This is a genomic window from Chryseobacterium taichungense (genome assembly GCF_900109935.1).
Lineage (GTDB): Bacteria > Bacteroidota > Bacteroidia > Flavobacteriales > Weeksellaceae > Chryseobacterium > Chryseobacterium taichungense.
The window spans coordinates 1-57,671 of record NZ_FOBV01000011.1 but is presented as its reverse complement, the minus strand read 5'-3'; the positions used below and the strand labels follow the sequence as shown (position 1 = coordinate 57,671).

General features: G+C 37.4%; 50 protein-coding genes and 1 pseudogene. 37 read left to right on the top strand and 14 right to left on the bottom strand.

Features of this window, described 5'->3' with window-relative positions; all coding sequences use genetic code 11:
* The first annotated feature begins 3 nt into the window (after positions 1-3).
* A complete protein-coding gene (gene aat, locus BMW64_RS18370; RefSeq protein ID WP_090001810.1) occupies positions 4-657 on the top strand; it encodes a leucyl/phenylalanyl-tRNA--protein transferase in 654 nt (217 codons plus the stop codon).
* Positions 644-1,534, top strand: coding sequence for a DMT family transporter (locus tag BMW64_RS18365; RefSeq protein WP_090001808.1), 891 nt, complete (start codon positions 644-646; stop codon positions 1,532-1,534). The genes aat and BMW64_RS18365 overlap by 14 nt, the downstream gene beginning before the upstream one ends.
* Before the next feature lie 55 nt (positions 1,535-1,589).
* Here the strand turns inward: BMW64_RS18365 and BMW64_RS18360 are convergent, their stop codons facing one another.
* The 6 genes and pseudogenes from BMW64_RS18360 to BMW64_RS18335 all read right to left on the bottom strand — a co-directional run bounded on the left by BMW64_RS18360 (position 1,590) and on the right by BMW64_RS18335 (position 8,880).
* On the bottom strand, positions 1,590-2,978 hold the full coding sequence (locus tag BMW64_RS18360) for a tetratricopeptide repeat protein (RefSeq protein ID WP_090001806.1): 1,389 nt from the start codon (positions 2,976-2,978) through the stop codon (positions 1,590-1,592).
* 123 nt (positions 2,979-3,101) lie between these two features.
* The gene (glmM, locus tag BMW64_RS18355) at positions 3,102-4,484 is read right to left on the bottom strand and encodes a phosphoglucosamine mutase (RefSeq protein ID WP_090001804.1); all 1,383 of its coding nucleotides are present in this window, start codon (positions 4,482-4,484) and stop codon (positions 3,102-3,104) included.
* Positions 4,485-5,320, bottom strand: a pseudogene (gene dinD / locus BMW64_RS18350) (DNA damage-inducible protein D).
* Between the two features lie 232 nt (positions 5,321-5,552).
* Entirely contained in the window at positions 5,553-7,586 is a 2,034-nt protein-coding gene (gene feoB / locus BMW64_RS18345; protein WP_090001800.1) for a ferrous iron transport protein B, read from the bottom strand.
* Positions 7,586-7,831 (bottom strand): FeoA family protein, encoded by a 246-nt coding sequence (locus BMW64_RS18340; protein ID WP_090001798.1) that lies wholly within the window; start codon positions 7,829-7,831, stop codon positions 7,586-7,588. The genes feoB and BMW64_RS18340 overlap by 1 nt, the downstream gene beginning before the upstream one ends.
* A gap of 140 nt (positions 7,832-7,971) precedes the next feature.
* A complete protein-coding gene (locus BMW64_RS18335; protein WP_090001796.1) occupies positions 7,972-8,880 on the bottom strand; it encodes a GLPGLI family protein in 909 nt (302 codons plus the stop codon).
* A gap of 200 nt (positions 8,881-9,080) precedes the next feature.
* On the opposite strand from BMW64_RS18335, the gene BMW64_RS18330 reads away from it, so the two are divergent.
* The 7 genes from BMW64_RS18330 to BMW64_RS18300 all read left to right on the top strand — a co-directional run bounded on the left by BMW64_RS18330 (position 9,081) and on the right by BMW64_RS18300 (position 15,100).
* Positions 9,081-9,575, top strand: coding sequence for a hypothetical protein (locus tag BMW64_RS18330; protein WP_090001794.1), 495 nt, complete (start codon positions 9,081-9,083; stop codon positions 9,573-9,575).
* 25 nt (positions 9,576-9,600) lie between these two features.
* Complete coding sequence (locus BMW64_RS18325; protein WP_090001792.1) at positions 9,601-10,440, top strand: YoaK family protein; 840 nt, start codon at positions 9,601-9,603, stop codon at positions 10,438-10,440.
* Positions 10,441-10,701: 261 nt separating this feature from the next.
* Complete coding sequence (gene mutL, locus BMW64_RS18320) at positions 10,702-12,489, top strand: DNA mismatch repair endonuclease MutL (protein ID WP_090001790.1); 1,788 nt, start codon at positions 10,702-10,704, stop codon at positions 12,487-12,489.
* Between the two features lie 2 nt (positions 12,490-12,491).
* On the top strand, positions 12,492-13,220 hold the full coding sequence (locus BMW64_RS18315; protein ID WP_090001788.1) for a rhomboid family intramembrane serine protease: 729 nt from the start codon (positions 12,492-12,494) through the stop codon (positions 13,218-13,220).
* A gap of 6 nt (positions 13,221-13,226) precedes the next feature.
* On the top strand, positions 13,227-14,222 hold the full coding sequence (locus BMW64_RS18310; protein WP_090001786.1) for an endonuclease/exonuclease/phosphatase family protein: 996 nt from the start codon (positions 13,227-13,229) through the stop codon (positions 14,220-14,222).
* Between the two features lie 95 nt (positions 14,223-14,317).
* Positions 14,318-14,659, top strand: coding sequence for a hypothetical protein (locus BMW64_RS18305; protein ID WP_090001784.1), 342 nt, complete (start codon positions 14,318-14,320; stop codon positions 14,657-14,659).
* A gap of 30 nt (positions 14,660-14,689) precedes the next feature.
* Positions 14,690-15,100 (top strand): hypothetical protein, encoded by a 411-nt coding sequence (locus BMW64_RS18300; protein ID WP_090001782.1) that lies wholly within the window; start codon positions 14,690-14,692, stop codon positions 15,098-15,100.
* 38 nt (positions 15,101-15,138) lie between these two features.
* On the opposite strand, the gene BMW64_RS18295 is transcribed toward BMW64_RS18300, so the two are convergent.
* Positions 15,139-16,185: a PA0069 family radical SAM protein gene (locus tag BMW64_RS18295; protein ID WP_090001903.1), complete on the bottom strand. Its 1,047-nt coding sequence runs from the start codon at positions 16,183-16,185 to the stop codon at positions 15,139-15,141.
* Between the two features lie 118 nt (positions 16,186-16,303).
* Positions 16,304-16,498 (bottom strand): hypothetical protein, encoded by a 195-nt coding sequence (locus tag BMW64_RS18290; RefSeq protein ID WP_090001780.1) that lies wholly within the window; start codon positions 16,496-16,498, stop codon positions 16,304-16,306.
* 151 nt (positions 16,499-16,649) lie between these two features.
* Between BMW64_RS18290 and BMW64_RS18285 the strand changes: the two genes are divergently transcribed.
* The gene (locus tag BMW64_RS18285; protein WP_090001778.1) at positions 16,650-17,000 is read left to right on the top strand and encodes a hypothetical protein; all 351 of its coding nucleotides are present in this window, start codon (positions 16,650-16,652) and stop codon (positions 16,998-17,000) included.
* A gap of 15 nt (positions 17,001-17,015) precedes the next feature.
* Here the strand turns inward: BMW64_RS18285 and BMW64_RS18280 are convergent, their stop codons facing one another.
* Complete coding sequence (locus BMW64_RS18280) at positions 17,016-19,709, bottom strand: hypothetical protein (RefSeq protein WP_090001776.1); 2,694 nt, start codon at positions 19,707-19,709, stop codon at positions 17,016-17,018.
* A 29-nt stretch (positions 19,710-19,738) separates the two neighbouring features.
* Positions 19,739-20,536, bottom strand: coding sequence for a DUF2797 domain-containing protein (locus BMW64_RS18275; RefSeq protein ID WP_090001774.1), 798 nt, complete (start codon positions 20,534-20,536; stop codon positions 19,739-19,741).
* Positions 20,537-20,623: 87 nt separating this feature from the next.
* Between BMW64_RS18275 and BMW64_RS18270 the strand changes: the two genes are divergently transcribed.
* The 9 genes from BMW64_RS18270 (at position 20,624) to msrA (ending at position 34,286) form a co-directional block, all read left to right on the top strand.
* Positions 20,624-21,646, top strand: a complete 1,023-nt coding sequence (locus BMW64_RS18270; RefSeq protein ID WP_090001772.1) for a GDP-mannose 4,6-dehydratase — start codon at positions 20,624-20,626, stop codon at positions 21,644-21,646.
* 140 nt (positions 21,647-21,786) lie between these two features.
* The gene (locus BMW64_RS18265; protein ID WP_002662059.1) at positions 21,787-22,008 is read left to right on the top strand and encodes a DUF2795 domain-containing protein; all 222 of its coding nucleotides are present in this window, start codon (positions 21,787-21,789) and stop codon (positions 22,006-22,008) included.
* 128 nt (positions 22,009-22,136) lie between these two features.
* Positions 22,137-25,211, top strand: coding sequence for a preprotein translocase subunit SecA (secA, locus tag BMW64_RS18260; RefSeq protein ID WP_090001770.1), 3,075 nt, complete (start codon positions 22,137-22,139; stop codon positions 25,209-25,211).
* 149 nt (positions 25,212-25,360) lie between these two features.
* Positions 25,361-27,517, top strand: coding sequence for a TonB-dependent siderophore receptor (locus BMW64_RS18255; RefSeq protein ID WP_090001768.1), 2,157 nt, complete (start codon positions 25,361-25,363; stop codon positions 27,515-27,517).
* A 41-nt stretch (positions 27,518-27,558) separates the two neighbouring features.
* Positions 27,559-28,764, top strand: coding sequence for a PepSY-associated TM helix domain-containing protein (locus BMW64_RS18250; RefSeq protein WP_090001766.1), 1,206 nt, complete (start codon positions 27,559-27,561; stop codon positions 28,762-28,764).
* The gene (locus tag BMW64_RS18245) at positions 28,761-30,875 is read left to right on the top strand and encodes a TonB-dependent receptor (RefSeq protein WP_090001764.1); all 2,115 of its coding nucleotides are present in this window, start codon (positions 28,761-28,763) and stop codon (positions 30,873-30,875) included. The genes BMW64_RS18250 and BMW64_RS18245 overlap by 4 nt, the downstream gene beginning before the upstream one ends.
* Positions 30,876-31,038: 163 nt before the next feature.
* On the top strand, positions 31,039-32,250 hold the full coding sequence (locus BMW64_RS18240) for a PepSY-associated TM helix domain-containing protein (RefSeq protein ID WP_090001762.1): 1,212 nt from the start codon (positions 31,039-31,041) through the stop codon (positions 32,248-32,250).
* Positions 32,251-32,337: 87 nt separating this feature from the next.
* The gene (locus BMW64_RS18235) at positions 32,338-33,306 is read left to right on the top strand and encodes an ROK family protein (protein ID WP_090001760.1); all 969 of its coding nucleotides are present in this window, start codon (positions 32,338-32,340) and stop codon (positions 33,304-33,306) included.
* Positions 33,307-33,734: 428 nt separating this feature from the next.
* A complete protein-coding gene (gene msrA / locus BMW64_RS18230) occupies positions 33,735-34,286 on the top strand; it encodes a peptide-methionine (S)-S-oxide reductase MsrA (protein ID WP_228400964.1) in 552 nt (183 codons plus the stop codon).
* Positions 34,287-34,580: 294 nt separating this feature from the next.
* Here msrA and BMW64_RS18220 read toward each other — a convergent pair whose 3' ends face one another.
* The 3 genes from BMW64_RS18220 to BMW64_RS18210 form a co-directional block, all read right to left on the bottom strand.
* Positions 34,581-35,057, bottom strand: a complete 477-nt coding sequence (locus tag BMW64_RS18220) for a GNAT family N-acetyltransferase (protein ID WP_090001756.1) — start codon at positions 35,055-35,057, stop codon at positions 34,581-34,583.
* Complete coding sequence (yihA, locus tag BMW64_RS18215) at positions 35,047-35,670, bottom strand: ribosome biogenesis GTP-binding protein YihA/YsxC (RefSeq protein ID WP_090001754.1); 624 nt, start codon at positions 35,668-35,670, stop codon at positions 35,047-35,049. The genes BMW64_RS18220 and yihA overlap by 11 nt, the downstream gene beginning before the upstream one ends.
* Before the next feature lie 63 nt (positions 35,671-35,733).
* Positions 35,734-36,495 carry an alpha/beta fold hydrolase gene (locus BMW64_RS18210; RefSeq protein WP_090001752.1) on the bottom strand — a complete coding sequence of 254 codons (762 nt, stop codon included), beginning with the start codon at positions 36,493-36,495 and terminating at the stop codon, positions 35,734-35,736.
* A 273-nt stretch (positions 36,496-36,768) separates the two neighbouring features.
* On the opposite strand from BMW64_RS18210, the gene mraZ reads away from it, so the two are divergent.
* The 17 genes from mraZ to BMW64_RS18125 all read left to right on the top strand — a co-directional run bounded on the left by mraZ (position 36,769) and on the right by BMW64_RS18125 (position 54,715).
* The gene (gene mraZ / locus BMW64_RS18205; RefSeq protein ID WP_090001750.1) at positions 36,769-37,227 is read left to right on the top strand and encodes a division/cell wall cluster transcriptional repressor MraZ; all 459 of its coding nucleotides are present in this window, start codon (positions 36,769-36,771) and stop codon (positions 37,225-37,227) included.
* 42 nt (positions 37,228-37,269) lie between these two features.
* A complete protein-coding gene (rsmH, locus tag BMW64_RS18200; protein ID WP_090001748.1) occupies positions 37,270-38,163 on the top strand; it encodes a 16S rRNA (cytosine(1402)-N(4))-methyltransferase RsmH in 894 nt (297 codons plus the stop codon).
* Positions 38,164-38,254: 91 nt separating this feature from the next.
* Positions 38,255-38,620 (top strand): FtsL-like putative cell division protein, encoded by a 366-nt coding sequence (locus tag BMW64_RS18195; protein WP_090001746.1) that lies wholly within the window; start codon positions 38,255-38,257, stop codon positions 38,618-38,620.
* Positions 38,604-40,595 (top strand): penicillin-binding transpeptidase domain-containing protein, encoded by a 1,992-nt coding sequence (locus tag BMW64_RS18190; protein WP_090001744.1) that lies wholly within the window; start codon positions 38,604-38,606, stop codon positions 40,593-40,595. Before BMW64_RS18195 ends, BMW64_RS18190 begins: the two co-directional genes overlap by 17 nt.
* Positions 40,596-40,637: 42 nt before the next feature.
* Positions 40,638-42,098, top strand: coding sequence for a UDP-N-acetylmuramoyl-L-alanyl-D-glutamate--2,6-diaminopimelate ligase (locus BMW64_RS18185; protein ID WP_090001742.1), 1,461 nt, complete (start codon positions 40,638-40,640; stop codon positions 42,096-42,098).
* Positions 42,077-42,280 (top strand): four helix bundle protein, encoded by a 204-nt coding sequence (locus BMW64_RS18180; protein WP_090001740.1) that lies wholly within the window; start codon positions 42,077-42,079, stop codon positions 42,278-42,280. Before BMW64_RS18185 ends, BMW64_RS18180 begins: the two co-directional genes overlap by 22 nt.
* Positions 42,281-42,328: 48 nt before the next feature.
* Complete coding sequence (gene mraY / locus BMW64_RS18175; protein ID WP_090001737.1) at positions 42,329-43,570, top strand: phospho-N-acetylmuramoyl-pentapeptide-transferase; 1,242 nt, start codon at positions 42,329-42,331, stop codon at positions 43,568-43,570.
* Positions 43,571-43,636: 66 nt separating this feature from the next.
* Complete coding sequence (gene murD, locus BMW64_RS18170; protein WP_090001735.1) at positions 43,637-44,974, top strand: UDP-N-acetylmuramoyl-L-alanine--D-glutamate ligase; 1,338 nt, start codon at positions 43,637-43,639, stop codon at positions 44,972-44,974.
* A gap of 22 nt (positions 44,975-44,996) precedes the next feature.
* Positions 44,997-46,235, top strand: a complete 1,239-nt coding sequence (locus BMW64_RS18165) for an FtsW/RodA/SpoVE family cell cycle protein (RefSeq protein ID WP_090001733.1) — start codon at positions 44,997-44,999, stop codon at positions 46,233-46,235.
* A gap of 100 nt (positions 46,236-46,335) precedes the next feature.
* Positions 46,336-47,460, top strand: coding sequence for an undecaprenyldiphospho-muramoylpentapeptide beta-N-acetylglucosaminyltransferase (murG, locus tag BMW64_RS18160; protein ID WP_090001731.1), 1,125 nt, complete (start codon positions 46,336-46,338; stop codon positions 47,458-47,460).
* Positions 47,454-47,771, top strand: coding sequence for a hypothetical protein (locus tag BMW64_RS18155; RefSeq protein WP_090001729.1), 318 nt, complete (start codon positions 47,454-47,456; stop codon positions 47,769-47,771). Before murG ends, BMW64_RS18155 begins: the two co-directional genes overlap by 7 nt.
* Positions 47,764-49,122 carry a UDP-N-acetylmuramate--L-alanine ligase gene (murC, locus tag BMW64_RS18150; RefSeq protein WP_090001727.1) on the top strand — a complete coding sequence of 453 codons (1,359 nt, stop codon included), beginning with the start codon at positions 47,764-47,766 and terminating at the stop codon, positions 49,120-49,122. The genes BMW64_RS18155 and murC overlap by 8 nt, the downstream gene beginning before the upstream one ends.
* Before the next feature lie 122 nt (positions 49,123-49,244).
* Positions 49,245-49,622: a GxxExxY protein gene (locus BMW64_RS18145; RefSeq protein WP_090001726.1), complete on the top strand. Its 378-nt coding sequence runs from the start codon at positions 49,245-49,247 to the stop codon at positions 49,620-49,622.
* Between the two features lie 174 nt (positions 49,623-49,796).
* The gene (locus BMW64_RS18140; protein ID WP_090001724.1) at positions 49,797-50,756 is read left to right on the top strand and encodes a cell division protein FtsQ/DivIB; all 960 of its coding nucleotides are present in this window, start codon (positions 49,797-49,799) and stop codon (positions 50,754-50,756) included.
* Between the two features lie 20 nt (positions 50,757-50,776).
* Entirely contained in the window at positions 50,777-52,165 is a 1,389-nt protein-coding gene (gene ftsA, locus BMW64_RS18135; RefSeq protein WP_090001722.1) for a cell division protein FtsA, read from the top strand.
* A 92-nt stretch (positions 52,166-52,257) separates the two neighbouring features.
* A complete protein-coding gene (gene ftsZ, locus BMW64_RS18130; protein ID WP_090001720.1) occupies positions 52,258-54,156 on the top strand; it encodes a cell division protein FtsZ in 1,899 nt (632 codons plus the stop codon).
* Positions 54,157-54,268: 112 nt separating this feature from the next.
* Positions 54,269-54,715, top strand: coding sequence for a GatB/YqeY domain-containing protein (locus BMW64_RS18125; protein ID WP_090001718.1), 447 nt, complete (start codon positions 54,269-54,271; stop codon positions 54,713-54,715).
* Positions 54,716-55,294: 579 nt separating this feature from the next.
* Here the strand turns inward: BMW64_RS18125 and BMW64_RS18120 are convergent.
* Positions 55,295-56,548, bottom strand: a complete 1,254-nt coding sequence (locus tag BMW64_RS18120; RefSeq protein WP_090001716.1) for a site-specific integrase — start codon at positions 56,546-56,548, stop codon at positions 55,295-55,297.
* Between the two features lie 289 nt (positions 56,549-56,837).
* On the opposite strand from BMW64_RS18120, the gene BMW64_RS18115 reads away from it, so the two are divergent.
* Complete coding sequence (locus BMW64_RS18115) at positions 56,838-57,470, top strand: hypothetical protein (protein WP_143052728.1); 633 nt, start codon at positions 56,838-56,840, stop codon at positions 57,468-57,470.
* The last annotated feature ends 201 nt before the right edge of the window (positions 57,471-57,671 follow it).

Genomic DNA, 57,671 nt, shown 5'->3' with positions numbered 1-57,671 from the left:
AAAATGATTCGATTAGACGAAAACGAGATTTCTTTTCCCGATCCGGAACGGTATGACGGCCACGAAGGCGTAATTGCTTTCGGTGGCGATCTGTCGGTAGAAAGAATTTGGTTTGCTTATCAGCACGGTATTTTTCCCTGGTACAATCCGGGTGAAGAAATTCTCTGGTGGTGTCCCGATCCAAGGTTTGTACTGTTTCCTGATGAGATTAGAGTTTCAAAATCAATGAGGAAAATTCTGGACCGGCAGGTTTTTTCATTTTCTGAAAACAAAAACTTCAGAGAGGTGATAAAAAACTGTCAGGAGATCAGCAGGAGAGGGCAATCAGGAACCTGGCTTTCGGATGAATTGATGGAATCTTTTATTAAACTTCATGAATACGGTTTGGCAAAAAGTATCGAAGTTTGGCAAAACAATGAACTGGTAGGCGGATTTTATGGGCTTCAAATCGGCAATGTTTTCTGTGGGGAAAGCATGTTTGCGAAAGTAAGTAATGCTTCAAAAGCAGGATTTATTCATTTTGTTGAAACTCATAGAAAAGAACTTGAATTAATTGACTGTCAGTCTCATACTGATCATCTGGAAAGTCTTGGTGCAAGGATGATTCCTAAGCGGGAATTTCTGAAAATTTTACATAAAAATAATGAACGCAGATAGAGAAAAATGGATTCTTCTGATCTTCCTGAGTATGATTTGGGGATCATCTTTTATTTTAATTAAAAAATCTTTGGATCACTTTAGCCCGTATCAGGTAGGCGCATTAAGAGTTCTTATTGCCGGAATTATCCTGATGCCTATTGCGATCTCCAAATATAAGCTCTTTCCGAAAAAACACTTGAAATGGCTTTTGCTCGCTGCTTTTACGGGAAATTTTATTCCTATGTTTCTTTTTCCTATTGCGGAAACTGAAGTCAGCAGCAGTATTGCCGGAATAGTGAATTCTATGATGCCGATCTTTGTGATTATTGTTGGCGCTCTGGTATGGAAATTTGAAACCACAAAGCGGCAAATAATGGGAACTTTGATAAGCTTTATAGGTGTTTGTCTGCTGGCTTTCGGTGGTAATGCGGAAAGTGGGACATTTAAACTGATTCCTATTCTTTTGCTCTTGCTGGCAACTTTATGCTATGCGGTAAGCACGACTACGGTAAAATCTAAATTAATGGAAGTTTCTTCCACGGTTTTATCGGCTTTTGTTTTTTCATTTGTGTTATTTATACCTTCACTGATAGCACTTGTTTTTACAGGATTCTTTTCAACATTCAGGGCTGATAAGGATCATATGATAGGGCTGATGTTTGTAAGCTTGCTGTCCGTTTTTGGAACCGGATTAGCAATGATGATGAATTACCGCCTGCTGAAAGTATCATCTCCTCTATTTGCGTCTACAGTAACATTACTGATGCCTATCGTCGCCATTATCTGGGGGATTATTGATGGTGAGAAGCTTTCTGCTTTGCAGTTTGTCGGAGCGGGAATTATTATAGGAGGTCTGATCTTTCTACGGAGTAAGCCTAATATTGTAAAAAAATAAATCCCGCACTATTTGCGGGATTTTTTATTGTCAGTTTAATGATAAATTGATATAATTATCCTTCAGAATTTTTCTTCTTTACTTTTGCTTTAGCCTTCTTTACTTCATCTTTTATAAAAGGATATTTCTTCTGCATATCCGAAACGAGAGAAGGATCAAGTTCCAAAGCGTAGATCAGTGTATTCTTTCCTTTTTCCTGATCTTTCAGGTTGAAGTAGCAATTGCTAAGCTGATAGTATAATTCTGCTCTGTGATGCGATTTTACGGCTTTATTTAAAACCAAAATAGCTTCTTCATATTCACCCAATAGCATCAAAACCTCAGAATAGGCATACCAGTTGTAAAATCTTGAAGGTTCTGCCTCTACCAGCTTTTTAAGGCAAGCCAGGCTTTCCTCAAACTTTCCTGCATCAATGAATAGGAAGGCCAGTCTTTTCTGGTAATCAAGATTGTTTTCATTAAGATGAGTCGCTTCCCTTGCAAAATGTAAGGCTTCTGTCATTCCACCCATTTCTTCATAGATGTAAGATTGCTCCATCATCGCAAGGTAGAACTGTGGATCTTCTCTTAATGATTTCTGAAAAGCATTTAAAGCAACAATCGGTTGTTTTAAAGCTTTATAGCAAAGTCCGATTTTATAGAATGTAAATGCTTTTGTGTATTCCAGTTCAAGCATCTCTTCATAAACGGCAATTGCTTTTTTATAATCACCCAACGCTTCATAACAAGCTGCCTTATTGGCATAAACTCCTACTGAACTTGAATTGATGGCCAGTAAATAATCATAACCTTTAATTGCTTCTTCGTAATTTTTCCTGTTAAAGTAAAATTGTCCATACTCAAACCAGGCAATTTCAGAATAGGCATATTCATCCAGATATTCATTCAGAAAGGCAATTGCCTCATCACTCTTATTTAAATCTGAAAAGCACACCATACAGTTTTCCAACGCATAATCGTCGGTTGGATCTTCTTTCAGGGCTTTTCTGTAATGTTTAAGAGCGTTAAAAGGATCTCCAAGATTCACATATTCATCAGCAATAAAGTTGTGGAGAAAATTTTCTTCTTCTTTCAGCTCTAAAGCTTTTTTACAGATATCAATCGATTTTCTCGGATTTCCCAAATTCGAATAATACTTTGCATAGCAGACCAAAAAATCTGTATTTTCCATAGAAGAACCTTTCAATTCGTCGATCAGCTCTTTTGCCGTATTATAATCTTCCCATTCCAAAAGAATTTCAAGTTTTTTGATCTTGATGTCTAAGGAATTGGGGTGAAGCTTCAGACCATAATTGACTGCAGTATCTGCATAATTAAAATCTCCCAGCTCCAGATAATAAACAATAATGTCTTCTAATTCTTCTGTATCAAAGTAGAATTCATCATTATTTTCCATCATTTCCTCGAACTTTTTTACAAGTTCATTTCCAAAATATTCTTCCAATATAAAACAGTTTTAAGATTTAAGACCAGAGATATGAGATATACTAATACTCGCTTCTGAAAATCTTAGTTTTAAATTTAATAATAAATACGATTAAAATGATGAAACAGATGTTAATTTTTATTAAATCAAGCTATTGATTTTAGCTATCATTTCATCACCCAACCTGTCGGCTTCCTCTTGTGATTTAGCCTCTGTATAAATCCTGATAATAGGTTCCGTATTAGATTTTCTCAGGTGAACCCAGTTGTTTTCAAAATCTATTTTTACGCCGTCTATCGTGGATACCTCTTCATTTTGATATTCTTTTTCCATTTTAGTTAAAATATCATCTACGTTAATCTCCGGAGTCAGCTCTATTTTCTTTTTACCCATAAAGTAACTTGGGTATCCGGCTCTTAGCTCAGAAACTGTTTTGTTTTCTTTCGCCAGATGCGTTAAAAATAAAGCAACCCCTACCAAAGAATCTCTTCCATAATGAAGATCAGGATAGATGATTCCTCCGTTCCCTTCGCCACCGATCACGGCATTTTTCTCTTTCATTAAAGTGACCACATTTACTTCTCCTACCGCACTGGCAAAATACTCGGAATTATGGTTCTTTGCTACATCTCGTAATGCACGGCTAGATGACAGGTTGGAAATGGCAACACCATTTTTGTTTTTTAGCAAATAATCTGCTACAGCGACCAGCGTATATTCTTCCCCGAACATTTCACCTTTTTCATCGATTAGCGCTAATCGGTCTACATCCGGATCAACCACGATTCCGAAATCTGCTTCTTCTTTTTTTACCAACTCACAGATGTCTCCCAAATGTTCTTTCAACGGTTCAGGATTGTGAGGGAAATGTCCTGTCGGCTCACAGTATAATTTTATCGTTTCGCAACCCAGCTTATCCAGAAGCATCGGAATAGCAATGCCTCCTGTAGAATTTACCGCATCAAGAACGACTCTGAATTTTTTAGCCTTAATAGCATCCACATCGACCATCGGCAGATCGAGAATCTGCTGAATATGAATGTCAAAAGCATCATCCCTTGTTTCATATTTTCCCAGATCATCTACTTCTGCATAGTTGAAATCTTCACTTTCTGCAAGCGCTAAAACTTCTGCACCGTTTTCTCCGCTGATGAATTCTCCTTTATTATTGAGCAGTTTCAGGGCGTTCCACTGTTTTGGGTTATGAGAAGCAGTCAGGATAATTCCTCCGTCGGCTTTCAGTTCCGGAACCATGATTTCTACAGTTGGCGTAGTCGATAATCCAAGATCAATAACATTAATTCCCAATCCCTGTAGTGTAGCGGTAACCAAAGAAGAAACCATCTGCCCGGAAATTCTCGCATCTCTACCGATAACGAGAGTAAGGTCTTTTTTATTGTTGTTATTCTGAAGCCATGTTCCGAATGCAGAAGCAAATTTTACTACATCAAGTGGCGTAAGGTTATCATTTACTTTTCCTCCGATGGTTCCACGGATTCCTGAAATACTTTTTATTAGTGACATTTATTTTTTCTTAGTTTGTTTTAGAATTTTCTTTTCATCTCCTCCAGTTTCCGCTGAATTTTTTTGATATCTTCTAATGCTGGAAGACTTTCAGGTTTTATACCCCTTTCTCCTAATATCTTTCTTACCGCCAGATTATTTTCTATATGTTCATTGGTAATTTGAAAATCTCCATTCAGATCTTTTTCAACTACATTATGGCTGGTCAGTTCAGTAGCAAAATCTTTGGCTTTAATCGTTAATGTCGGAAGAAAATCAGCTAATGAACGAGTTTGCGGAACGTTCATTCTTTTCTTCATATCATTTGTCGTAAAACCGCCGAACAAAGCCTGATCTCCTTTAGACCTGATTACAGAAAAGCTTTTTTCATCAACACCTCTTTCATAAATAATTCCTGAAAGTTTCTTTTCTGTTTTTGATAATTTTTCCCTTGCTGTTACTCTCTCAACATCCAACAGCCTTTTTTCTATAATTTCCTGTCTTCTTGTCTGGACAGCAAAATAGGTTTGAGCAAAAGCAATTTCAGATTTTGAAGAATCTCCATTCTGTGCAATTAAATAGCATCCATATCGTGTTAAAGCAATATCAGGAATTTCTCTTTGTGCTCCCTTAGCTAATTCTATCATTTTCCCGATATCGGCAAAATGATCAGAAACCTTTCCTCCAACATTATCACAGGCCTTCTTAGCTTTTTCAATAACCTTTAGAAAATTATCCCACTTTGTATAGTTAAGGATTTCCTGCAAGTCTCTTGCGCTCCAGCATTCTATGTCATTATACTGATGTGAAGCATTCTCGAACTTTAAAAATAGCTCTTCGATCAATTCTTTTTTCATGTATTCCTGTGTATTTTTTACAAAAATAAATAAAAACTGAATCCTAAGAATGTTTAGTTTTCCACAAGAACATTATTTTTTTATGAACAACCGCAATCCTTATCGCAGTTTGTTCTTTTAGAGCTGAACTTCTTCGATGCGAAATTCTTTTTAAGTATCCTGAACAAAGAGTAACATGCAAATGTCACAACCAGGAGAACAATAATGTATTGTAAAATTAAGGAAGAATCCATTATTTTAAGATTTGATATGCAAACATGGACACAAAATATGCCAAACCTGTCATCATCACCACCTGAAAAGCTGTCCATTTCCAGCTTTTGGTTTCTCTGTAGACTACTGCGAGTGTAGAAACACACTGCATTGCAAACGCATAAAACAAAAGGACTGAAATACCAGTGGCAAAGCTGAAAACTTTTTCGCCATCCGGTTTCACGTCTCTTCTCATTTTATCAATTACTTTCACTTCCGGGGCATCGTCCTCAAGGCTGTATAAGGTAGACATCGTTCCTACAAAAACCTCTCTTGCAACAAAGCTGGTCAGGATCCCAACGCCCATTTTCCAGTCGTAGCCGAGTGGGGCAATCACAGGTTCAATTTTTTTCCCCATTTTGGCAAGGTAAGAATGATCAAGCTCGACATTAGTCGCTACAAACTGATCCGGTTTCTGTTTAGGGCCGAAATAGCTTAGAAACCAAATGATAATGCTCACAATGAAAATAATTTTCCCTGCTCCTGTAATGAAGTCCCATACTTTTCCCAAAACCATTTTAAAGTCGTACCCAAAAAGTGGTTTTTTATAGGTAGGCAAATCCATTACAAGGTAGGTTTTTCCTTTATTTTTGATAAATTTATTAAGAATTGCGGCTGAAAATAAAGCGACTACAAAACCTAATAAATACATTCCCATTAATACGAGGGCTTTATATTTTATTCCTAAAAATGCTCCGTCAGAAATAATTAAACCAATAATAATACTGTAAACCGGAAGCCTTGCAGAGCACGTCATGAAGGGGGTTACCAGAATTGTTAATAATCTTTCTTTCAGGTTCTCTATATTTCTTGTTGAAATGACTGCCGGAATTGCACAAGCTGTACCGGAAACCAGAGGAACAATACTTTTTCCGTTCAGTCCGAAAGGGCGAAGAATTCTGTCCATTAGAAATACAACTCTGGCCATGTATCCTGAATCTTCGAGCAGGTAAAGGAAGTACAATAAAATCCCGATCTGTGGTGCGAAAATCACAATTCCGCCAATTCCCGGAACAATTCCGTTGGAGATCAGTGAATTTAAAGGGCCTTCTGGCAAATGTTCTCCTGTAAAAGCGGAAAGCCATGAAAAGAAATCATCGATCCAGTTCATCGGGTATTCTGCCAGGAAGAAAACGCTTTGAAAAATAATCAATAAAATCAACATAAAAACCACATATCCCCAGAATTTATGAACGAGTATTTTATCTAATTTTTCAGTTAATAATTCTTTAAACTGAGGTTTTTTAGAAATAACATCAGATAATATTTTGTCAATATGCTGATATCTTCTTACGGTTTCCTGTACTTGTAATCTTTTTGGAACAAGGCTTTTCGAGTCAGGCTCATTGATCTGCTCGACAATAGAATTTATTTTTCCCAAGTCTGTTCCCAATGACAGTGTAAGCCATGTTTTGTATTCATTTTCAATGCCTTTGTGTGCGGCGACTTTATGAATAAAATCCTTATGCTCAGCAGGTGTTTCAAAGGATTGTACGGATGTTTTTACGAAATCATTCTTTAAAACAGCTTCTTTTATTTCATCAATACCTATCTGTTCTTTGGCGTTGGTCTGGATAATTTTTATTCCCAAAGAATCAGAAAATTTCTGAATGTCTATGGAAATTCCTCTTCTTTCAGCCTGATCGATTTGATTAACTACCAAAATCATCGGGATTCCAAGATCCTGGATTTGCTGAAATAAAAGCAACCCTCTTTTAAGGCTTAAAGCTTCAAGAATGTAGATAACTCCTGCGTAATCTTTCTGATTATTCATCACAAACTTCGAGAAAATAGCTTCATCTTCCGAACTTGGATAAATGCTGTAAGACCCCGGAAGGTCTACTACTTCCACCTCCTCCTTTTGATATGTATAATACCCGGAATGGCTGGCGACTGTTACGCCTGCATAATTCCCGGTTTTCTGCTTTTTATTACAAAGCGCATTAAAAACCGTTGATTTTCCGACGTTAGGATTTCCGACTAAGAGTACCTGTTTTTTATGATTTCCCTGCATCAATTCAATTCTTCAACAATAATAAAGTTGCCCTCTTCTTCACGAAGGGCAATACGGCTTTTCTCTTCACCGAATTCCACATACATCGGCCCTTTGAAAGGCGCCTGATAAAGAATCCTGAAGAAGGTTTCCGGAAGAAGCCCCATTTCAATGATTTTGTTAGGCATTTTAAGGCTGTCGTTATCATACCCTAAAATCTTTCCCATTCTGTTTTTGGGAAATCCACTTAATTTATGTAAACCCATCTCTTTCAAAGCCAAAATTTTGTATGCAAATATACGCTATTTAAATTTAATCTAAATAACAAGTTTGTATGAAAGAAATCAACCCAAATGCAAAAATGCATTTGGGTTGATTCTAAATATAATTAATTAAATATGAATGTCTATTTTTTCTTCTTATCTGCAGACGGTGCTGTAAGCTCAATAGGATTGTCGTTGGCATTAAAGAAATCCTTATACATTTTCTCCTGTCTCTTCATCATATCTCCAATCGTTCCATCCATTCCCGGGATTGTTCTCGACATGATTTCCTGTGTCATCATTGGTCTTGCTGATGCGAAAGGATCTTTTTTAAAGTCATTGAAAGTTTTTTCAAATTTCTCTCTCGGCATATCGGTTACTTTAGAACTCATCCCGGAAATTTTTTCAGCATAAGAAAGCTCTTCCCAATTCTGAACTTTTTTATTTCCTTGTAATGTCCATGAGTAATTTTTCCCGTCATCTTCAATTTTAACAATAAGTCCCGGAAGTCCCGAAAATTTGTATGGTCCGTCCTGAAAAGGAAGATCTGTAGTAAACAAGGCAGTCCATTTTCTTCCTCCGAAATCAGCAGTCGCTTTTTGAGCGTTGTAAGGGCCTATTTTTTCTTTTTCATTCGAAATTTTCCAGTCAAATTTGATGTTTTCAGTATAAGAAATACTCATCGGTGTAAAACCGCTTGCAATTCTGTCAATGTATTCTACCTTCATATCCGGATAGTGCTTTACGATCTTTTCTGAAAACTTAGGCATTCTGATGGTTTTCGATAAGTCCTTGAAAACACCTGATTTTTGCATTGCTTCAATTTGCACTTTCATTATAGAATCCTGTCCGATCACTGTATAATCTCTATAAACAGATCTGTCTTTCACGATATCAAGTGCGGTTAATACTTTTTCAAGTTTGGCGGAATCTTTTTTAGGCTTAAAAGTAAGTTCATAGAAAAAACGGTTGGCGGTTTCCTTAGAATCATTGTCCTGAGCGCTTGCAAATGCAAAAAGAGCGATAAAAAATATTGAAAATAGCTTTTTCATTGTTTTCGAATGTTTATATGATATTAGTTAATGATGTTTAGTTTTTGTTACAGCTTTTTGCAAATTTTCTTTTTACAAAATATTCTAATGTGATTTTAATCTCTTTAATCACATTTTAATTTCATTCCAAAGAACTTTTAATCTGGTCATTTTAGTTTTGTATCATCGGAAAAGATAAATATGAACCTAAATCTTAAAATATGAACAAGACGATTTTAATAGCCACGGATTATTCTCTCGAGTCTCTTAATATCCTTAAAAAAGTAATGAGAGAGAAAGATGCTTCGGAAGACAAGAATCAGTATAATATTCTTTTGGTTTCAGGATATGATACGGGAGATTCGATCAGAGATCTTCTGTTTAATACGAAAAGCACGATTTTCAATAAGCTCCGTCCTGAGGAATTTTGTGAGGCTTATGGAATTATTAAAAATAAATATCCTCATCTGATCAATAAAATTGTGTGTGATATTTTCACGGGAAGCTTTCAGAGGACGTTTAATAACTATGTGAAAGCTGAAAATATTGAGGAGGCTTACTATTCGCCATCAATCAAAAGTAAAGGGAAAGGAAAATTTGACCTTATCCCATATATCAAAAATTGTAAAGATCTTAAAAGCTACGAAATTTCTGTAGAGCTTCAGAAGCGTCTTCCGGAAAAAGGAAGATTGGCAGAAATCTTTGCAGAAGCATAAAATCGAATAATTAAAAATAAAGAAAATGTTAAGGAATTATAGTAACAGCAGGACGTTGGGAGACAACATAAGACTGGGAACGCTGACTGCCTTTACGGCGGGTACTATAAATATTGCTTCTCTGTTGATATTCCTCTCATTTACGTCAAACGTGACGGGGCATTATGCAATTCTGGCGGCAGAAATCAGTAAGGCAAACTGGTCACAGGTTGCTGTAGTAGGATTGTGGATCTTCCTTTTTTTCTTCGGAGGATTTGTGTCAAACTTTATTGTGATCAATTTCAATAAAAAAAGCAAGTATTTTGCGCATGCTATGCCTCTCGTACTTGAAATAATATGTCTCCTGTTTGTGGGAGTTTACGGACAGTTTTATTACCGAAAAAGCCTCGAAGAAACTCAGTATTTGGTAGCGGTAATGCTTTTTGCAACCGGTCTGCAGAATGGGTTAACGGCAAGTATATCAAATTTTTCCGTGAAAACCACTCACCTTACGGGTACTACTACCGACCTGGGAATTCTGTTCTCAATGTTTACTCAGAAAAAATTCAGAAAAAATGGTGAATTGGTGGGAAGGGCCAAACTGCTGATGAGTATTATGGTTGCCTATGTTTTGGGCGCGGTTTTCTCAGGGCTTACCTATTATTATCTGGAATTCAGGGTTTTCTATGTGATCAGTCTGTGTCTATTGGTTGTTATTGGCTATGATGCTTATAAAATTCATCTCAGACATTTTAATACCCAATACAGATACAGTAAAATTTATAAAAAACCGAATCTGTTAGCTTTTCTTTATGATAAGATTCACGGATCTTCAGAGATTAAGCAGAAAAACGAGAAAAAGAGAAAGCTCATTTTTGAAGAGTAATTTCTTTAACCCTAAGACTTCATGTGTAAGTAAAGATAAATATCAGTATTAATTTTGTGTAAACTAGCTGTGAATCAATCCTCTAATTGTATAGTGCAATTGGGGGATTGTATTTTAAAAAAAGACTTTCTTTTGGCTGTTTTGCCGGAATTTTCCCTGAGGTTACCCTGTTAATATGTTGATAATTAAATTTTAATTCAGCGCTTTATTGTTTTAATTCTTATTCTGAATCCCTATTTTTGTAAGTTGATTTACTTTTTTATGTCAGATATTATTCAGCTTTTACCGGATCATGTAGCCAATCAAATTGCGGCAGGGGAAGTCGTGCAGCGGCCTGCATCCATTGTAAAGGAACTTTTGGAAAATGCCATTGATGCCGAAGCGACAAAGATTGAACTGATTGTAAGAGATGCCGGAAAAAACCTGATTCAGGTAGTGGATGACGGAAAAGGAATGTCGGAAACAGATGCCAGAATGGCTTTTGAAAGACATGCCACCTCCAAAATCAGAGGGACAGAAGATATTTTCAAAATTGCGACGAAAGGGTTTCGTGGGGAAGCACTCGCTTCTATTGCGGCAGTTTCTCAGGTAGAACTGAGAACGAAGCAGAAAGACGCAACGATAGGGACCAATATTTACATAGAAGGTGGTGTATTTCAGTTTCAGGATCCTATCCAGACGGCAGACGGATCCAATTTTTTAGTAAAGAACTTATTTTATAATGTTCCGGCCAGAAGAAAATTCCTGAAAAATAATAATATCGAATTCAGGCATGTTATTGATGAGTTTCAAAGGGTAGCATTGGCGCACGAAAACCTTGAGTTTTCCCTGTTTCATGATGATGAGGCGGTTTTCAGACTAAGAAAAGGAAGCCAGATGCAGCGTATTGTGGATATTTTCGGGAGAAAACTGCAGCCACAGCTGATACCTATTAAAGAAGATATTATCTGGTGCAAGCTTCACGGATTTGTTGCGAAACCTGACGGCGCCAAGAAAACAAGAGGAGAACAATTTCTTTTCGTGAACGGAAGATATTTTAAAAGTCCGTATTTTAATAAAGCAGTGCAGGAAGCTTTTGAAGGATTGCTGCTACCGGGATATATTCCTACATTTTTCCTTTTCCTCGAGCTGGATCCGGAGAAAATTGACGTTAATATTCATCCTCAGAAAACAGAAGTGAAATTTGAAGATGAACATCTGATCTTTGCCTTGCTGCGTTCTACCATCAAAAGATCGTTGGGTATTTATAACGTGGCGCCGAGCCTTGATTTTGAAAGAGATCCTCAACTGGATGAAATCATGCAGAAAACATTCCCAAGCAAAGGCAACGGAGGTGGAAGCGGATTTGTAAAGATGCCGGAAATTATTGTGGATAAAGACTACAATCCGTTTTTAGAAGAAAGAGGGGTAAAGCAGGCAGAAATCCAGAATCTCGCAGAAATGTACCATCAGAATATTTCCGCTGAGCCTTCGAAGATCAATTTGTTTGAAGATGAAGATTTTGATGAAGACCTGATGAGGCTTCCGAATGGGTACTGGCTATTTAACAAAGGCGATAAAACCCTGATGCTGGATCTTGGAAGAATGCACAGACTGGTGGTTTCAGAAAATTCAAAACCCGTAAAAAAGGGAACAACAAACAGCCATTCATTACTTTTCTCTCTTGAATATCATATGAATGAGATCGAAAAGAATAAATATAAATCGATCAAGAAATTTCTTCCCGAATTGGGCTTTGAGATGAGTATTGCTCATGAAAGCGTGCTCAGAATCGATGCTGTGCCTGAGGGACTGAAAGAAACCCAGGTGATGAAGTTTCTGGAAAATCTTTTCGATATTCTGGAGTACAAAACGGAAGAAGAATTCATGCAATATTATCAGAACCAGTGGAATAAAATGCAGTCGAAGTCAAGATTTGATTTTATCTATAAAAAAGATGCGGAACAGCTGATCAGAGATTTTACAGCATTAGGTTTCCCGGAATTTTTACCAGATGGGAAAAGATGTTTTTTTGAAGTTCCGTTTAATGATTTTAAAAATAAATTTTAAGTATGTTTAACAGTATCCCTCCGATTACGAGAAATATTATCATTATCAATGTTGTTGTATTTATTGCAGTAAATTTTTTATTTCCGCAATTTTATGCTTCTTTATCAGCGTTTTATCCTTTTTCTCCCAACTTCAGATCATGGCAGGTGATTACACACATGTTCATGCATGGAGGCTACGCACACATTCTTTTTAATATGCTTACACTGTGGAGCTTCGGGCCTGTTTTAGAACAGGCATTAGGAGAGAAACGATATTTGATTTTATATTTCTTGAGTGGATTGGGGGCATTTTTCTTATTTAATCTCTGGAATTTTTATGAAGTGCAACAGCTTACCTCCGAGCTTACTAATGCAAATATCAATGTTTCGGATATTTTTATGAAAGCAGATCTTAATAAGTTTGATTTTAATCCTGCGGCATATGCTTATAATGAGCAGGCATTAAATCTCTATTATGCTTTGACTACTCCTATGGTTGGCGCTTCAGGAGCTATTTTCGGTGTTGTTGCAGCGTTTGCCACGCTGTATCCGGATGCTAAAATCGGAATCATGTTTATTCCGATCCCTATGAAAGTTAAATATTTGTTGCCAATTATTGTTATCGGTTCCGTATGGCTCGGAATTTCTGGGAATGTCGGAGGGGTAGCTCACCTGGCTCACGTTGGCGGGGCATTGGTAGGATGGCTTCTGGCAAGAAACTGGAGAAAACATTTATACAGATTCAATTAAGGTCCTGTGAAAGTCTTACGTCTCATCCTTTTAGTTGTACATATAGGAGTTTTTTTTCTGCTGGCAGCAATGCTTTTGAATGCTTATGTTCCGCCGAAAACTTTTCCGTGGTTTAATCTGCTTTCTTTGGGATTTCCGATATTGATCTCAGTGTATATGATGCTTACGCTCTTCTGGATATTTAGCTGGAAGAAAAGAGCGTTCGTTTTTTTATTTTTAGGACTGATGTTTTTTAAACCTGTCATTAGATGGATTAATTATTCTCCACAGAAAAACGAAACTCCTGACCTGAAAGTGCTTACCATGAACGCGAAAGGTGGCTATTATGGGATAGATCACATTAATGATTACATCAGCAGTCAGAATGCCGACATTGTTATGCTACAGGAATATGGAGGGTACATGAAATATCATTTCGATGGACTGAAACAGGCTCCGGATAGTTGGGTGATCCAGGTTTTCTCAAAACACAGAATTATTGAGCAAAAACAACTTATAGAGAGTGACCCTACATATAATAATGCCTATGCCTCACAGACTGATATTGAGATCAGAGGAAAGATTTACCGGTTTATCAATGTGTATCTTCAGCCTTTTAAGTTTAAAAAGAATATGGTGAAGCTTGTTGGCAAAAGTGAAGAAGATGAGCAGAAAGTAAAAAACGTAGTCAAAAGACTTATTCCTACTTTTAAAATGCATCAGGAGCAGATCAGCTCAATACGGAAAAGTATTGACAATTCTCCGTATCCAGTTATTCTGGCGGGAGATTTTAACTCGGTTCCCAATTCCTACGAGTATTATCATTTGCTTGATGGTCTTCAGGATGCTTTTGTTGAAGCAGGAAAAGGAAGTGGTACAAGCTTCCACGATTATAAATTCCCGATAAGAATCGACTACATTTTTTCTTCAAAAAATATAAAACCCCTCACTTATAAGGTAGACCGGTCTGTAAAGCTTTCGGATCACTTTCCTGTGATGGCTACTTTTAAGCTCGAAAAATAATCATCTGTATTTTGTGATCTGATGATTTAAAAGCATACCATAAAAGTTATCTTGTCATTATTTGTAATTGCAGAATTTCTGCTAAATTAGTTCTCATGAAAAATTTATTTTTTATAATCCTGGTTTCATCTGGCCTGGCATTTTCTTGTTCTAAAAAAGAACCGCAGGACCTGTATCCGGCGGACCGTCCGAAGGCAAACTATGATACTGTAGCTGTAGATTCTTTTTCCGCCGGTGCGACATCTGTCGATGTGGCGCAACAGATCAGAATGTCTTCGCAGAAGTATCAGGATTCATTAAAAGAAGTCTTAAAGGTTCAGGAACAGGAGAAAAAGATCAAAGAAGAACTGGAAAAAGAAAACAAGAAAAAAGAAGAAGAGGAGAAAAAGCAAAAAACTGGCGGATTACCCATAACTTCTGAACCAAAAACAGAATAATATTTAAAAACATTTAAATTATCAATACGTATGAAAAAAAACATTTTATCAGGATTAATGATTGCTGCATTGGTTGTATCCTGTACCAAATCAACATCAAAAACAGAGAAGGTTGAAAATCCTGACGGTACCGTTACTACTACGACGACAACCGTTTCAGAAACCGGATTGGGAGTTGATACAACTAAGATCGACGAAGTAAAAGAGAAAACTCAGGCGAGAATTGACGCAGCGGGAGAAAAAATAGACAATGCCGCAGAAGATGCTAAAAATAAAATAGATGCCACTGCCGACAAAACGAAGGAAAACCTTCATAAAGCAGGGCAGGACATTAAAAGCGAAGTCAATAAAGTTGGGAAAGATGTAAAGAATGCTGCTGCAAAAGGGGCCGGAAAAGTGGAGGAAGGAGCAAAAAAACTTAAAGAAGATTTAAGCAAATAAAAATAAGGCTGTTGTACAATTGCAACAGCCTTTATTTATCAATCAAACAATTTCAGTTGCTGATCCCGGGAACCGGTAAAATTCTTGGTGGAAAGTTTCGGAAACTCTTTGCCTTCGAAAAACTTCTTTCTCCCGATTTTAAATGTATTGTGAATCATCTCGGCGATATTTCCTTCTCCTTTTTGGCGGTCAAAATATCTTTTTTCTCCCAGTTTCCCTCCCCGCATAGATCGGATTAAATTTAAAACTTTCTGCGCACGATCCGGAAATGCATTTTCAATCCAATTGACAAAAACGGGTTCAACAGTATCATTTAATCTTACCAGTGTATAGCCAAAACTTTGTGCTCCTGCATCCGAAATTGCTTTTAAAATAGCCAAAGGTTCATCACTGTTCAGTCCCGGTATAATCGGTGCAACCATTACGCTCACAGGAATATTATTTTGTGAAAGGATTTCTACAGCTTTCAGTTTATTTCTTGCAGAGCTTGTTCTGGGCTCCATCTTTCTGCGCAGATCTTCATTAATCGTTGGAATACTGAGGGAAACCGACACTAGATTCTGTTCGGCCATTGGTTTTAATATATCAATGTCTCTGAGAACCAAAGCATTTTTGGTAAGCACATTTACCGGATGCCTGTAATCCAGGCATACCTGGAGAAGCTTTCTTGTTATTTCAAATTGCCGTTCTGCAGGCTGATAGCAATCTGTATTTCCGGAGAGCAGAATAGGCTCAGGTTTATACCCTCTTTTCTGAAAGAATTTTTCAAGTAATTCCGGAGCGTTTTTCTTCACCATGATTTTTCTTTCAAAATCGATCCCAGCGCTATATCCCCAATATTCGTGAGTAGGTCTTGCAAAACAGTAAGAACAGCCATGCTCACAGCCCTGATAAGGATTCATGGAATATTCCATCGGGAGATCCTCGCTTTTTACCTGATTTACAATTGTTTTCGGAAACACTTCAGTAAAAGAAGTTTTTACAGATTCAAGGTCTTCATCTTCTGGCTCATAAGTATACCGGTCGAAACGATTGATCACATTTCGTTGAGCTCCCTGTCCTTTTATGATATGTTCATTCTGCATTATGTTGTAAAAATAGAATGGAAATTTCAGATAATAATGAGTTTTAACATTAAAGTTTTCCACAAAAAAATCCAACACCGTATCAGTGCTGGATTCCTAAAAATTGAATATATTTTTTCTACTTCAATGCGTAAAATTCAATGCCATGATAGTCTTCTTCATAATTCTTTTTATCAAAATGTCTGTGATAATCAGAATATGCATCACTGTATTTTCTGTCTTTTTTATGTAATATTTTTTTTATTCCGATGATACTTAATACTGCCAAAAGACCAACTCCTCCTGCCAGTAAAATGCCAACTTCCTTTTTCATATTCTGTCTGATTTATTATCCTGTCTATTGCAAAAAGTATACCCAATTAAGTTATGATTTTATAATTTTTGTTAACAATAAGCATGAATAAAATTACTGTGTTTTAAAAACAAATGGTTTAATTATTGTATTTTAGAAGAAAAATATTATTATGGAAGGTACAGGAAATATTGACAAAATGACTACATTGAGTCAGGTCATGACAAGACTCGCCCAAAGAGGCATTCACAGAGAATTCAGGATGAATGAAAACTGTGAAATGAAACTGGAAAATTCTGATAAAGTATATCAGCCTAATGAGCTGACAATCATAAAAACATACCGTTTTGAAGGACCAAGCAGCCCTGATGATAATGCTGTATTGTATGTAGTAAAAGATTCTGATGCAAATCTCGGTATGATTATAGATTCTTACGGTGCAGGAAGCAATTATCCTAAAGAATTTGATAATTTTCTGCGCGAAGTCCCTATTCTTGAAAGTGACGAATTTGACTTTGATTAATATGAAAACCCGGAACTACTTAGTTTCGGGTTTTTCTTTCTTCTTGAATATTCCTTTTAAGAAACCTTTTTTTTCTTCTTTACCGGTTTCAGCCTGTTTTTCTGCTGTTTTGTCAGGATTGTCTTTTTTCGCTGCCTGACCTATTTCTTTAGCAGACTGCTTCATGTCTTTTACGCCATCCTTTACATTTTTCGCGGTAGAAACCGCTTTGTCAGCAGTTTTTTTAGCTTTGTCAATATTAATTCCAATAAGGGTTTTCTTTAATCCCTGCTCAATTCCTTTCCAGAAAAGATTGAAGAATGATTTGGTTGGGTCTCTTTCCACGTCTTTCACGTCTACATCTTCCGGCAGTTTTCCGGAATCAGATTTTACCAGCAAATTGGCTACGGCGGTTAAAAATCCTTTTTTCTCTTTATTTTCTTTATCCAGAATAGCGACCTTCAGATCTTTATGCTTAAGGTTGAATTTGCCATTCAGGCCTTTAGGATTTCCCCTGAAATTAAAAAGCATTTCCTGAATTGTTCCGGTAGCGGTAACGTGCAGATAAGGACGAATGAAAGGATTGATTCCTGTCGCAGGAAGATTGGTTGTTCTTCCGGAAATAGTAAAATGATCTCCCTGATCTGCAACATCAAAATTCCAATTTACAGAAAGTGGTGCCAGATTCATGAAAGAGCAGTTGATTTTTATGTCAACTCTTGTCGGTCTGCCTTTTGTTTTCGCTGAATTCAAATTTTTTACGTTCATATTAAAATTGCTGAACGTAAGCTTTCCGGGTCCGGCACTTTCCGGCGTATCTTCCTCATATACTAGTTTTGAATCTTTAAGGTTAAGATTATTAACCACCATGGGAATTTTAATGGAACGAAGCATTCTTGAATACAACGGTTTTTCCTTCGGATCGTCTTTGGGAATTTTACTTCTGAAAATATTGGCGTCGGCATTCCGGATCGTCACGTTCGAGGCATTGATTGACTTCTGGTCTGCAAATAGATTCCAGGTTCCGTTTGCACTGATCTGATTTGCTGTAATGTCATATAAATCTCTTTCAACAGGAATCATTTTGATAAACTGTGCTCTCGAAACGAGAGGTTTCATGGCAAAACCAGTAATATTCACATTATTTTGATCGAGCTTTACAAAGCCAGCTGTCATATTATAGAACTGTGTTTTATAAACGAAATTTTTAGTTGAGATAGTATACTTGTCAATTTTAGCTTCTATTCCGGAATTATCTTTTTTAGAAACAAGCTGAATATCATTAATCGTCGCGTTCAGATCATTAAAAGTAAGAGGTTGGTTATTTTTAGAATAGGTAATGTCTGAATTCTGCAATACAACTTTTCTGATTAAAATCGGAAACTGAATGCCACTGGTATCTGATTTTTTATTGTTTTTAACCTGGGCAGTACCGGCTGTTATTTTTCCATTGATGCGGCTTACCAGAATATCTTTTACATCAAGATTCATTTTTTTATCAGTAAAATCCCATTTGTTGATGTTGAATCCAATATAATCTGCCAAAAGATTCATTGATGTTTTACCGGCTGAAGTACTGTTAGGAACAACTGAAATATTTCTTATTTCTCCTTTCTTAGGACTCAGGTTAATGCTTGCGAAATTAAAATCCTGATGATTTGAAAATAGAACATCTTTCCCGGAAATCTGAAAATTTTTATATCCTACAGGGATCAATTCCTGTCGGGTTTCTTTGTCAAATTTCAGCTGGCTAACATCTACATTAAGATTTTTAGCGTACAGAAGCTTATTGCCGTTGGGCTTCATGATCTGCACGGTAGCATTATTCAGTTTTACATTTTCTAGATTAATCTCAAAATCGGAAGGTTTTTTTGCCTTCACAGGATTCACATCTGTTGTGTAAATTAATAGATTAGGCTCATAAAAATTAGCATGAGCCAAGGAAACATTATTCTTTTTCAGGACCAGATCTTTAAATTCCATTTTTCTGATAACAAACTGAAAAAGTTTATTTTTTTTAGGATAATATTTTTTAAACTGATCAAAATCCAACACGGGAATCAGCTGAAAATTTTCAACGGACATCTGCCCGTCTGAGGTCCTAATGGAATTGATTTTCAGCGCATATACATCATCGGGACGAACAAAGAAATTCTTCCCTCGGATATCATATTTATCAAAAACAACGGGAAGTTTATTTTCAACTGATTCCTCAGTAAGTTGTAGATTTTCGACATACAGATAAAGATCCTCTACCGATAAAAATTTTTGTTTGGTGTGTCTGAAGATGCTGATATTTCCATCATTAATCCTGATATTTTCAAAACTGACAGGATTTCTTTTCTTTCCGGTTTTATCGTCAATTGGTTTTGCAAGAATAACATTCAGATTCGGTCTTGAAAGCAGGAGATCTGATGAGCTGATCTGCTTATTGAACAGCGCATCGTAAATTCCGAAACGGCTTATTTTTAAAGTGTCAATAGTTCCCTGAAGTCCGATTACATTAATATTCTGAGGATTTTTACTGTTGACTGATATTTTCGTGGCCAGAATATTTCCGGACATCAGATCAACTTCCATACTTTTATAGGAAACCTTATAATCGGTGTTATTTTTTATGTACTTCGGAAGCTGGGTTTTAAGCCAGATGTTAAGTCCGAAATTCGCTAATAAAATAATCACCAACAAAATTCCCAGACCAACAAACAGCTTTTTAACCCATTTTTTCATTTTACATATTTTGTTTTTTATTTTAAAGATCAATTCTTTACAGTGAGCTCAATCACGTACCCCTCGTGACCTCTTATATTGATGAAATCTCCTCCGTCAAAGCCAAGATATTGTCCTTTGATTCCGGTAAGCTTTCCGGTAAACTCAGGTTTTTTATCAAGCGTAAAAGATGTTACTTTTTCAGGCTTTTCGAAAGGATAATCAAACCGCCACAAATCTTCGCCTTCACTATAGAATTTCTGAAAATCATCAGGAAAATATTCTTTTATTTTTTGCTGAAAATCTGCCAGGTCAATATCATCTTCCAGATCATCCTGAAGCATTTTTTTCCAGCTCGTTTTATCAGGAACATGTTGCTTGAGAGCGACTTCTATCATTCCTGCTTCATATCTGTTTTCGGTTCTTGCAATAGGCAAAGCAAAAGTCGCGCCCTGATCGATCCATCGCGTAGGAATCTGTGTATTTCTTGTGACACCTACTTTTACTTCCCCTGTATAAGCCAGATAAACCGTATGAGGCTGAAGCTGAATTCCTTTTTCTACTTCCAAATCCCGTTCCGCAATTCCCAGGTGCGCAGTAGAAAGTTCAGGACGGATGATGGTGTCGCTGGCGTAAGGACTTTCAAAAAAGCAGTTTTTGCAGAAACCCATTCTGTATATCGGCTTGTTTTCCTGGCAGTTTACACATTGGAAGCCAACATGTTTTATGGTTAATTCTTTCCCGAAAAGCTCATTCATATGAATAAGATCACCGGAAAGATTAAGATAATATTGAATAGGCTCATCGTTGAAGCTTGTCATTTTTAAAATTTGTCCCTGAAACTGCATATTAATGTAAATTACTTTTTCAAGTAAAATTAATGATTATATTTTCAAAAAATAAATTTATATTTTTGCTCTACTAAAAAGCCACAAATGGTATATCTTATCACCGGCGGAAGCGGATTCATTGGTTCTCATCTCGTAGAACAATTATTGAAAAAGGGACATTCTGTCATAAATATTGACAACTTTGATGATTTCTACAATTATCAGATAAAAATTAAGAATACTTTAGACTCTGTACAGAATTTTTCGGATTTTGAATTTTCAGAAAAGCAGGAAGATATTCGCAAATTGACGACTGTCACAAAATCTGAAAATTATACATTATATTATCAGGATATCCGTGATAAAAAGGGGTTGGAAAAAATCTTTGAAGAGAATAAAATTGATATGGTGATTCATCTTGCGGCACTTGCCGGAGTTCGTCCATCCATCGAAAGACCTCTCGAGTATGAAGAAGTCAATATCCGGGGAACCATGAACATATGGGAACTGTGTAAAGATTTTAATATTAAAAAAGTTATTGCAGCTTCATCATCAAGTGTTTACGGAAATAATGAAAAAATTCCGTTTGCGGAGACTGATAACGTAGACAAACCGATTTCTCCGTATGCTGCCACCAAAAAATGTGGTGAAATTGTAGGTCATGTGTATCACGATCTATATAATATTGATATGATCCAGCTGAGGTTTTTTACAGTTTATGGGCCTCGCCAAAGACCAGATCTTGCGATACATAAATTTACAAAGCTGATCACTGAAAACCAGGAAATTCCTTTTTATGGCGACGGAACCACGGCCAGAGATTATACCTATATTGATGACATTATAGACGGAATTATCAAATCGATTGCGTATATAGAAAATCATTCGGATGTATATGAGATCATTAATCTCGGCGAAAGCGAAGTCATCAGCCTCAACGAAATGCTTTCTGTCATAGAAAAAACATTGGGAAAATCTGCCATCCGGAAAAATCTGCCAATGCAGCCGGGAGACGTCCTTAAAACCAATGCAGATATTACAAAAGCAATGACATTAATAGGCTATAAACCTGACACAAACTTCCAAAATGGCATAAAAAAATTTGTGGAATGGTTTTTGAGAAAATGACATCAAACAGGCTGACACCACAGTAAAATGCAGATTTGTGGCGTAGAATGAACAAAAATTAATAAAAAGAATTGAAAATCAGGTGTAAAAAAGCATATAATATAAGCTATTTTTATACTTTTGCAAAAAATTAGAAAATTATGTACTGGACATTAGAATTAGCTTCATATTTAAGTGACGCACCTTGGCCAATGACAAAAGCAGAGCTTATCGATTACGCAATCAGAACTGGTGCACCTATGGAAGTTGTTGAAAACCTTCAGGCGATTGAAGATGAAGGAGAGATTTACGAATCTATTGAAGAAGTTTGGAGTGATTATCCTACGGATGAGGACTTCCTTTGGAACGAAGACGAATATTAAATTAAAAGCAACCAAGCTTTAGGCATCGCTTAGAGCTTTTTTGCCCTTTTTTACATATCAATTTGCACGATAAGCGTGTTATTTAAAACGCTTAAAGCATATCGCTTTAGGCATAAAGCAAAAAATTTATGAGTTTTTTAAACAAAGTTCTTAAAGGGTTTTTGGGAGACAAAAAAGCGCAGGACCTAAAAGAAGTAAAAAAAGTTGTAACAAAAATCAAAGCTGTTGAGCCCAATATTCAACAGTTGTCTGACGATGGTTTGAGAGAGAAAACTGCTGAGTTTAAAGAGAACATTAAATCGGCAACCGGTAAAATCTCAGCTCAGATAGAACAGATACAAGAGCAGATAAAAAATTCGAAAAACGTTGACGAAAAAGAAGCGCTTTTTTCAAAAATTGAGGCTCTAAAAAAGGAATCATACGAAATTGAGGAAAAAGTTCTTGGCCAGATTCTTCCTGAAGCTTTTGCATTGGTAAAAGAAACAGCAAGAAGATGGGCGCAAAACGGAGAAATCCGTGTAAAGGCTACCGACTGGGACAGACAGCTGGCTGCTGCTGGAAAAGACTTCCTTGAAATCCAGGGTGATGAAGCCGTATGGAAAAGCTCCTGGGATGCTGCCGGAACTCCTGTAAACTGGGATATGGTACATTATGATGTGCAGTTCATCGGAGGGGTAATTCTTCATAGTGGTAAAATTGCCGAGATGGCAACCGGAGAAGGTAAAACATTGGTGGGTACACTTCCAATCTTCTTAAATGCACTTCCTGGAAGAGGGGTACACGTGGTAACCGTTAACGACTACCTTGCGAAAAGAGACTCGGCCTGGATGGGGCCATTGTACCAATTCCACGGAATGTCAATCGATTGTATTGATAACCACCAGCCAAACTCAGACGGAAGAAGAAAAGCATACAATTCTGATATCACTTACGGAACCAATAACGAATTCGGTTTTGATTACCTGAGAGATAACATGGTAACTTCTCCTTCTGAACTTGTGCAGAGAGAATTGAATTTTGCCATTGTCGATGAGGTAGATTCCGTATTAGTGGACGATGCAAGAACGCCATTGATTATTTCCGGACCGGTTCCACAAGGAGACAGACAGGAATTTGATGTGCTAAAGCCTTCTATCGACAGAATTGTTGAGGTTCAGAAAAAAACGGTTTCTGCAATATTTAATGAAGCTAAAAAATTAATTGCAGCAGGAAATACAAAAGAAGGTGGATTCAAATTGCTTCAGGCGTATAGAGGTCTTCCTAAAAACAGACAGTTAATCAAATTTTTATCGGAAAGCGGAAACCGCGCATTGCTTCAGAAAGTTGAAGCGCAATATATGCAGGACAACAACCGTGATATGCCGATTGTAGATAAAGATCTTTACTTCGTTATCGAAGAGAAAAATAATCAGGTAGACCTTACCGACAAAGGCGTTGAATATATGTCGCAAGGGAATTCCGACCCTAATTTCTTCGTACTTCCTGATATCGGAACTGAAATTGCCGAACTTGAAGCTAAAAATTTATCTAAAGAAGAAGAATTTGAGGCTAAAGAAAAACTTTTCTCCGATTTCGCAGAAAAATCAGAGAGGGTTCACACGATGAGCCAATTGCTGAAAGCATATACGTTATTTGAAAAAGATGATGAATATGTGGTAATCGACGGTGAAGTAAAAATCGTTGATGAGCAAACAGGTCGTATTATGGAGGGAAGACGTTATTCAGACGGACTTCACCAGGCTATTGAAGCTAAGGAAAACGTGAAAATCGAAGCGGCTACGCAGACTTTTGCAACAATTACGCTTCAGAACTATTTCCGTATGTACAATAAGCTTGCTGGGATGACGGGTACTGCCGAAACTGAAGCGGGCGAGCTTTGGGAGATCTATAAATTAGACGTTGTGGTCATTCCTACCAACCGTCCGATTTTAAGACATGACAAACAGGATCTTGTTTTTAAAACCAACAGGGAAAAATATAATGCGGTCATTGAAGAGATTGAAAACTTAACGGCAGCTAAAAGACCTGTTCTTGTAGGAACAACTTCTGTTGAGATTTCTCAATTGTTATCAAAAGCATTGCAACTAAGAAAAATTCCACATCAGGTTCTTAACGCGAAACTACATAAAAAAGAGGCAGAAATCGTTGCCGGAGCAGGACAACCGGGAGTTGTTACCATTGCTACCAACATGGCGGGACGTGGTACCGATATTAAACTTACCAAAGAAGTAAAAGAAGCCGGAGGATTAGCAATTATTGGCACGGAAAGACACGATTCCAGACGTGTTGACAGACAGTTAAGAGGTAGAGCAGGGCGTCAGGGAGATCCGGGAAGTTCTCAGTTCTATGTGTCTTTGGAAGATAATTTAATGCGTCTTTTCGGTTCTGAGAGAATTGCTAAAATGATGGACAGAATGGGTCATAAGGAAGGAGAAGTTATCCAACACTCTATGATTACCAAGTCTATTGAAAGAGCTCAGAAAAAAGTAGAAGAAAACAATTTCGGGATCAGAAAGAGATTGCTTGAGTATGACGATGTGATGAATAAGCAGCGTGATGTAATCTATAAAAGAAGAAAGAACGCTCTTTTCGGGGATCACCTGAAATATGATATTACGAATATGATTTTCGATGTTGCCAACTCAATTGTGGCAAAAGGAAAAACCTCAGGAAGCTATAAAGATTTCGAGTATGAGATCATTAAAACTTTCACGATGGAATCTCCGGTGTCTGAAAGTGATTTCAAAACAAAAAACATTCAGGATCTGACGAATATCTTGTTTAAAGCTGCTCAGGAAGATTACCAGATGAAGTTGAACTTACTGAAGGAAAAATCATTCCCGATTATCGAGAATGTTTACCAAAATCAGGGCTCAATGTTCAAAATGATTCAGGTTCCTTTCACCGATGGTCATAAAACAATGACTATTGTAACCGATCTTAAGGAAGCATATGAAACGCAATGTGACAGTTTAATTAATGATTTTGAAAAGAATATTACCTTATCAATCATCGATGAAAACTGGAAATTGCATTTACGTGAGATGGACGATCTGAGAAGGTCTTCACAGGGAGCTGTTTACGAACAGAAAGACCCCTTGGTGATCTACAAACAGGAATCTTTCCATTTGTTCAGCGAAATGATCGACAAATTGAATAAAGAAATTATTTCATTCTTATACAAAGGAGAAATTCCTGCATAGAATTAATAATTTTAAACATATAAAAGCCACTTCAGACAGTTCTGAGGTGGCTTTTGTTATTCAGCGTATATTAATTTTATGACAAATATCAATTTAATAATTTATTTAGAATAATTAAAAACAATATATTTGCACAAAATTTGAGTTTCATGAAAAATATGCTGATCTGTGCATCAATGTTAGGTTCTATGCTAGCTTTTGCTCAGGAAAAAGATACGATTAAGTCAAATGATATTGAGGAAGTTGTTGTGAATGGTAAGTATTATAAAAAATATGTTGAGAAGGAAGGATCTTCTTCTATGCGTTTAGATGAAGAGCTGATTAAAATTCCTCAGAATGTATCTATCATTACCAACAGAGCATTAGAAGATCAGCAGGTGACAACGTTAAGCGACGGTGTTTTGAGGAACGTTGCAGGAGCACAAAGACTAGAACACTGGGGAGACATGTACACCAGAGTAAATATGAGAGGTTCCAGAGCCGCAGCTTTTATGAACGGTGTAAATGTTACCTCAAACTGGGGACCACTGAGTGAAGATATGTCATTTGTAGATCACATTGAATTCATCAAAGGACCATCAGGTTTCTTAATGTCAAACGGAGAGCCAAGCGGGATATATAATATTGTGACCAAAAAGCCTACCGGACAATCTTTGAATGGTTCTGCAAGAGTAACCTTGGGGAGTTTCAATATGTATAGAGGCGAAACGGATATTGATACAAAAATTACTGATAAAGTAGCATTCAGATTGAATTTAATGGCTCAGAATAAAAAGAGCTTCAGAGACTATGAATTCAACGACAGATACATTATCAACCCATCATTAAAAGTAAACCTTACTGATAAAACGACTTTAACAGCGGAGTATATTTATCAAAAAGCAAAGATGTCAGAAGTAGGATCTGCATATGTTTATAGTTTCGAAGGATATGGAACAAAACCTGTAGAATTCACTGTTTCTGATCCTGGTATAGATCCAACAAATGTTACCAATAATACAGTAAATGTAAATTTACAGCATAAATTCAATGAAAACTGGAAACTGACCACTCAGTTAACTTATGTAAATGAATACACAATGGGTAGTGACATTTGGCCAGGAGTATTTATATCAGATACGAAGTTTATCAGAAATCTAAACTTTTGGGAAGCCAGTAATGTTATGAAGTTTGGACAAGCTTTTTTAAATGGATATATTAAGTCAGGTCCTGTTTCACATAAAATTTTAGCCGGGCTCGATCTGGGCTCAAAAAAGTACCTTGCAGACTGGACTAAGGCATACGCATTAGATACACAAGCAAATCCTTTTGATTTAAATTCTACAATATATTCAACTCCAAGCAATGGGTATCCTCATTTTAGTGACGATGGTAAATCACTCTTAGAAAGAGCTACACCGTATGGAACTATTGAGCAGGAATATACCGGTCTGTATTTACAGGATGAATTAGGCTTCTTTAATGATGCCTTAAGACTTACACTTGCTGCCAGATATACCAATGTAAAAGAGAATAGTTATGGGACAAAAACTGAAACTAACCGAATCACACCACGTGTAGGTTTGAGTTATTCTATTGATACAGATATGTCAGTGTACGCATTATATGATCAGGCTTTTTCTCCTCAATCAGGTTTATTCAGGGACGGTACAACGGCTAAGCCAATTACAGGTAGCAATATTGAAATAGGAGCTAAGAAAGATTGGTTTGGTGGAAAATGGAATACAACATTATCATTATATAACATTAATAAAAACAATGCTATTACAACAGATCCAACAGATCCAAGCGGTATGTTCTCAATCTTATTAGGTAAAACTAGAGTACAAGGAGCTGAATTTGATTTGAAAGGACAAATAGTAAAAGGTTTTAATGCAATTTTTAATTATGCCTTTACAGAAAATAAGTTCACAGAAACTACTGCTAAAGCCATGAAAGGAGATAAAGTTCCAGGTTATGCTAAACATACTATAAATGGATGGTTAAATTATACTTTCACTAACGGTGATTTAGAAGGATTCGGTTTAAGTTTCGGGGGAACTTTCCTCGGGGGAAGAAGCAGCTGGAATTGGGGAAGTATAAATTCACCGCTCGAAATGAACGATTATCTGAAATTTGATGCGGGACTTTCATGGGAAAATACGAAGTTCAGGGTAGGTTTAAACGTATTTAATGTATTCAACAGATATTTATACAGCGGAAGCTCCATAGATTTTACGATGGCTGATGGTAATCCGAGAGGCGGATATTACTACCAGGCAGAAGCCCCAAGAAATTTCAGACTTTCAATAGGATATAAATTTTAAATAATCAAAAGTTAGCCCTCTCAAGGGTTAACTTTTTTCTCATGAGAAAGAAGCATCATCATAAAAAGAAACCTTCTTTTGCCAAAAAATGGTCTGCCAAACTGCATTTGTGGTTTGGCTTATCTGTTGGGCTGATTGTATTTATTGTTTCCTTATCGGGGACAATGTATGTTTTTAAAGATGAAATTCAGAATCAGCTGAGGAAAGAGGTGATGTATGTAAATGCTGAAACGATTAGGCAGAATCCTTTATCTGTTGAAGTTTTAAAGGAAAAAGTTACCTTGGAACTCCATCAAAAATATCCTTTAACTTCCGTTGAAGTTCCTTTAGATAAAACAAAATCATACGAGTTTTTATACTATGAAAAGAATAAAGAAGCCTGGAATTACTTTGACGAAGTAAAAATCAATAAACTTGTATATGTCAACCCTTATAACGGAGAAATTCTCGGTATTTATAATGAAAAATATGACATCTTTCCTATCCTGAAATCCATTCACTGGAGTTTACTGTTAAAAACAGACTGGGGAAAATATGTGGTGGGAATTCCTGTTGTGCTCTTCATCATCATGCTGATCACGGGAATCATTCTATGGTGGCCTAAAAATAAAAAAGCAAGAAAAGGACGATTTTCATTCGACTGGAAAAATGTAAAGACATGGAAACGTAAAAATTATGATCTCCACAATATTCTTGGATTTTATGTTTCATTTATTGCTTTGGTAATAAGTTTATCCGGAATTTACTTTTCCTACCCTTGGGTAAAAAACATTTTCAACTTTACCTTATCCGGATCATCAGAACTTCCTAAAGAAAAACCAATAAAGTCACCAGATTCACTTATCGCAAAAAGCAATTCTGTCTTTGATCTCACGGCACAGCAAACAAGAAAGCTTTATCCTGCTTATTCAAGCTTCAGAATTCCGTTAAATGGGAAAAACAAGAAAGGAAAAGAATTAAATAACATTCCTGTCACAGTGTATGGCGAGGATGGAAGATTTTCTGTCAGAAGCCAGCTGGCCTTTGATAAATATTCAGGAAAGCTTCTGATGAATACATCTCATCAGCAATTAAACAACGCAGAAAAATATGCAAATGCCAACTATGATGTTCACACAGGATCATACTTTGGCATCTTTGGGAAAATCATCTGGTTCATCGCAGGGCTCATCTGTACCTCATTACCCGTAACCGGATTCTTAATATGGCTTGGTAAAAAAAAGAAAAAAGGAATTAGAAAAACATGAAAAAGACCATTTTAGCAGCAGCAACATTAGCTGCCATCAACATCTTTGCACAACAAAAAGATTCTTTACAGGTAAAAGATGTTGATGAAGTTGTACTGACCGCTTCCAGAAAAAAGGAAAACATTAAAGAAATTCCAAGTTCTGTAACGATTGTCAATCAGAAGCAGATTCAGTCACAGCTTACTGTAAATTCCGATATCAGCAATATTTTACAATACACTGTTCCCAGTCTTGCTACCAGCTCAGGAACCACTACCAATAGCGGGCAAACGCTCAGGGGAAGACAGGTTTTAGTACTCATCGACGGAATTCCGCAATCTACACCGTTGCGAAATGGGGCAAGAGATATCAGGTCTATTGATCCTTCGGTTATCGAGAGAATTGAAGTCATCAAAGGGGCAACTTCCATTTACGGGAACGGATCAGACGGAGGAATTATCAACTATATCACCAGAAAAAGCACCGGCAATAAAAAGATTTCAGGAATTTCACAGGTGGGAATTACCGGGCAACCCTACGGCGGAACTTTAGGATTCAGAGCAAGCCAGTTGCTTTCCGGAAAGATCACGAAAGATTTCGATTACGTTGCTTCATTTGCCTATGAAAGAACAGGATATCTGAAAGATGCAAACGGAGACAATCTGAGTCCTACCTACAGCACAGCCAAAATGAATAATTACAACGGGATGCTGAAGCTGGGCTATAATTTCAATGAAAACAACAGAATTGAAGCGTCCTACATTGGTTATGCTTCAAAATCTGACTTGAATTTAGGACTTAAAACAGGAAAATACGGACTGATCCCTACTATCGGTGAAGGATTGGGAAAAGGACTTGAAACTACTCCACAGGGTACTCCTAGAAACCACAATCTGAAAGTGAGCTATGACAATAAAAAGCTCTGGCAGGGAACTTCATTAAATGTAAACTTATATATGCAGGATTTCAGAACGGTTTACGGATACAGCGATACCTTTTTCAATGGCGGACAGTCGAATGTAATTTCTAAAAAATACGGGGCAAGAGCCAATTTTGACACTCAACTCTGGAATGCTCAGAATTCTCAGGGCGAAATCATTTATGGAATTGATATTCTTAATGATCAGACGGTTCAGAAACTGGAAGATGGCCGCTACTGGACCCCTGATATGAACATGACGAATATTGCCCCATTTATGTTAATGAAAATCGATCTCTTTAAAAAATTGATTCTGAAAGGAGGGCTCCGCTATGAAAATATCAAAGTGAAAGTTGGCGATTTTAATACGTTATCTTCCATTAAAAACGACGGCACATTTACCCAAAGTATTTTTGTAAAAGGCGGTGATCTGGAGTACAATGCCCTGGTTGGAAATATTGGATTCCGATATAATATTAACCCTGAAATCAATATTTTCGGAAGTTTCTCTCAGGCGTATTCCATTAATGAATTGGGAAGAATATTAAGAACTTCAACTTCAGATACAATTAATAATCTGGAAACAAAACCCATTATCGTAAACAATTATGAGCTGGGTGCCACAGGGCAGATTACGAGATGGCTCAATTATGAAATAACTTCCTATGTGAGCACTTCAAAACTGGGAGCTACTTTTGTTCAGAGTGCCGACCGGTCATTAACGATCCAGAGAGCTCCTGAAGTAGTATATGGCGTGGAAGGATTTCTGCATTTTTCACCGGTAAAATGGATCAGTTTCGGAGGAAGCTACAGTTGGATGGAAGGAATTACTTCTCCTAAGGACGACGGCGATTATTCAACAAAAATTAATAACAGCAGAATTTCAGCACCGAAAATTCTGGCATATATTCAGGCAAGACCTATCGGAAATTTATCAGTAGGATTGGATATGCTTCATATGTTTGGACAAGACAGGTTTCAGCCAAATGCTAAAGGTCTTTTCACCTACGGAGAGGGAGCAGTTCCTGAATACACGGTTTTCAACTTTAAATCAAGTTATGAGGTTGATAAAAACTGGAAGGTTTCTTTAGGTATAGAAAATCTTTTCAATAGACTTTATCAGCCGGCAATTGCCTGGTGGGCGGCCAGAGACAGTGATTTTGCAAATGCTTTAGGAATGAGGGGGACTTTTATGATTGAATATAAATTTTAATACAAATTATAGTTTTTAAAAAATAAAAGCGTTTCATTATATCATTAAGATGAAACGCTTTTTATATTAAATGAAATCAAAATGAGTCTATTTATAAAAATCCTTAATTATAAGTATTCTAAATAAAAACTAAAGCATTATCTTTGCGCCACGTAAGGATATTATGAGAAAAAAACATCATCATAAGAAAAAACCAAGTGCATTTAAAAAATGGACTGGCAAACTGCATTTGTGGTTTGGCTTAGGTATTGGGTTTCTGATCTTTGTGATTTCTATCACGGGAGCATTGTATGTTTTTAAAGATGAAATTGAAAATTTTACCCGAAAAGATGTGATCTATCACAACGAGCAGAATATAGATCAGAAAGAGGTTCTCCCGATCCGTGTGCTGGAAAAATCGGTGGTTGAGCAGGTGAAGGAGAAATATCCGGTTCATTGGGTGAATATTCCGATTGATAAAAAAATGTCGTATCTATTTTACTGGTACGAACACGATCCTAAAGGCTGGAATTATTTTGACGAATTTCCGATCTATAAAGTTGCCTACGTAAATCCCTACAACGGAAAAGTTTTAAGAACATACGATGAGAAAAACGGGTTTTTCCAGATTGTGAAAATGATTCACTGGAGTTATCTTTTGAAACAATCATGGGGAACATATCTGGTGGGAATTCCTGTGATTATATTTATCATCATGCTTATTTCAGGAATCATCCTCTGGTGGCCGAAAAATAAAGCTGCAAGAAAGCAACGCTTTTCTTTCAAATGGCAAAATGTAAAAAGCTGGAAAAGAAAGAACTATGATCTTCACAATGTTCTTGGTTTCTATGCTTCTATTTTTGCTTTAATATTTTCGATTACGGGATTATTTTATGCTTTCTTTGTCGTTCAGGCAGCGATTTATTTTATTTTTTCGGGTGGAAAAACCACTTATCCTGATTTTTCATCGATCAAAACCAAGGCTCCGATCGAATTGAGAACCGAAGGAACATTAGATAAAATCAGCAATACTGTTAAGGCAAAATATCCTGATTCCTACGGATTTTCTATTGATCTCGGCCATGAACATATGGATGACCACGAGCATCCGAATTTTGAAGTTTATGTAAAACATTTATCCTATTCTTATCATAAAAGCAGCAGTCTTATTTTTGATGAAAACTCAGGAGAATTGCTGCATACTCACGATATGAAAGACAAAAATTTCGGTGAAAAAGCAGTAGGAGCCAACTACGATATCCACGTCGGATCTATTCTTGGACTTCCCACAAAGATCATAGCCTTTTTTGTAAGTCTCATATGTGCCTCATTACCAGTGACTGGCTTCATGATCTGGTGGGGAAGAAGAAAAAAGAAAACGGTAAAAACAACATAATATTTTTTTTAAATAAAATTTTGCTTAATCGTCTAATAATAATATCTTTTTTATAATTTTAACCTTTTAGAATTATTAAGAAGAGAAATGTCATTAGTAGATTTGTCAAAACACGTTGCGCTGGGAATTGATATCGGCGGAACAAACACAAAATTTGGAGTGGTAAACCACAGAGGTGAAGTTTTGGAAAAAGGAAATATCCGAACCGATGCCTATCCTACCGTAGAAGAATATATTGATGCTTTATACGAGGCTGTTCATCCGCTGATCGAAAGCCACGGAAAAGAAAAAAACTTTGATGGAATAGGAGTAGGTGCTCCAAATGCCAACTACTATACAGGAACGATAGAGCAGGCACCCAATCTTCCATGGAAAGGCATCATTCCTTTTGCGGAACTAATAAAAGCTAAATTCGGGCTACCCTGCACCATTACCAACGACGCTAATGCTGCGGCCATAGGAGAAATGCTCTTCGGAGCAGCAAGAGGCATGAAAGATTTCATTATGATTACCCTGGGAACGGGCGTTGGAAGTGGTATTGTTGCCGGAGGTAAGCTGATCTACGGACACGACGGATTCGCAGGAGAATTAGGGCATACCATTGTAAAACCAGGTGGAAGAAAACACTGGAGTACAGGTTCTGAAGGCTGTCTTGAAGCCTACGCATCTGCAACCGGAATCGCCATTACGGCAAAAAAAATGCGTGCCGAATTCCCCGAGTCTATGCTGAATCAATATCCTGAAGAAGCCATCAACTCTAAGACCGTTCATGAATGCGCACTGAAAGGCGATCCTATTTCTATAGAGGTTTTCAGATATACAGGACAGAAACTGGGAGAAGCATTGGCTAATTTTGTGATGTTCTCATCTCCGGAAGCCATTCTTCTTTTTGGCGGAGTGATCAAAGCAGGTGATTTTATTTTAAAACCTACAAAACTGCATATGGAAAGAAATTTACTTCCTATTTTCAGAAATAAAGTAAAATTGGTTTTCAGTGAGCTCGACGAAGCGGATGCTGCTATTTTAGGAGCAAGTGCGTTGGTTTGGGAAAAATAAATCGAAAGTCTTTATATTATAAATACAAGCATCCTTTTCAGGGTGCTTTTTTTTGATAAATATTTATCGTAAAGAGAAATATTATTGCGTTTACATTAGAAGGCAAAGGCAATAAATTGCTGCGTGAAACGAAACGCTAGCTTCGTCAATCAGCTTGCTGATTCATTCTTTGTTTACTTGAAATAATACGTTGTGAAAATAAATTCTTTGCGTTAAATAAAATCATGTAGATTTTGCAGATTTTGTTTTTGGAATAAATTATACATAAAGCTCCTGTAAAAATAATTTGTCTGATCTATCATTGTCATTTGGATTTGAATCACATCCTGGCGCAGAAATTGAAAAACTTTTCCTTATTTTTGATCTGTTTTTTCTCCATTACTATTCCTTACAAGAAAAAATATTTAAATACAATAATCAACTTTAGAATGGATAATAATAATTTAGCGCAGATCACTTTTGGAGGTGGATGTTTTTGGTGCGTGGAAAGCTGTTTTAATATGCTGAAAGGTGTACAATCTGCAATTTCTGGATATTCCGGAGGGCATAAGGATAATCCGACGTATGAAGAAGTGTGCACCGGAGAAACAGGTCATGCGGAGGTGGTACAAATCACTTATGACCCGGCCATTATTTCTTATGAACAATTAATGGATGTATTCTTTTTCCTCCATGATCCAACGCAATTGAACAGGCAGGGTAATGATATAGGTACCCAATACCGTTCGGTAATTTATTATAAAGATGATGCAGAAAAGGCAAAGGCTGAAGAGGCTATTGAAATGTCTAAACAGTCTGGTAGATGGCAGGGAACTTATGTAACAGAATTAACCAAATTCGATAAATTCTGGCCGGCAGAACAGTATCATCAGGGATATTATAATGAGAATCCTACGCAGCCTTACTGTAGTGCTGTTGTCGGGCCGAAAATTCAGAAATTTAAAAAGCATTTCGGCGAGCTTGGAATGTTGAATGATTAATAAATAACTAAGGCTGTTTCAAATCTGAGACAGCCTTAGTTATTTAAAATAGGGGTCATTTTAATTCAGCGGATGCCTTATTTATTTTGGCGGATGGCTTATATACTTTGGCCGGTGTCATATTTGTTTTTGCCAAAGGTTTATTAAGTTGAGCCAAAGGCATATCTATTTTGGACAAAGCTTTATATACTTTTGCCAAAGCCTTATACATTTTATCCGGTCTCTTGTATACTTTGGACGATGTCATATTTATTTTGTAAGAAGCCTTATCAGATTATATTTAAAAAGGCTCCATCAATATGAAAAACTTTTATTGTTTTTCCGATAAAGCATTTCCGTATGAGGGATGTCGTCTTCAAGATATTTTTTACCGGTATCTTCAAAACCAAATTCTCCATAGAATTTCAATAAATAATCCTGTGCAGAAATTCTCACTTCATCCGTATGAAAACGTGCTTCGATCGTATCAAGCGCATATTGTATCAGCTGTTTCCCCAGTCTTTTCCCTCTTGCCTTTTCGGTGGTGAGTACTCTTCCGATTGATGCTTCAGGGTATTTTATTCCTCTGTCGAAAATACGGCAGTTTGCAAGAACGTAACCATTTTCTTCGGCCCAGATATGAACGGCTTTTTGATCATAATCGTCGAGATCGGGATAGGGGCAGTTTTGCTCTACGACGAAAACATCAATTCTTGCTTTTAAAACATTGTACAATTCCGGAACGGTAAATTCATCAAAAGTTTTGATTTTCCAGATAATATTAGTCTTCAAAACTTACATTATTTAATGTTAAAAAATCATTTGTTTTTTCAATAAAATCAAGGATTTCGTCACAGCCTTCTTTTTTTTCTGCTGAGGTTACATAGATTTCAGGAAGATCTTCCCAGGTTTTGTGAAGCTCAGTTTTGTAATCTTCAACATTTTTTATCGCTGCATTAGGCTTCAGCTTGTCGACTTTGGTAAAGACAATAGAAAAAGGTACACCGCTTTCCCCGCACCACTGGATAAATTCCATGTCGATCGTTTGTGGCTTATGACGTGAATCTACAAGAACAAAAAGATTGACAAGATTTTTCCTGTTCAGGATGTAATTGGTAATCAGCTTTTCAAAATCCTTTCTGATGGACTTTGATACTTTTGCATAGCCATATCCCGGCAAATCGGTCAAGTACCAGCTTTCATTGACCAGAAAATGATTGATAAGCTGGGTCTTTCCCGGTGTCTGCGAAGTTTTAGCCAGGTCCTTGTGGTTCATCATTGCATTGATCAATGAAGATTTTCCTACGTTGGATCTTCCTATAAAAGCATATTCTGGAATATTGGGTTCCGGGCAGTCCTGCCATTTTCCGCTACTCTTTACGAATGTTGCTGTTTTAATAACCATCTTGAAATATTTTTAGAAAAACAAACCATTAAGAAAGTTCTTAATGGCTTATTATATTTTAAATTAAACTTTATCTTTTAACCAGCTGTAGAGAATTTCATTGAATTCATCTGGTTTTTCCATCATCGCTGCGTGGCCGCATTTATCAATCCAGAAAAGATCTGAATTCGGAATGAACTTATGCATATCTTCCGCCACTTCGGGAGGAGTCACATTATCCTGTTTTCCCCAGATCAGACATGTTGGTGTAAGGATCTTCGGCAGATCGTGAATCATATTGTGCTTAATGGCACTTCTCGCCAACATAACAGTTTTGATTCCTTTCATTCGGTCATTAACCACCGAGAAAACTTCGTCTACCAAGTCTTCTGTCGCAATGGCAGGATCGTAAAAAACTTCTTCTGTCTTTTTTCTGATGTAGGACCGGTCGTTCTTTCGCGGAAAACTGTCCCCGAAAGTTCTTTCATATAAACCGGAGCTTCCTGTAAGAACAAGATTTTTAATAAGATCCGGTCTGGCCAAGGTTAAAATCAGCCCAATATGGCCACCCATTGAGTTTCCAACAATGGTTACAGGCGCATCTATATGAGCTTCTATAAACTTGGCGATATATTTTGCTATCGTTGTAAGATTGGTATTGAGTACCGGCAAATCGTAGATTGGCAACTGAGGAACATATACTTTAAATCCTCTATCCGAAAAAAAATCCACCATCTTATCGAAATTACTCAACCCACCCATTAAACCGTGCAGCAGCACCAATGGATGTCCCTCTCCCGCCTCAACGAAGGTATATTTCTTTTCTTTTTTTGTACTAAATATCATATAATGCCTTTAATAAAGCCTTGCAAAAATACAAATTAAACCTCAAAAATATTTTGATAAGCCTAATTTAAAATAAAAATAATATACCAAACTCTTTTTTAAAACATTTTTTCTCAAACACTTTGCTATGGCTTAAATAATAGTTTGTACAACAATCAGCATACCAGTTTATTATATAGCTGAAATTCAATCTTTAATAAAACTTATCAACATTAAGGCAAAAAGTGGGAAAAAGTGGGAACTTTTGGAAATTATTATATAAATTTGTCCCAAATGAAAAATTTCATTGGAACATATGAATGTAAAATCGACGATAAAGGCCGCTTGAAGCTTCCTTCTTCATTGATTAAACAAATGGAAAACTTCGACGATAAAGCGTTTGTAGTTAAAAGATCCGTGTTCCAATCCTGCCTGGAAGTTTATCCTATGAATGCTTGGGATAAAGTGATGGGCAAAATTAATAAACTAAACAGATTCATTAAAAAAAATGCTGATTTCATTAGAATGTTTACGGCAGGCGTAAAAACAGTAGAGCTGGATAACGCAGGAAGGCTTCAGATCTCAAAAGATCTTATGATGTTTGCTCATCTTCAGAAAGATATTGTGATTACCAGCGCGGGAGAACTTTTCGAGATATGGGATAAAGAAGCTTATGAAAAGGTGATTTCCATTAACGAAGAAGATTTCGCGAGCCTTGCCGAAGATGTGATGGGCGCTTTCGATGAAGAATAACAAAGCTGATTATTAATTAAAGCTAAAAAACACAACTTAAACATGTATCATAACCCCGTTTTGTTGAAGCAAAGTGTTGATGATTTGGTGACGAATCCAGACGGAACATACGTGGACTGTACTTTTGGCGGCGGTGGTCACTCAAGAGAAATATTGAGCAGGCTATCTGAAAATGGAAGGCTTTTCAGTTTTGATCAGGATCTGGATGCGCTCAAAAATACAATCGATGACCCGAGATTTACATTAATCAATCAGAATTTCAGGTTTCTGGAAAACTCACTGCTGATGTATGGTGTTTCTCAGGTGGATGGGGTATTGGCTGATTTAGGAGTTTCATCCCATCAGTTTGATGAAGCAGACAGGGGATTCTCTACACGAAGCAATGCGCCTTTGGATATGAGAATGAATGTGATGCAGAATCTGGATGCAAGAAGGGTTATTAATGATTATGAAGAAGAAGAGCTGGCGGATATATTTTACCATTACGGTGAATTAAGAGAAGCAAGAAAGTTGGCGAGGGATATTGTTCATCACAGGAAAACAAAAAGTATAGACACAACGGAAGATCTGAAAAAACTGTTCAGCTATATTCCGCCGCATAAAGTGAATAAATTCTATGCACAATTGTTTCAGGCGATCAGAATTGAGGTAAACCAGGAGTTGGAAGTTTTGAAGGAAATGCTCGTTCAGGCCTATAATGTTTTGAAACCGGAAGGCAGATTGGTAGTGATTTCTTACCATTCTCTGGAAGACCGATTGGTAAAAAGATTTTTAAAGAACGGAATGTTTGAAGGTGAGCCTGAAAGAGACATTTACGGAAATTATAAAAAAGCGTTTGAGCTGGTAAAAAGCAAAGCGATTATTCCGGATGATAAGGAAATCGAAGAAAACTCCAGAGCCAGAAGCGCAAAAATGAGAACAGGAATAAAAGTTTAAAAATTAATGAGTGAGTGGTCAATAGTGAATTTTTTAAAACTGACAATTGACAACAAAGTGGATTCACTGCAAAACAGATTGACATTTAAAATTGGCAAAAAGAACAACATATCGCCCTCAGAAGAAACTCACTTTTATAGACATTATAAAAGGGAATTTCCTGAATCGTGATGAGATTAAAATACATTACAGGTATTTTTTATTGTTGTTTGTATTAATGATGGCCATGATTTACAGTAATCATTTGGTTAATAAGAAGATTGAAATTGTCAATGCTCTTAAAGAAGAAACGGAAGAATATAAATCAAGAAACGCTTATGCACAAAGCAAGCTGATCAAAGTAAAAATGGAATCGGAATTGGGGAAAGAGGTTGCCCGCGACTCTTTAATGACTCTGGAAAGCCACCCCCACAAATTGCTCATAAAACTGGACAGTACGGATGCAAAAACAAAATGAATACGATAACAAGCGTAAGAAAACGCTACGTTGGGGCTACCTCTTTGCAGTGGTAGCTTTGTGCGTGTTTGTCATGTTTTTAGCAAGGATTGTGATCCTTCAGAATACGAATGTTCAGGAAATTAAGGACGATTACATTAATAAAAACTACCGCGAAGCCACCCTTAAAGCAGCACGGGGAAATCTGTTCGCTTCAGATGGCTCCATTCTCGCAACAACCGTCATGCGGTACGATATTTACCTTGACTTTAAAACAATGAAGGATACGGTTTATACCAATAACATCGGTGCGCTGACAGATTCTTTAAGCAAAATGTTCGGAAAGCCAAGAGGTGAGTTCAGGAAGAAGTTTGATGAACAGAGAAAAAAGAAAAACCAATACTATACGCTGGTAAGAGGGCTGGATTTTGATCAGTATGACAGAATCAGAAAGTTCCCGATTTTTAAAAAGGGAAAAAATAAAGGAGGCTTTATCGTTGACAGAAATTATAAAAGAGAGCTTGCCACTTCTGAAATCGGTGCCGGAACGATCGGAATGGACAATGGTGAATACAGTTCCGGACTTGAAGGTGCCTTCTCAAAATATCTAAGAGGAACTGATGGAAAACGACTTGAGCAAAGAATTAACTCATCCCAATGGAAGCCGATCGACTTTTGGAAAGTTAAGGAACCTATTGATGGTGAAGATGTTTATACTACTTTAGATCTTAGAATTCAGGATATTGCACACTCGGCTTTACAGAAACAGCTTATCAATTTCGAAGCTAAACATGGAACGGTTATCGTCATGGAAGTTGAAACCGGGAAAGTCCGCGCGATGGTCAATTTAAGAAGAAATGACGATGGAGATTATGTTGATTCTTATAATTATGCGTTAAAAGATAATATCGAACCGGGTTCCACTTTTAAAACCATTTCACTTCTTGCGGCAATGGACGATGGTTTCATTGATGAAAATACGACGGTCGATGTAGGAAACGGAATTTGGGTCTACGCCAAGCAAAGAATTTCCGACGGCCACGGCGGAGGTACCTATGACATCAGTGATGTTTTGGCTAAATCAAGCAACGTGGGATCAGCAAAATTAATCACAAAATATTACGCTGAAAAACCGCAGATTTTCCTCGATCATTTAAAAAGATGGAAACTCTTCGACAAAATGGATATCGAACTTCCGGGAATTACAAAACCGAAAATTGTAACCCCTGAAAACAAACGGTGGAACGCTGCAACTTTAGCATCAATCGCCTACGGATATTCTTCAAATATCAACTTGCTGCAACTTGCAACTTTCTATAACGGCGTTGCCAACAATGGTACAATGCTTAAGCCACTATTCATCGATAAAATCATGAAAGACGGGAAAGTATCATACACGGCAAAACCTGAAGTAATGGTCAACAGAATGGCTTCTGAAAAGGCAATCAAAATGATGACTCATGCTTTAACGAAAGCTGTAGAAAAAGGAACGGCAAAAAGTATTTTTACACCTAATTTAAAAATGGCAGGAAAAACGGGAACGGCAAGATTCGAATATTGGCTTCCTGGCCCAATGAAGTACCGAGCATCATTTGCGGGCTTCTATCCTGCTGATAATCCGAAGTATACATGCTATGTAATGATCAGTGAGCCGAATACGGCAAAAGGATTTTATGGAGCAACCGTAGCGGCACCGGTGTTTAAAGAAATCGCAGGGAAAACATTCCTGAAAACACCTCAGAATATTGAAAGAGAAATGCTGGTTGACAAAAAGGTAAACCTTAATAAAATGGTTGAGCCTAATGTAAAAGTAGCAGTTAATAATAAACAAATGCCTAATGTTGTTGGATTGATCGGTAAAAACGTGATTCCGCAGCTGGAGAATTTAGGATATCGTGTTGATTTTAAAGGAGTGGGAAGAATTAAAGAGCAGTTTCCACTGGAAGGCACCATGATCAGTAAAAATCAGAGGATTTATTTATCTCTGCAAAATTAAAAACAAAGAGAATAGGATAAAATCCTATTAAAAAATAAAAACATGCAATTAGTTGAATTATTAAAAAGAATTCCAGTTTTAGAAATTCATGGTGATGAAAGCCGTGAAGTTTCACAATTGGTGTTCGACAGCAGAAAGGTTACGGAAAACTCCCTGTATATCGCAGTGAGGGGAACGGTTGCGGATGGACATTCATTTATTGCATCATCAGAACAGAAGGGAGCCAAAACAATTGTCTGCGAAGAGTTTCCCGACAATTTAAATGAAGACATCACTTATGTAAAAGTAAAAGATTCTTCTAAAGCGTTGGGACAGCTTGCTTCTAATTTTTACGGAAATCCTTCAGAAAAATTAAAATTAATAGGAGTTACAGGAACAAATGGAAAAACCTCTGTTTCTACCTTACTTTTTGATGTTTTTAAAAATCTCGGATATGACTCTGCATTGCTGTCTACGGTAGAAATAAGAATTGCAGATCAGGCCATTCCGGCAACACATACGACTCCTGACGTTATTACCATTAATAAAATTCTGGCTCAGGCGGTAGAAGAAGGATGCGAATTTGCCTTCATGGAAGTAAGTTCTCACGGGATTGCCCAAAACAGGATCGAGGGGCTGCATTTTAAAATTGCCGGTTTCACCAATCTTACTCATGATCATCTGGATTACCACAAAACTTTTGATGAATATTTAAAGACCAAGAAAAGGTTTTTTGATGGGCTTGATGCTGAATCCGTTGCCATCACCAATATTGATGATAAAAACGGAAACGTGATGCTTCAGAATACAAAGGCAACAAAGAAGTCTTATGCTCTGAAAACAATGGCCGACTATCACGGACGGTTACTGGAGGTGGATTTTAACGGAATGCTGTTGAATTTCAACGGGAAAGAATTCTGGACGACCCTTACAGGAAAATTCAATGTTTATAATTTGCTGCTTGTTTTTGGTATTGCTTCTGAGCTGGGCTTTGAACAGGACGAAATTCTGCAGGCGATCAGTCAGTTGAAAAGAGTTTCCGGAAGATTTGAAACATTCAAATCAGACGGTGGAATTTTTTTCATCGTGGATTATGCCCACACGCCGGATGCTTTGGAAAATATTCTCGACAGTATTAATGATATCAGAACTAAAAATGAAAGACTGATCACTGTTTTCGGTTGCGGAGGTGATAGGGATCATGCAAAAAGACCTGAAATGGGGAATATTGCTACGAAAAAATCGACATTGGCGATCATCACTTCAGACAACCCAAGAACGGAAGATCCGGTAGCCATTATAAAGGAAATCGAAGCAGGCGTTGAACCTCAGAATTTCAGTAAATACACTTCGATTCCCGATAGAAGAGAGGCTATCAAAATGGCCATAAAATTTGCCGAGCCAAAAGACATAGTACTGGTAGCCGGAAAAGGACACGAAACCTATCAGGAAATTAATGGGGTAAAACATCATTTTGATGATAAAGAGACAATCAATGAGCTTTGGAAACTAATGAGCAAGTAAATATAAATGCCAAAATCTGCATAGTTGTAGAGGAAGCAGATGAAACAGTATTTTGGCTGGAAGTAATTCAGGAAGTTAATATAACTTCAAAAATAATGATAGATGAACTTATGAATGAGTCTTTAGAGATTTTAAAAGCAACATCAACTTATAAGAACAAATTGAAGAGTAAGATTATTTAATAACCATAAGATATCAATCATCAATTATCAACCATCAATAATTAAGAAATGCTATACTATCTATACGAATATCTCACCAACCACGGCATCCATGTTCCCGGACTTGGATTGCTGAAATACATCTCTTTCCGTGCAGGAATGGCGGTTCTTTTTTCTTTAACCATTGCTCTTGTTTATGGAAAAAGAATCATCAACTATCTCAGAGAAAAGCAGATGGGTGAGCTGGTACGTGATCTTGGTCTGGATGGGCAAAAACAGAAGGAAGGAACCCCGACAATGGGAGGGCTTATAATTATTCTGGCAACCCTGATTCCTGTATTGCTGTTCACAAAAATCACCAATGTGTATATCGTTCTTCTGATTGTTTCAGTACTTTGGATGGGAGCGATCGGCTTCCTGGATGATTATCTAAAGAAAATTAAAAAGAATAAAGACGGTCTCAGCGGTAAATTTAAAATAGTAGGACAGGTTGGATTAGGGTTAATTGTCGGAGTTACAATGTATTTCCATCCCGATATTACGGTTAAAAGAAAATATGCAGATGCTAAAGTGGTAAACCGCAACAACGTAGAGCAGAACTTCATGCCTACCGAAAAAATTGCTATTTCCACCGTGCCTTTTGCTAAAAATAATGAATTCGACTATAGCGGAATACTGTTTTGGATGAATGATAAAGATGCTCACGAATGGGCATGGATCGTTTTTATTCCTATCGTTATCTTCATTGTAACAGCCGTTTCAAATGGTGCCAATATCACTGATGGAATCGATGGCCTAGCAGCTGGTACAAGCACAGTAATTTTGCTTGCCCTTGCCTTTTTCGCCTATGTGTCGGGTAACATCATTTTCGCAGATTACCTCAATATTATGTTCCTCCCGAATATGGGTGAAGCAACAATCTTCATTGTCGCGATGGTAGGAGCCGTAATTGGCTTTTTCTGGTACAATACCTATCCTGCCCAGGTTTTCATGGGAGATACAGGAAGTTTAATGCTGGGGGGCGTAATTGCTGTTTTAGCTATTATTTTAAGAAAAGAATTAATGATTCCCGTTTTATGCGGAATCTTTTTAATAGAAAACATTTCTGTAATGTTACAGGTAATTGTTTTTAAATACAGAAAAAGAAAATATGGGCTGGAATATGCCCAAAACAATAGATTATTCAGAATGTCACCACTACACCACCATTATCAGAAAGGCGGTTTTCACGAAAGTAAAATCGTTAACAGAATGATAATTATAGGGGTTATGTTGGCAATTGTATGTCTCATAACATTAAAGATGAGATAAACCGGCAGTAGATTATAAGTCGTAACAGTTAGTACACTTTATAATCTACAGCATAAAGCAAAAAGTATGAAAATAGTTGTTTTAGGAGGAGGAGAAAGCGGTTGTGGAGCTGCTTATTTGGCTAAAAAACAAGGTCTGGACGTTTTTCTTTCAGATAAAGGGGCCATTAAAGACCATTATAAGCAGTTTCTTACAGACAATGAGATTGAATTTGAAGAAGGAAATCACGATGAAGAAAGAATTTTGAATGCAGATTGGATTGTCAAAAGCCCTGGAATTCCCAAAAAGGCGGAAATTATCCATAAGATTCATGATAAGGGGATCAGGCTTTCGTCCGAAATAGAATTTGCCTCGGAATTCACCGATGCCAAGATCATTGCAATCACAGGAAGCAACGGAAAAACAACCACCACCTCTCTGATCTATTATATCCTCAAAAATGACGGATTGAATGTAGGTTTAGGAGGAAATATCGGATACAGCTTTGCCAAGCAGGTTGCCGATGAAAAATATGACTATTATGTATTGGAAGTGAGTTCTTTCCAATTGGATGATATTCAGAATTTCAGACCATATATTTCTTTATTGCTGAATTTGTCACAGGATCACCTGGATCAGTACAATTACAATTATGAAGAATATGCTTTGGCGAAATTCAGAATTGCAGAAAATCAGGAAAATGATAATTTCTTTATCTATAACAAAGATGATGAAATGAGCAAAAATATCCTTGAAAAGCTGGAGATTAAAGCGAAAATGATTCCTTTCTCCACCAAAGAAAAACTCAATGAAGGAGGTTTCATCGATGATGATCGTATTGTGGTGAAGATGAAAGATGAATTCTCAATGAAAATTGAAGAATTGTCGCTCTTGGGGAATCATAATGTGGCCAACAGCCTGGCAGCTTCAATTGCAGGTAAGATACTGGAAATCAATAATGAAAGTATAAGGAATTCATTAATGACTTTTCAGGCGGTTGAGCACAGATTAGAATTTGTCACTGAAATTGAAGGTGTAAAATACATCAATGACAGCAAAGCAACCAATGTAAACGCCACCTATTATGCTTTGGAAAGCATGAAAAATCCGACCATTTGGATCGTTGGCGGATTGGATAAAGGAAACGATTATACCGAAATTGAAGATTTAGTTAAAAGAAAAGTAAAAGCGATTGTTTGTCTGGGTATTGATAATGAGAAAATTATAAACTTCTTTAAAGACAAGAAAGAATTTATTTATGACACCTCAAGTATGGAGGAAGCCGTAAAAATATCAAAATCTTTAGCTCAAAAAGGCGACACCGTCTTACTTTCCCCATGCTGTGCAAGCTTTGACTTATTTAAAAGCTACGAAGACAGAGGACAACAATTTAAACAGCAGGTTTTAAAAGCCGATAGCAATTAGCTAAAAGCCAATAGTATTAAGTATGAACGAACAAGACACAGAAAACAGATTTGAATTCCTGAAGGGTGATAAAGTACTTTGGATGGTCATTCTTGTGATCTCCATTTTCTCTATTTTCCCAGTGTATTCTGCGAGCTCAAATCTGGAATATATCGTCAACAACGGGACCACCACAGGTCACGTTATCAAGCATATGTTCTTTGTTGTCTTAGGGCTCGCCATCATGAGAGTAGTAGGAATGGTGAAATATGAATACATCGGAAAGCTCAGCAGTATCCTGCTAGGTTTAATGATTATTTTATTGATTGTCACCATGTTTACCGGCCAGACCATCGACGGAGCCAGTGCTTCCAGATGGTTAAAGATTCCCGGAACACCGATATCATTCCAGCCCTCTTCATTTGCCTTCCTGATGCTTATTATATATCTCTGCAGATATTTAACCAAGAAGATAACAAGAGAAAGGCTTCCGATTGAGAACATTATGTACATTTTCGGACCAATCTTGCTGGTTTTCGTTCTGGTGGCAAAAGACAATGGTTCAACGGCATTAATGATTTTAATGGTGTCCATTATTGTGTTGATCATCGGACAGCTTCACTGGAAATATATTGCAGGATTTATATCCGCATCATTTATAGCGATTGTTTTGTTTTTAATCATTGCTTTAAACACAAACCTTATTGGCGGAAACCGTGTACACACCTGGATGAGCCGTATTGAAACATTTACGTCAAGCAAAGCCAAAACAGCAGATGTTGACGATGAAAGCGTAAAGGCCAAAAATTACCAGGTGATGCAGGCTAAAGCAGCGATTGTCCATGGAGGAATTACAGGTATGGGACCAGGGAAAAGCGCTTTGAAGCAAATGCTTCCACAGTCTGCCTCCGACTTTATTTTCGCCGTAATTGTTGAAGAATATGGACTTATCGGAGCTGCTTTTCTCATCAGCATGTACCTGATCATGATGATAAGAATTGTGATGATTGCCAGCAAGATGCCGGCTTTTTTCGGATCGTTGCTCGTGCTCAGTCTTGGAGTGATGATCTTTGTGCAGCTTTCCGTAAACATCGCGGTAGCTGTTAATCTGATTCCGGTGACTGGTCAGCCATTACCGTTGATCAGCTACGGGGGAACATCCATGCTCGTTACCTACTTACAATTGGGAATTATTTTAAACATAAGCTCCCGAATTCAGATTTATGATGAAGAAGGATTAGGTAAAAAGCAAAGTGTGGCCGAAATAAATGATATTGCTTAATGATAGCAGGGAGTCCCGAAGGGACGACATAAATCAGGATAGGATGTAAATCCTATCTAAAATAAAATGAATCACATAGAATTTGATTAAAAAATAAAAAATGGACAATCAATCAGTCAATAGCCAAAAGCCAAGGGCAATCCGCGTTTTACTATCCGGCGGAGGAACAGGAGGACATATCTTCCCGGCAATTGCTATTGCAGACGAAATCAAGAAAAGATTTCCGGATGCAGAATTTTTGTTCATTGGAGCCAACGGAAAAATGGAAATGGAAAAAGTTCCGCAGGCTGGTTATAAAATCGAAGGAATTGATATCGCCGGAATCGACAGAGGAAATATGCTGTCAAACTTAGGGTTACCTTTTAAGATTTTAAAAAGCTTATCCAGATCTAAAAAGATCATTAAAGGTTTCGCTCCTGATTTCGCCATAGGAACAGGCGGTTTTGCAAGCGGCCCGGCTTTATATGAAGCAAGCAAACTTAGAATTCCGATTTTTATTCAGGAACAGAATGCACACGCAGGTGTAACAAATAAAATTTTAAGCAAAAAAGCAAAAGCCGTGTTTACCGCCTATCCAAAAGTGGAAGGTTTTCCGGCAGAAAAAATAAAGTTTCTGGGTAATCCTATCCGTGAGAATACTGTTTCCGGAATGCAGGATACTGCTCATGCAAAAGAAAAAATGGGACTTGATAAAGACAAGCTGACCATTTTATCAGTCGGCGGATCTTTAGGTTCAAGAACATTAAATAACGGCTGGAAAGAAAATTTAGAGAACCTAAAGGAAAAAGGTTATCAATTGATCTGGCAGACCGGAAAACTGGATTATAGCGAACTATCTTCCAGCCTCCAGCTTCCAACTTCCATCCAGCTAAAAGAATTTATCAAAGACATGGAAACCGCTTATTCTGCGGCAGATGTCATTGTCTCAAGAGCAGGGGCCATTGCCATTTCAGAGCTGGCAGTAGCGCAGAAACCTGTTCTATTGGTTCCATTTCCTTTTGCAGCGGAAGATCATCAGACCAAAAATGCAATGAACCTGGTGGAAAAAAATGCTGCCAGAATGGTAAGGGATTCCGAAATGAAAGACCGGTTCTGGACCACACTCACAGAAATCTGTGAAAATGAAGAATTAAGAAAAGAAATGTCGGAAAATCTTAGATATTTTGCCAAACCCAACGCCGCAAAAGAGATTGTAGACGAGATTTTTAAAATAATTGAATGGTGAATACAATTAATTTAATAAAAATAGAAACTAAAACTCTATTTGACGATTCTTTAGAAGAGTTAAGAGATTTTTTAGACAGACATAAGCCAGATACAATTATGGTTTATAATGAAATATCAATGCAAAGTCATAATTATCATAAAAAACTTATAGATATTTATTCAAAGTATAATCTTAAAGAGGGTAGTGAGTTAGATATTCAAAAACAAATACTAGAAAGACAAATTTCTTTAATTGATGATTACTTAAATTTTGGTAACAAGAGTAGAGAAACTATTGAAAATTATTTTTTAAATAAGAAAAATGAATAATTTAGAAACATATCAGAATTTTTACTTCGTGGGGATCGGAGGTATCGGGATGAGTGCTCTGGCACGGTATTTCCATGCTTCGGGCAAAAAAGTGTCCGGGTATGATAAAACCAACACCAAGCTTACGCAGGCTCTGATGAACGAAGGAATTGATATTGTTTTTGATGATCATATTGATGAAAAAATTACCGCTCTTCAGAAGGAAGACACATTGGTAATTTATACACCGGCGATCAAAAAGCTTGGAATTTTAGATTATTTTAATGATCATCAGTTTGAAGTTCTCAAACGGGCAAAAGTATTAGGGTTAATTACAGAAAATACAGACTGTATCGCCATTGCAGGAACACACGGAAAAACAACGACTTCTACATTGGTTTCTCATCTGTGTAAAGAAGCAGATTTACCGTTCTCCTGTTTTCTGGGCGGAATTTCTGAGAATTTTAAATCAAACTTTCTTTATAACGGAACGAAATATTCCGTGGTAGAAGCAGATGAATATGACAGAAGTTTCCTCAATCTGTCTCCCGACTGGGCCGTAATAACGTCGATTGATGCAGATCATCTCGATATTTATGGAGATAAAAATACCATTGAAGAAGGGTTCAGGCAGTTTGCCGCATTGGTTCCGGAAGACAAACAGCTTTTTGTAAGAAAAGGAATTGACATCGGAAGATCTCATCTTACCTATGCTGTAAACGAAGAGGCAGATTATTATTCCGATAACCTGCGCATGGAGAATGATACAATCTATTTTGATTTCCATACTCCTGAAGAAACGGTAAAGGATTTCGCATGGGAAATTCCGGGAATTCACAATGTAGAAAATGCAACTGCGGCGTTGGCGATTCTTCACAAATTAGGAGTGGATTTTGAAACTCTTAAAAAGGCAATAGCCAATTTTAAAGGTATTAAAAGAAGATATACCAAACACAGATATGATAACGGGAAAATCTATATTGACGATTATGCTCACCATCCAACAGAAATTAATGCGGTAATGAGCTCAATCAGGACTTTTTATGCTGAAAAGAAACTGCTGGTGGTTTTCCAGCCGCATCTGTTCAGCAGAACAAGAGATTTTGCTGACGGTTTTGCAGAAAGCCTGAGTAAGGCCGATGAATTAATCCTACTAGATATTTATCCTGCAAGAGAGCTTCAGGAAAACTTTGAAGGAATCACTTCAGAATGGCTCTTGGAAAAAGTGAATTTAAATAAAAAGGAAGTTTCAGCATTACATGAGGCTTTCAATAAGATAAAAGAAAAAGAATTTGACATCCTTCTCACCGTAGGCGCAGGAAATATTGATACCCTGTATGATCCTATCTGCGAGTGGATGAGTAAATATTAATTTGATAAACGCAACGAGCGCAACGAAAATTTATATAACCCGTATAAAATCGTTCGCAAAGGCGTTTCACTCAGCGAATGATAGCAGAAAATATTATTTCGGAGTAAATTAAAAACACACAAATGACAGAAAATGAATTATCAAATATAGTTTTTGATGCAGGGATGAAAGTGCATCGAAAACTTGGAATAGGACTTTATGAAAATGTGTATGAGCAATGCTTAATTTATGAATTGAAAAATTGTGGACTTAATGTTGAAAGTCAAAAGGACATTAGTGTCAATTATGAAGGTTTGATAATTGAGAAGGCATTTAGAGTTGATTTATTAATTGAAAATAAAGTAATTATAGAAATAAAAGCAGTTCCGGAAATTAATAAGTATCATTTCTTTCAGCTTCTTAACTATTTAAGAATTACAGAAATGAAATTGGGAATGATTTTAAACTTTCATTCTACCTTATTTAAAGATGGAGTAAAAAGAGCAGTAAATAAATTATAAAAGCTTGGTTTAAAACACCATAAATAAAAGTATAAATATAGTATAATGTTTTCGGCTATCATTTGCTGAGTGAAACGCCCTTGCGAGCGGAAAAATAGGAGAGTCATTAAAGAACCTAGCGAACGTAGCGTTTAAAATGATAGTTAAAAAAGAAGCCATTTAGAATAGAAATAAATGAAAAATAAATACAGAATATTAAAAATTGCCGTCACAGTAATCATTCTCGGATTTCTGCTGAGCTTCTCATTGAAGAAATTCAGTGGGCAGAAGATTACAGACAATAAAATTTCTGTAAAGATGAGTGAGAAAACGCCAGTCTATTTTATTGATGAAAAAGATATCCGAGAGATTGTAAAAAAAGAAAATCCATCCGGAAAGGTGGGCGAACTGAATATCCCGGCGCTGGAAAAGAAAATCAATGCCCTTCCGGCGGTAGACAGTGCCAATGTGTATCTGAATCTGAATGGCAAGCTGAATCTGGATATCAGACAAAGAGTTCCTGTGTTCAGGCTGAACAAAAATGGACAGGACTTTTATGTAGATGAAAAAGGAATAGAATTTCCAATTTCTAAAACGTATTCTCATCCGTGTATGCTGGTAACGGGAGATGTACACAAAGATGAATATAAGAAGCTGGCTGAGCTGGTGGAGAAAATTGATAAAGATGATTTCAGCAAGAAATATTTTATCGGAATATCGAAGGATAACGGTGATTACAACCTCCTGACGAGTGAAGGAAACTACAAAGTGGAAATCGGAGATCTGGATAATATTGAATTTAAAGTAAAAGGTTTTAAAACATTTGTTGAAAAATATCTGGTATATCAGGATCCTGAAAAATACAATATGGTATCTGTGAAATATCAGAACCAAATCGTAACGACTTTAAATCCTTATTTTAAAGAAAACGACAGCATTCTGAAAGAAAGAAATAAAGAACTGGCCAAAGCTCCGGTTATTGCGGTGAAAAAAAACGACGATAAACCCAGACCGGCTGAAGTAAAAAAGACAACTAAAAAAATAACCTCCTCATCAAAACCAAAAACAGTAACCAAGCCAAAAGAAACCAAAAAAACAGAGAAGAAACCAACGGCAGAAAAGCCGCGAACAAAGGCAAAAGTTAAAATAGAATAAAAATCAAATCGATATAACAAATGGAAAATCAAGAGTATTCAGTAGGTCTGGACATCGGGACGACGAAAATCGTCGCGATTGTCGGAAGGAGGAATGCACACGGGAAGATAGAAGTTCTCGGTGTAGGGAAGGCTAAGAGTCTTGGTGTTCACAAAGGTATTGTGAATAATATTTCGCAGACCATTAATTCAATCAAGGCTGCTGTGGCTGAGGCACAGTCCAGCGCTGGAGTGCCGATCCGTAAGGTGACGGTGGGGATTGCCGGAAAGCATATCCGTTCGCTGCAGCATTCCGATTATATTATGCGTGAACATCCGGATAAATTCATCACAGATGATGACATTGAAGCATTGAAAGATCAGGTCAAGAAGCTGGTCATGCTTCCCGGTGAAGAAATTATCCATGTACTTCCTCAGGAATATAAAGTAGACTCCGAGGGTGAAATTCAGGAACCTGTCGGCATGCACGGAAAACGTCTGGAAGCCAACTTCCACGTTGTCGTGGGGCAGATGGGTAGCATCCGGAACATTGCAAGATGTGTGCGTGAGGCAGGCCTTGAAATGGAAGCCCTTACTTTAGAGCCCTTAGCATCTTCGGAAGCGGTATTAACGAAAGAAGAAAAAGAAGCGGGCGTAGCCATCGTCGATATCGGCGGCGGAACAACGGATATCGCTATTTTTAAAGACAATATCATTCGCCACACCTGTGTAATTCCTTACGGTGGCGGTATTATTACAGAAGATATTAAAGAAGGCTGTTCGATCATCGAAAAGCATGCGGAACAGCTGAAAGTAAAATTCGGATCGGCGGTGCCTGAGCTGGAAAAGGACAGCACCTATGTGACCATTCCGGGACTTCACGGCAGACCGGATAAGGAGATCTCTCTGAAAACCCTTGCGCAGATCATCAATGCCAGGGTAGAAGAGATCCTGGAAATGGTGAATACGGAGCTTAAGGCGTACGGCGCATTCGAGCAGAAGAAAAAGCTGATCGCTGGCATCGTGCTTACCGGAGGCGGATCCAATCTGAAGCACCTTCGTCAGCTGGCCAATTATACCACCGGTTTCGACAGCAGGATCGGTTTTGCCAATGAATATATAGCGAACGATAAAAATCAGTATCTTAAAGGACCTGAATTCGCGACTTCCATCGGATTGCTGATGGAAAGTTTAAAGATCAGGGACAAAAAGCAGAATGCTGAAACCCAGGAACCTGCTCAGGAGACGGAGATGAAGGCAGAAGCACAGGTTGCAGCCACGGAGACCGTTCCGGAGCCTTTGCAGCAACAGGCAGAAGCTATTCAGCCCGAGCAGCCCACAGCCGATCTGCAGTCCAGGAAAGCGGCAAAGCTGACTTTCGGACAGTCGCTGATGGAAAAAGTGAAAAAATTCTTTGAAGAAGTAGAATAAATTATAAATGATGGATTGATAAGCGATAAATGATCTTTTCCTTATCAATGATCATCAATCAATTATCAATTATAATTATAAAAAATATAGTTATGGAAAATATAGGGACACAGGGGTTTTCGTTTGACTTGCCAAAAGGAAATTCATCAATAATAAAAGTAATCGGTGTTGGAGGCGGCGGAAACAACGCGCTGAAGCACATGTACGAAAAAGGAATTCACGGGGTAGATTTCGTGATCTGCAATACAGATGCCCAGACGTTGGATAATAACCCGGTTGCCAACAAAGTACAGTTGGGAACCACCATTACGGAAGGTCTTGGGGCTGGGGCAGACCCTGAAGTGGGAGAGAAATCGGCTATCGAAAGCATCGAAGACATCAAAGCTGCGATGGGACAAAACACCAAGATGGTGTTCATCACGGCCGGAATGGGCGGTGGTACCGGAACCGGTGCAGCTCCTGTAATTGCCAAAGTTGCCAAAGATATGGGGATTCTTACCGTAGGGATCGTTACCGTTCCTTTCAGCTTTGAAGGAAAAAGAAGACTGGAACAAGCCGAAAACGGACTTGATAAATTAAGAAACAATGTAGACTCGCTTATCGTTATCAATAACGATAAATTGAGACAGCAGTTCGGAAATCTTGGCTTCAAGCAGGGATTTTCAAAGGCCGATGAAGTATTGACTAATGCTGCCAAAGGAATGGCTGAAGTAATTACCGGTTACTTTGATGTAAACATTGACTTTAGAGATGCTAAATCTGTGCTTCAGAACTCAGGGACGGCATTGATGTCTACCGGAGTTGCTTCCGGAGAAAATAAAGCGGAAGAAGCCGTTAAAAAAGCATTAGACTCTCCATTATTGAATGACAATAAGATCACAGGAGCTAAAAATGTACTTCTCTTGATCCGTAGTGGTGTAGAAGAGGTGACTATGGATGAGATCGGTGTGATCATGGATCATATCCAGAAAGAAGCAGGAAACACGGCAGATATCATTTTCGGGGTGGGTTCTGATGAAGAGCTTGGAGATTCTGTAAGCGTTCTTGTCATCGCTACAGGTTTCTCAAATGACAATAAAAAATTCTCGGGACCTACAGAGAAGATTAAGATCAGCCTGAACGATAGCTTTGACACTCCAAAAGAGTCGCCTTTTAAGACAAGACAGGAGAGAGAAGAAGTGCCTGAACAGGGCTATGATTTTGGTGGGAAAAACCTTTTCAGACTGGATGACGAAGATAATGATGCCCCATTCTTCAGCTCGTCTTCTGAAAAAAAAATGACTATTGAAGAAGAACCTGCAAGAACGGAAATAAAATTCACTGACAGAGAAGAAGATACGTTACATACACCGGAACACAGCTGGAGAAATGAGGAAGAAGAATCGTTCAGCCTGTTCACTCTCGATGATGAGCAGGAAGATGCGAATGATCTTGAAATAGAATCCTTCAAATTTGATTTCGACCATAAGAAAGATGAGCCACAGACAGGAGGTTCTTCATCAAGTTCTTATTCGGAAGAAAAACCCATCGAGTTCAGCTTTTTTGTGAATGAATCTAAAAATAACGAACCAAAGTCTGACTTTGGACAGCCAAAAGCTGAATTTACCTCTTCAAGCGAAGTAAACCAGCTTACTGAAGAGCCGCTTCAGAAAGTGGAGCATTTCTTTCAGCATCTGAAAGAAGAGCCTGTCATCGAAACCAAAGCAGAAACGGAAGCACCAAAGCCTGCAGAGGAAGAATTCACGTTTGTGAATAAAACAGTAGATCAGGAAAGAGTGATGGAAAGAAGAAACAAGCTGAAAGAGTTCAATTCACGTTACCAGAGCTTCGACAGCTCCAGCGAGTTTGAATCTGTTCCGGCTTTCAAGAGAAAGAACATTTCGATTGAAGGAACCAATGCTTCAGACCAGAACATCAATACCTACCTTTCTGACAACAATGGAAACATGCAGATCAGAGAAAACAGGTTTTTGAATAAAGATGTAGACTAAATAATGTAACAGTGTAAAAATGTATCAATGTAACAATATGTAGCTATGATGCTGAGCTTATCGAAGCATTATTGGTAAACTGCTACATTGATACATTGTTAAATTAATTAAAATGAGTTTAGAAAATACCATAAACGAAGCAATAAAAACAGCAATGAGGGCGAAAGACAAAGTGGCTTTGGATTCTCTTCGTGCTGTAAAATCACAGATATTGTTGCTGAAAACGGAAGCTCCCGGTACGGAAGTGACCGAAGATAAAGAAATTGCCATCCTTCAGAGAATGGTGAAGCAGCGTAAGGATTCTTACGATCAGTTTACTGCGCAGGGAAGAAATGACCTGGCGGAAGTGGAAGAAGCTCAGATGAAAGTCATTGAGCAGTTCCTTCCAAAACAGCTCTCTGCAGAAGAGCTGGAAGCTGAAATCAAAAACATTATTGCCGAAACAGGAGCCGAATCACTGAAAGATTTAGGTAAAGTAATGACAGCAGCTTCAAAATCTTTAGCCGGAAAATCAGACGGAAAAAGCATTTCCGAGACGGCGAAAAGGCTGCTTTCTTAGTTGTTGGTTGACGGTTGCTTGTTGACAGGCCTTAAAACCATCAGCTGTCAACCAAAAACCATCAACAATTTTTATAAGGATATTCAACCTTTGCATATCGATTTGATTAAAGAAGCCCGAAACTGAAAAGTTTCGGGCTTCATTTTATTTTTAATCCTTAGTAAGAATTCAAATCCGGGTAGGGCTGAACACTTTAATTCCGAGGGAAGATGTTAATACTTTTTTCATGGTATTGTTTTCAGAATCATTTCAAATATAATGATTTTATTGATGCAAGCCTCTTAAATAAGCATAATTTTTAATTAATTTAACAATATGGCAATGTATTGATGTACCAATATATCAATATAACAATGTACCAATGTAGCAGTTTACCAATGAATTCGACAGGCTCAGCATGACAACGTATTGTTAAAGGGTACATTTTTACACTGCTAGGCTAATTTACCAATGTATCAATGTAGCAGTTTATCAATAATGCTTCTACAGCTCAGCACGATACTGTATTGTTACATTGTTACATTGTTACATTTTTACACTGTTACACTTATCTATATGTCAACCTGACTTTTCAATGATCTAATATCGAGGAATAGAGATCGATTTGTTGATTTTAGCTTCATAAGTCTGATCAAAATAACCGCTCAAAGAGATAATCTTATTATTATCCATCCTGTTGATGTATTTCAGGAACATTTGTTCTGTAGAATGTCCCGTAGCGTCCATAAGAAGAGATGTTGGTATCTTGCCATAGAAATTGGTGGCGAAGCTCCGTCGTCCAATGTGGCTGGTGATGACTTCCCATTTCTCCGTTAAGACCGTTTTCACCCTGTGGCCCATTCTTTTTTTAGCTTTTATCTGATAGCGTAGACCTGCTAATTTCGCAATCTGCTTAATCTGACGGTTATACAGGAAAGCATCAATCGGTAGCGGGAAGTCACCTTTGTTTTTTCTGACGATTTCCATGACGGCAGGATGCAGCGGAAGCATAATTTCTTTACGCGTTTTTTTCTGAACGAACGATACACAGACAATGCCATTAATTTCAATAAGCTTTTCACGGGTAAACTCCATAAAGTCGGAGATTCTCTGGCCGGTATAGCAGCTGATCAGCAGCCAGTTCCTTGCTGCCTCCAGTTCATCCGGAACATTACAGTCTTTAATGCTTAATATTTCATCTTCGGAGATGGTAACGACCTCACGGCGCTGACCGTCTCTTCGTAGTTCGAACTCACGGACAGCTGTTCTGATTCCTCTTCTTTCGGCAAAGTTGAGGATGGTTTTTACAAAATTAATGGTACGGTAGATAGTGTTTTCGCTATATTCTTCGGCTCTTCCGAAATCGATAAAGTCCTGGACAAATTCATAGTTAAGATCCTTTATCATCAGCCTTTTGGTGATGGAACCCTGGTAGCGTTCCAGAAATCGGAAGAATACCATATATCTTTTGAAGGTGGAGTTGCAGATGATATGACGACGGGAAGTGATGTATTGCTGGATGAAGTTGAGAAAAGAATCTTCCGGGTGGCTTACGTGTTTTTCAAGGCTTATGGTTTTGATGATCCTGGCAATTGTACGATGGGAAACTTCTCTATGTCTGTTGTTATTATAATGCTCAAGAATGCGGAGTCTGATGGCGTCTAATTTGCTATTGATTTTTTTACTTCTTTTTAGATACAGGTTTTTAGGTTTTTGCATTTCGATATCCCACTCTTCTTCTTCAATTCTTAAGTAGGTTCTGAAACGTGTTTCGGAGTTGGTTTTTTCATCAGTTAGGTAAAGGTGTAGATCTTTTGATTCTCCCTTTTGAGGCAAAAAATACTGGATGGTCATAATCTTTTAGTATAAAAGTTTTTTTATACTAATTTAACATAAAAAAGTAGTCAGACCTAGACTACTTTTTCTGTGACAAATGTAAACAAATTATCATTATTTCCAAATAATAATCCTTTGTTTTTTAGTATGTTAATTAATTCAAAGGTATGCATTTAATTAAAAATGGCACAATTCAGGGGCAAAAAAACTAATCTGATTTTTACTTAAAAATCGCAAATAAGGTTGATGTTTAGGATATTGACTTTAAAAGTAGTCTAGGTCTGACTACTTTTAAAGCACAAAAAAGATGAAAAAACTTTTCATGATAATCCCTGAAGTCCCTCTGTTCCTACGTTTTTGCGCAAGGATGATTTGCGTTCAGGTATTTTTTATGACAGTTTCCATCAGTTCGCAGACTCCTTTTTCTGACTCCGATTCTATTATTTATATTGCTGATGATGCCTATCTGTATGCAGACCGGGAAACGATCGCAATCATTACAGATTCTGAAGAGGAGAAATTTTCCAACAGCACGCAGCCTACATACCATCAATCTAAAGTCTTACCATCATCAAAAGCAGCCGCTGCAACAGCTTGTGCATCAGGCAAAAGAGAGCAGTCATTTCGGTTTATAGCTCCTGTGAACAGTCAGCAGTTCAGCAGTACCGGAAGTTTCTCTTCACAGGCTGTTATGGGAGTCCCCTCCTCCCGCAAGCTGCTTTACCCGATGATGAATCCTGTATTTCCTCAGCCCCGCGGCATAACACTGGATAAAAAGAAACCTTTGTGTATTGCTTTTTATCCTTTCAAGATAAATCAAATGATCGCCAACCAATTCGGTCGTCCTCCACCCATACTTGCTTTTTTATTAAATACGAATTATTTAAACACAAATAAGCACAAACATCTATGCACGAATAGCACAAATGATTTACACTAATAACACGAGAACCCTAATGCACAGGTCACTTCCCACTCCGTTTATCATCCGGTAGGGATCTCAGCAAAGCATTTTCACACAACATTTGTGAAATTAGTGTCCAACCATTAGTGCCATTCGTGTTAATAACAGCTTATCTAACATAACTATTAAACACAAATAAGCACAAATATCTACGCACAAATAGCACAAATGCTTTTA

What these genes read in the sequence shown, in the direction of transcription:
- BMW64_RS18120 (WP_090001716.1), bottom strand. Translation starts at nt 56,548, where the DNA reads ATGACCATCCAGTATTTTTTGCCTCAAAAGGGAGAATCAAAAGATCTA.
- BMW64_RS18155 (WP_090001729.1), top strand. Translation starts at nt 47,454, where the DNA reads ATGGTGAATACAATTAATTTAATAAAAATAGAAACTAAAACTCTATTT.
- murC (WP_090001727.1), top strand. Translation starts at nt 47,764, where the DNA reads ATGAATAATTTAGAAACATATCAGAATTTTTACTTCGTGGGGATCGGA.
- BMW64_RS18280 (WP_090001776.1), bottom strand. Translation starts at nt 19,709, where the DNA reads ATGAAAAAATGGGTTAAAAAGCTGTTTGTTGGTCTGGGAATTTTGTTG.
- ftsZ (WP_090001720.1), top strand. Translation starts at nt 52,258, where the DNA reads ATGGAAAATATAGGGACACAGGGGTTTTCGTTTGACTTGCCAAAAGGA.
- BMW64_RS18340 (WP_090001798.1), bottom strand. Translation starts at nt 7,831, where the DNA reads ATGGGTTTACATAAATTAAGTGGATTTCCCAAAAACAGAATGGGAAAG.
- BMW64_RS18140 (WP_090001724.1), top strand. Translation starts at nt 49,797, where the DNA reads ATGAAAAATAAATACAGAATATTAAAAATTGCCGTCACAGTAATCATT.
- mraY (WP_090001737.1), top strand. Translation starts at nt 42,329, where the DNA reads ATGCTATACTATCTATACGAATATCTCACCAACCACGGCATCCATGTT.
- BMW64_RS18240 (WP_090001762.1), top strand. Translation starts at nt 31,039, where the DNA reads ATGAGAAAAAAACATCATCATAAGAAAAAACCAAGTGCATTTAAAAAA.
- BMW64_RS18315 (WP_090001788.1), top strand. Translation starts at nt 12,492, where the DNA reads ATGTTTAACAGTATCCCTCCGATTACGAGAAATATTATCATTATCAAT.
- BMW64_RS18235 (WP_090001760.1), top strand. Translation starts at nt 32,338, where the DNA reads ATGTCATTAGTAGATTTGTCAAAACACGTTGCGCTGGGAATTGATATC.
- BMW64_RS18325 (WP_090001792.1), top strand. Translation starts at nt 9,601, where the DNA reads ATGTTAAGGAATTATAGTAACAGCAGGACGTTGGGAGACAACATAAGA.
- BMW64_RS18335 (WP_090001796.1), bottom strand. Translation starts at nt 8,880, where the DNA reads ATGAAAAAGCTATTTTCAATATTTTTTATCGCTCTTTTTGCATTTGCA.
- secA (WP_090001770.1), top strand. Translation starts at nt 22,137, where the DNA reads ATGAGTTTTTTAAACAAAGTTCTTAAAGGGTTTTTGGGAGACAAAAAA.
- rsmH (WP_090001748.1), top strand. Translation starts at nt 37,270, where the DNA reads ATGTATCATAACCCCGTTTTGTTGAAGCAAAGTGTTGATGATTTGGTG.
- ftsA (WP_090001722.1), top strand. Translation starts at nt 50,777, where the DNA reads ATGGAAAATCAAGAGTATTCAGTAGGTCTGGACATCGGGACGACGAAA.
- murG (WP_090001731.1), top strand. Translation starts at nt 46,336, where the DNA reads ATGGACAATCAATCAGTCAATAGCCAAAAGCCAAGGGCAATCCGCGTT.
- BMW64_RS18185 (WP_090001742.1), top strand. Translation starts at nt 40,638, where the DNA reads ATGCAATTAGTTGAATTATTAAAAAGAATTCCAGTTTTAGAAATTCAT.
- BMW64_RS18330 (WP_090001794.1), top strand. Translation starts at nt 9,081, where the DNA reads ATGAACAAGACGATTTTAATAGCCACGGATTATTCTCTCGAGTCTCTT.
- mutL (WP_090001790.1), top strand. Translation starts at nt 10,702, where the DNA reads ATGTCAGATATTATTCAGCTTTTACCGGATCATGTAGCCAATCAAATT.
- BMW64_RS18210 (WP_090001752.1), bottom strand. Translation starts at nt 36,495, where the DNA reads ATGATATTTAGTACAAAAAAAGAAAAGAAATATACCTTCGTTGAGGCG.
- BMW64_RS18245 (WP_090001764.1), top strand. Translation starts at nt 28,761, where the DNA reads ATGAAAAAGACCATTTTAGCAGCAGCAACATTAGCTGCCATCAACATC.
- BMW64_RS18285 (WP_090001778.1), top strand. Translation starts at nt 16,650, where the DNA reads ATGGAAGGTACAGGAAATATTGACAAAATGACTACATTGAGTCAGGTC.
- msrA (WP_228400964.1), top strand. Translation starts at nt 33,735, where the DNA reads ATGGATAATAATAATTTAGCGCAGATCACTTTTGGAGGTGGATGTTTT.
- BMW64_RS18165 (WP_090001733.1), top strand. Translation starts at nt 44,997, where the DNA reads ATGAACGAACAAGACACAGAAAACAGATTTGAATTCCTGAAGGGTGAT.
- BMW64_RS18265 (WP_002662059.1), top strand. Translation starts at nt 21,787, where the DNA reads ATGTACTGGACATTAGAATTAGCTTCATATTTAAGTGACGCACCTTGG.
- BMW64_RS18305 (WP_090001784.1), top strand. Translation starts at nt 14,318, where the DNA reads ATGAAAAATTTATTTTTTATAATCCTGGTTTCATCTGGCCTGGCATTT.
- BMW64_RS18145 (WP_090001726.1), top strand. Translation starts at nt 49,245, where the DNA reads ATGACAGAAAATGAATTATCAAATATAGTTTTTGATGCAGGGATGAAA.
- BMW64_RS18300 (WP_090001782.1), top strand. Translation starts at nt 14,690, where the DNA reads ATGAAAAAAAACATTTTATCAGGATTAATGATTGCTGCATTGGTTGTA.
- BMW64_RS18125 (WP_090001718.1), top strand. Translation starts at nt 54,269, where the DNA reads ATGAGTTTAGAAAATACCATAAACGAAGCAATAAAAACAGCAATGAGG.
- BMW64_RS18190 (WP_090001744.1), top strand. Translation starts at nt 38,604, where the DNA reads ATGCAAAAACAAAATGAATACGATAACAAGCGTAAGAAAACGCTACGT.
- BMW64_RS18250 (WP_090001766.1), top strand. Translation starts at nt 27,559, where the DNA reads ATGAGAAAGAAGCATCATCATAAAAAGAAACCTTCTTTTGCCAAAAAA.
- BMW64_RS18275 (WP_090001774.1), bottom strand. Translation starts at nt 20,536, where the DNA reads ATGCAGTTTCAGGGACAAATTTTAAAAATGACAAGCTTCAACGATGAG.
- glmM (WP_090001804.1), bottom strand. Translation starts at nt 4,484, where the DNA reads ATGTCACTAATAAAAAGTATTTCAGGAATCCGTGGAACCATCGGAGGA.
- BMW64_RS18255 (WP_090001768.1), top strand. Translation starts at nt 25,361, where the DNA reads ATGAAAAATATGCTGATCTGTGCATCAATGTTAGGTTCTATGCTAGCT.
- yihA (WP_090001754.1), bottom strand. Translation starts at nt 35,670, where the DNA reads ATGGTTATTAAAACAGCAACATTCGTAAAGAGTAGCGGAAAATGGCAG.
- feoB (WP_090001800.1), bottom strand. Translation starts at nt 7,586, where the DNA reads ATGCAGGGAAATCATAAAAAACAGGTACTCTTAGTCGGAAATCCTAAC.
- BMW64_RS18290 (WP_090001780.1), bottom strand. Translation starts at nt 16,498, where the DNA reads ATGAAAAAGGAAGTTGGCATTTTACTGGCAGGAGGAGTTGGTCTTTTG.
- mraZ (WP_090001750.1), top strand. Translation starts at nt 36,769, where the DNA reads ATGAAAAATTTCATTGGAACATATGAATGTAAAATCGACGATAAAGGC.
- BMW64_RS18115 (WP_143052728.1), top strand. Translation starts at nt 56,838, where the DNA reads ATGAAAAAACTTTTCATGATAATCCCTGAAGTCCCTCTGTTCCTACGT.
- BMW64_RS18270 (WP_090001772.1), top strand. Translation starts at nt 20,624, where the DNA reads ATGGTATATCTTATCACCGGCGGAAGCGGATTCATTGGTTCTCATCTC.
- aat (WP_090001810.1), top strand. Translation starts at nt 4, where the DNA reads ATGATTCGATTAGACGAAAACGAGATTTCTTTTCCCGATCCGGAACGG.
- BMW64_RS18365 (WP_090001808.1), top strand. Translation starts at nt 644, where the DNA reads ATGAACGCAGATAGAGAAAAATGGATTCTTCTGATCTTCCTGAGTATG.
- BMW64_RS18295 (WP_090001903.1), bottom strand. Translation starts at nt 16,185, where the DNA reads ATGCAGAATGAACATATCATAAAAGGACAGGGAGCTCAACGAAATGTG.
- murD (WP_090001735.1), top strand. Translation starts at nt 43,637, where the DNA reads ATGAAAATAGTTGTTTTAGGAGGAGGAGAAAGCGGTTGTGGAGCTGCT.